Source organism: Streptomyces sp. NPDC004539, assembly GCF_040610055.1.
Classification (GTDB): domain Bacteria; phylum Actinomycetota; class Actinomycetes; order Streptomycetales; family Streptomycetaceae; genus Streptomyces.
Window position 1 is genome coordinate 86,244 of the sequence record NZ_JBEXLS010000029.1, and the last position, 49,237, is coordinate 135,480.

A 49,237-nucleotide genomic window follows, 5' to 3' on the forward strand; every position below is an offset into this window, starting at 1 on the left:
TAAGGCCGGTTGGGGACCGGAGCCAGCGAGGGGGGCCGGGGACCGACGCTGACCGGCGGGGGATGCGGGCAGTGACGGGCGGGGTCGGGCGGGAGGCGTTCACCTCGGCACTCCGCCCCCCATCACCTCAGCCCTCGGCACTCCAGCTCCCTTCACCTCAACCCCCACCTCCACCCACTCCACCTATTCCACCCGGCCCTCCGGCCCTCCGGTCTTCCGGCCTTCCATCCTTCCATCCCTCCATCCCTCCATCCCTCCATCCCTCCATCCCTCCATCCCTCCATCCCTCCATCCCTCCATCAGGATCAGCCCCAAGCCATCCGCCCTCGGACTCCGCCCCCTCCAGCCCCCAGGCAACACCCACCCCCGAACCGCCCCCGCCCCGACACCCCACCCCCAAGCCAACTCCCGCCCTCAAGCCGCCCGCACCCACAAACCGACGCTCGCCCTCAGCTGTCCCCCACCCCCTCGACCCCCCGCACAGCCTCCCGATAAACACGAGCCGCCGCTCGGAGTGCTGACTCGGGGTCCACCCCCTCGCTCTCGGCCCGAGCCGCGAGTGCGAGTAGTTCGTAGCCCACGCCCTCACCTGTGGGGAGGGGGACGTCAAGGCCGGCCGTGCGGACGCGGGAGGTGAGCTTGGTGGCGAGGGCCAGGGCGGGCTGGTGGAGGGGGACGCCGTCGGTGACGGAGGCGCGGCGTTTTTCGATCGCCTTGGTGCGGAGCCAGTGCTCCTTGACGTCCTCGGGGGTGGTGGCGACGGCGTCGGCGAAGACGTGGGGGTGGCGGTGGATCAGTTTCGTGATGATCGTGGCGGCCACGTCGTCGATGGAGAAGGGCGTCTCCGGGTCCTCCTCGGCGATACGCGCGTGGAAGACGACCTGGAGAAGGACGTCGCCCAGCTCTTCGCGCAGTTCCTCCCGGTCCCCCTCCTCGATCGCCTCGACGAGTTCGTACGCCTCCTCGACCGCGTACTTGGCGAGCCCCTTGTGGGTCTTCTGGGAGGACCAGGGGCATTCGAGGCGGATGCGGTCCATGACCTGGACGAGGTCGAGGAGCCGGGCGCCGGGGAGGTCGTAGGAGGCGGGGAGGAGCTCCAGCTCGGGCATGGCGACCCGGCCGGAACCGGCGAGACGGGCGAGCCCGTCGGTGAGGGCGGGCTCACCCTCACCGGTGGCGACGACGAGGACGGTCCGTCCGCCGGCGCACTCCCCCACGAGCTCCTCGGCGGAGGGCGAGCCGGACTCCACGACGATGCCCGCGTCCCGCAGATACGGCAGCTGGGGGTGCGCGCCGTCCGCACAGAGCACCCGGTCCGCCGCGTGCAGCGCCTGCCAGGCGGGCCAGGAGAGGAGGCCGGGGGCGACGCGGTGGCTGGTGGTGAGGAGGACGATGCGGCCGGTGGGCTGCGCGGGAGCTGGGGAATCTGCGGGACTCGTTTCGTTCACACCCCGAACGTAACCCACTCCCCGATCCCGCCGGGAAAGTTATCCACAGCCTGGGGACGCAAGTCGTACAACCATCTTGTACGCCCCCACCAGCCCCCGGTCCCCGGCCCTCAGCGCTCAGCCTCCGGCCTCAGCCCCTCCCCCGGCCCGCCCCGCCTACGCCGTCCCCGCCGTAACCTCCCGCACCCAAGGCGTAGCCGCATCCACCCGGCTCACCTTCTGCACGTCCCACCCCCCGTACCGGGGATTGAGATCCACCCCCAGCTCCTTGGACGCGGCGGACAGCGCGTTCCAGAACGCCGGCTGGCTGGTGTCCGTCCCCAGTTTCGCCGCCAACTTCTGCGCCTCCAGCTGGAGATGGAGGTTCTCGTCGAGCCGCTGCGGCGGCACCCCGTACTGCTGGAGCCAGGCCGTCTCCAGCCCTTCCGAGCCGCCCGCCTGCTGTTCGAGACCGGCCCGCATCTGCTGGACCTCGTGGCGGCTGACGGTGACGCCCGCGTTCTCGGCGGCCTTCTGGAGGACCTTGTCGAGGACCATGCCGTGCAGCGTGTCGCGGGTGAGCGTGCCGGTCTGGGCGATGGCCTGCGCGTACTGGGCGTCGTCCTCGACGGCCGAACGCTGGGCGTCCCGGACCTCGTTGACGCGGTTCTCCAGCTGCGAGACGGTGATCCGCTGGCCCCCGACGACAGCCGCGGCACCGGGGTGCGCGTCGCTCCCGCAGGCCGTGAGGAGGGGGGCTGCCGCGGCGATCGTGGCGGTCAGCAGGAGCGCGGTACGACGACGGCGGTGCAAGGAGACCTCCTGTGGGAGCTTGTGCGGCGGTGCACAAAGTCTTGCGGTGATCGATGGTAGGCAGTGGTGTGCCTGGGGCCAACCCATTCGACCAACGATTCACCGGGACTTGGGGCACCGCCGCGCCCGCGTCACGCGCTCAGGGGGTGGCGTCCGGCGCGTGTTCGAGAAACGCCCCCTGGAAATCAGCGGATGTCAGCGGATGTCAGCCGACGATCGCGACCGGCGCGTCCCACGAGTTGCGGTCGATGGTGATCGTGTAACCGCCGCGCGTCTCCTTGCTGTTCACCTTGTACTGGTGGCCGCGGCTGTGGTTGGTGAACTGGTCCTTGCCCCAGGGCCAGTCGGCGGTGGTGGTGTCCTGACCGTTGTACAGGGCGTACCAGAGGTTGCCGGGCAGGTCGGTCTTGTTGGTGGCGGTGGCGATCGCCTTCGCGCTGGAGGAGGTGAAGCCGTAGTACCCGGCGCGGTAGACCTTGCCGCGGAGGGTCTTCGTGAACGAGCGCACATACGCCAACACGGCGTCGTTGCACGCCTTGTTGGTGATGTCGTACGCCTCCATGTCGAGGTAGATCGCGCTGCCGGCCTTCATGCCGAGCGCGGACGCCTTGCTGACGGCGTCGGCGGCGTCGGTGGCGCCCAGGGAGGTCGCCGTGGCGGGGGTGATCTTCTCGGGGCTGGAGCCCGTCTGGCACGGGGGCTGGGCGCCGACGTACAGCGGAATCAGCTTCCAGCCCTGGGAGTTGACCGACTTCACCCAGGAGTTGGTGAGGTTGGGCTGGGCACAGCCGCGGTTCTTGCCGCCGATGTAGACGGCCGCGCCGCCGTAGTAGCCGTCCGTCTTCCACGCCTTCATCGCGGCGAGCGAGGGGGCGGTGCACGTGTCGAACGCGCGCCCCGTGAAGGTCTTCTGCGCCGGCCAGACGGTGGCCGCCATCGACTGCTGCGCCGCGACGACACCGCCCGCGACGACGACGGCGCTCGCCGCGCCCCAGGCGATGTATCTGCGCTTCCTCGACTGCCGGTGCTCTGCCATTCCCACCCCTTGATCGTTCAAACCCTGCGGCTCGCAAACTAACCGATGCCGCGTCCGTCTCCCGGAAACGTGAGTTTCCGATCGTCACAAGAATCTCTCACGTCGCGGTAAAGCGGGCGGGGCGTGGGTGGCTGTCGGCCCGGTGCCCTACGCTGGCCCGACGACGGGGCGGGATGCGGGATGGGGACGGCATGACGGGCATACCAGGCGGTTACGACTACTCCACGCCGCCCCCGGCTTCCGCGAAGCGCCTGGAGGCGGGGTGGGGTGAGCGGATCGGGTGGACCGTCCCCGTCTGGGGCAGTCTCGGCCTGTTCGCGCTGGTGCCCTTCCTGTACGTCGCCCTCCGCCGCGGCCTCCCGTCCGACTGGACCGCCTGCATCTCCTTCTTCGTCTACGAGGCCGCCGTCTGGACGTGGCTCATCGTCCTGGAGGACGGCGCGGGCGACGGCGTCTTCGGCCTGACCCTCATCTTCGCGATGGTCATGGGCACGGCCCTCACCCTCTTCGCCCTCTTCGACCCCAAGCCGAACCGGCCCCCGCTCCCGTACGGGGCGGGCCCCCGCCCGAACCCGTACCAGCAGAACTACCCGTACGGGCGTTGAGAGTCACCGCTTGAGGGAGTCGAGGAAGGGTTGGAAGGCGGGGGCGGGGAAGGTGAGGGTGGCTCGGGCGGGGGCTTTGGAGTCACGTACGGCCGTGTGGGTACGGGAGTTGGCGACCTCGACACAGTCATTGCCGTCACCGCCACCGGAGTAGGACGACTTCCGCCAACCGCCGGGAAGCGCTCCGAGAAACGCCACGAACGCGCCGGTACCGAAGGTGAGGGTGGCGCTCGCGGGGGCCTTGGAGTCGCGTATCGCGGTGCGGGCAGGGGAGTTGGCGACCTCGACACAGTTGTTGCCGTCGCCTTCACCCGAGTAGGACGACTTCCGCCACTTGTCCATGGTCATAGCTCCCTCGCCAGCTTATGGATGAACTCACGCGACTGCTCACGCGGCAGCGACACGGCTTCAACGCTGCTGAAGCGCGTGCGGAACACGCCGAGTTGAGCTTCGGAGTCGATGAAGACGGTCCCGTGGGGCGCGTCCCGCACCACCGTGTCCAGCTTAGGCACCGGGCCGCCCACGTACATCATCGAGCTTGAGGCCGTGGCGAATCCGTCCAGATCGAAGGGGATGACGCGTACGGTGATGTGGTCGGCCTCCGAGAGTTCCAGCAGCTTGGCGAGCTGAGCGCGGGAGACGGCGCGGTCGCTGACCCTGATGCGCAGTGCCGACTCGTGGATCAGCAACTTGTGGGGGATGGCGATCTGCTGGCGCCGCATCCGGTGTCGCACCCGCAACTCAAGCTCTTCACCGGCAAGTTCAGGAATCCTGTTGGAGAACACGGCGCGGGCGTAGTCCTCGGTCTGCACGAGTCCCGGCACGTAGAGGATGGCCACCTCGTCCAGGAACCGGGCGTGACAGTCCAGGGCCGCGATATCCAGGAACGACGTCGGCAGCAGCCCCCGGTACTCCTCCCACCACCCCCGCGTCCGATCCGTGGCGATGGCGACCAGTGCGTCCACGAACTCCCCGTCCTCACAAGCGTAGTGGGACGCGAGGCGTCGTAGCCGCTGTTCGCTGACCCCCGCGAGCCCCTGTTCGATGTGCGTGATCTGCACCCGCCCCGTACCGAGCAGCGCCGCCGCCTCCCGCCCGGAGAGCCCCGCGGCCTCGCGCAGACGGCGCAACTCCGTCCCCAGCCGGATCTGCCGAGCGGTGGGCTCACGCCTCAGGACCATCAGTCACTCCCCAGTCCAACATCCCCGCCGACACCGCTCGTTCGGGGTCAGATTACGCGATCCGCTTGTTCCGGATGACAAGTTAGCCCTACCGTCAGTGACGCACCAAACACGGCACGAACCCTCCACGCACGAACCGGAGTTGCCCCATGCCCGAGAAATCCCCCTGGGAGTACACCCTCCACCTCCCCAACGACCCCCGAGGCGTCACCGTCACCCGCCGCGCCCTGCGCCTGATCCTCACCCTCCACGGCCACATCACCCTCGTGGACGTCGCCGAACTCCTCACCGCCGAGCTCGTGGCGAACGCCGTCCAGCACACGAAGGGGGCCGTCAGTGTGAAGATCTCCTGGTCGGCGGGGGTCGCGAGGATCGGTGTGTGGGACGCCGACCCGGAGCCGCCGGACGTCCCGGAGGGCCTCGCGGGGGAGTTGGAGGAGAGCGGGCGGGGGATGGGGCTGATCCAGGCGTGCGCGGCGTCGTGGGGCTGGCGGCCGATGAGCAGGCGGGGGACGCGGGGGAAGTACGTGTGGTGCGAACTGGACGCCGCCTGACACGGTCGTACAGAAATCGCACCCCCTTTGATCACCCTTTGGGCATTCGGAGACGTTTCTGTGTCCTCGGTCTCCTTATGATCACCCCTCCGGGCCCGGCGACGATCGGGCCCGTACTCGTGTACGACGACTCAAGGACACCGATGCGCACCCAGACCGCCCTCAAGACGCTGGCCCTCGCCGCGGCCCTCCCCCTCGCCCTGACGGCCTGCTCCTCGGGCGACGGCGACAAGGGCACGCCCGCCGCGAAGGAGGTCGCCACGCCGACGGCGAAGACGCCGGCCAAGCCGAAGGACCCCAACAAGGGGATTCTCACCGGCACTCAGCTCAAGAAGGCGCTCGCGCCGGCGTCGTACTTCGCGGCCGGGTTCGCGCTGGACCCGAGCGCGACGAGAGACACCGGCGACACGTACAGACTCCCGGCGACGAACAACGCCGCGAAGCCGGACTGCTCGGCGTTCGGCGGCACGGCGTGGATCGATCTGACGGGGATAGAGGGGGTCTCGTTCGCGCAGGCGTCGTACGTGAACAAGAACTCCTCGGCGGAGCTGGACCAGGAGATCGACGCGTACCGGGCCACGACCTCGACGGACGTGATGGCCGCGCTGCGGAAGGTCGTCGCGGCCTGCCCGGAGTACACCGACACCGACACGAAGAGCAAGGTGAAGATCACCGGCGCGACCGGCCCCGCCCTCGGCGACGACGCCTACACCATCACCCTGACCAGCGACGCCTGGGAGACCGGCACCACCCTCATCGCCGCCCGCGTCGGCACGAACATCGTCTCCGTCCTTTCCACCGACGGCGCCGCGAACGGCGCGGCCAGCGCGAAGAAGCTGACGACCCAGGTGGTGACGGCCCTGAAGTCCACCTCCTGAACCTCCCGCCCCGCCCCGGCGTCGAGGTCATGACCGCCCCACCGAAAGAACCGGGACCGCCATGCCCTCCGCACGCCACCCCCGAACCGCCGCCCTGACCCTGGCCACAACCCTGGCCTCGGCCCTGACGACGGCCTGCGCCACCCCCCACACCTACTCCGACTCCGCCACGACGCCCTGGCGCGAGCCCCCCTCGTACACCTACACCCTGACCGCCGACACCCAGATCCTCTCCGGCACCTTCCACCTCACCGTCCACCACCTCCGAGTCACCACCACCCCACCCCACCCCTCCACCCAACTCCCCACCATCGGGACCCTGTTGACCCGCCTCAGAACCGCCCGCCACCACCACGCCGACACCGCCGACATCGCCTACGCCCCCGACGGCCGCCCCACCCGCATCGTCCTGGACGAGGACCGGAACGCGGTCGACGACGAGGAGACGTACCTGATCACGGCGTTCCGGCTAGCACCGGGCTGAAGCCCGTCTCTCTCCGAGGAAGACGGCCGCGAGGACGGTGAGGGCGATCAGCGCCGAGGCCCAGCCCCGGCGGGACGCCTCCCAGAACTCGCCGTGCGGAACGGCGAACAGCCAGGGCCGGGCAGGACCGAGGAGCAGGGCAAGGGGAAGAAGGACGCTGCCGGGCGCGGCGAGCGCACTGCCGCGTTCTCCACCGGTGAGGCGCAGTCCGAGCGCGGCGAGCAGGACCGCAGCGGACCCGAGCGCGGCGGCTTCCAGACACAGCCCGGCCAGGGGCAGCGCGGCGCGGTCGTCCGAGGGGACTGCCGCACGGAGCAGGAGCGCGCACACCGTCCAGGCTGCGGCGAGCGGCACGCAGACGGGCACGAGACGCAGGAGCCGGCGCGGGGTGACGGGGAACGGGAGGACCGCCGTGGTGCGCGCGCCCGGATCGTCCAGGGCGAACGCGACGGGGAGTACACAGAGGGTCGTCACCACGCGCAACAGGAGGGCCGCGACAACTGGTTGGAGGTGCAGGGAGAGTGCCGAGGGGACGGCGGCGAGCGCGAGGGCCGGACCGGCGGCCAATGCCATGGGGGTCGTCGGCGCGAGGCGGATCAGGTGGCGGCCGAGGCCGAGGGACAGACGTACCCCCTTCAGTGGGCCTAGCGCCCCGGTCAGAAGGTCGCGCGCCCCGGTCAGAGAGCCTCGCATCGGGTGCCCTCCGCACTCCTCGGTGAGTCCGGTGGCGGGGCGGCCCCCAGCACCCGGGCCGCCCGCGAAGTGCGGGTGCGTTCGTCGGTCAGGATCGGCCAGGAGGCCGTCAGTCGGTCGGCGATCTCGGCGGCGGGCCGTGTGAGCAGTTCGCGTACGACGCGTATCTCGGGGTCGCTCACACCGAGCGCCTGGGCGGAGCCGAGGGTGGTGAGGGTGATGCCGCCGATGCTGCGCCGGTCCAGGGAGCGCAGGGCGTCGGCGGTCTCCGGGGTCGCCTGCGCGGCGAGCCACAGGACCGTCATCGCGCGGGCCCCGCACAGCATCGAGCCAGTCTGGTGGTCGCTGCCGCCGGGGACCACCCGGTCGGCGAAACGCACGGCGAAGGAGAGGATCTCGGCGCCGCCGATGTCGTCCGTACCCCAGCCGGTGCCGACCGTCACCGCGCCGGGTGTGCCGTGCCGGGCGTCGTCCCGCGCCCAGTCCGCCAGCGGCGGCACACCGGTCACGCCTCCCGCGTGGGTACCGAAGAACACCCGTTGCCGTACCGCGTACGAGCCCTCGGCGGCGGGGGTGCTGCGGAGAATGCCGTCGGTCACTCGCTGCCAGTCCGCGCTGCGGGCCATGAACTCGGGGAACGCGCAGAACGTGACCCGGTCGGCGACCCGGCAACGCTGCCGGTCCCCCGGATGCCGTTCCGCATCCGCCCGGCGGGCCGCCACCTCGTCGGGGAGCGGCCGGTACTGCGCGGCGCCGGCCACGGCCGCGGTCACGACGAGGAGGACGAGGGCGGCCCGCACCGGCGCCGCGCGCAGCCCTGAGCGGACCAGGGCGAACAGGGCGAGTACGCCCGTCACGGCGGCCAGGTAGACGAGGTGCTCGACGACCGGGCGGTACATCAGGCCGGCGGGCAGCGGCGCCGCGAACTCGCCCTCCACGCCGACCGGACCGACCCACTTCATGCCCCGCACATCGAGCGCGCCGCACAGGACGAGGGTACCGAGGACCAGCACGGCGTAGGGTCCGGCGGCTGCCGACGGGGTGAGGCACGCCAGGGTGACTCCGGCGCAGCCGGCGAGCAGGACCACGAGCGGCCCGGTGGCGAGTTCGGCCGGCGACGGACTGCCCACGGAGGTGGGAGCCGCTGCGTACACGGTGATGCGGGCCGTGGCCAAGGCAGCGGCCGACGCGGCGGGCGGGAGGGCCGTGGCGAGGTGGGCGAGCGTCCGCCGCCACGGGGGCAGGCTCAGGACGCCGCTGATGGGCTGCGCGCCGTGCCGCCGCATGCGGGTGGTGGTGAGGTTCGTCGCGACGAGCGACCCGGCGGCCAGGAGAAGCAGCGGGAGTTGCCCGTACCTGTCCTCGTCCTGGAGCACCGGGTACCGGCCGCGCGGGCCACCGCCCCACGTCTCGTACGCCCACAGGGCCGTGTACAGGACGACGGCGGTGAGGAAGGCCGGATGCCGCAGGACACGCGCGGACTCGAAACGGGCCAGGGCCCGCGCGGCACGGGAGGCGTCTGGAGGCGGGGGGTTCGGGGGTCGTACGGCCGTGGCGGCGGCCCCTGTGCTGCTCATGCCGTGCCCTCCCTCGTCCGTTCGCCGTCCAGGAGCAGCAGGTAGCCGTCCTCGATGGTCGGTTCGAGCGGGGTCGCGCCCTGGGGCGGGTCCCCGATGTTGCGGACCGCGCCGACACCGGTACGCCAGGCGGCGACGGCGCCCGGGGCCCGTTCGGCACCGCTCCAGACCCGGTCTCGGGCCAGTAGCGCCAGTTCGGCGGGGGTGCCCTGGAACCGGACGGCGCCTCGGTCGAGGACGACGACCTGGTGGCAGAGGGCCGCCACGTCCTCCGTCTGGTGGGTCGAGAGGAGGACGGTACGGCCCTCGCCGAGTCCGGCGACGAGTTCCCGGAACCGCAGCCGCTGTTCGGGGTCGAGGCCCACGGTCGGCTCGTCCAGGATCAGCAGTTCGGGGTCGCCGACGAGCGCCGCGGCGAGGCCGACGCGCTGCCGCATGCCGCCCGACAGCTTCCTGATCCGCCGGCCGCGGTCCGCCGTCAGACCGACCTCCTCCAGGACCCTGCGGGCCTCCGCACGCCGGGTGTCCCGGTCGCTGATCTCCTTGAGGATGCCGACGTAGTCGATGAACTCGAACGCCGTGAAGTGGGCGGGCAGCCCGGGGTTCTGCGGAAGGTAGCCGAGGCGACGGCGTACGGCGCGGCGGCCGGCCGGGGTCAGCGGGTCGTGGCCCAGGACGGACAGCGTGCCCGTGTCGGGGCCGGTCGCGGTGGCCAGGGTGCTCAACAGCGTTGTCTTGCCCGCACCGTTGGGGCCCAGCAGACCCGTCACCCCTGGTTCCAGGGTCAGCGAGACGCCCGACAGCGCCGTACTGCTTCCGTAGCGCACGGCGACTCCACTGAGCGTGACCCGTCCTGTCGTGGATCGCATCTAGGCCGTCCTTCCACGCGGGGCCGGTCGGCCTCTGTCGAATCCGTCGCGCAGGACGACGAGCGCCGCGATCGCCACAACGGCTGTACCCGCCATGGCCAGTTGAGCCGCCGGGAGCAGCGTCAGCGTCGCGGCTGGCAGGGTCGCGTCGTAGGTGGCTACGAGGCACAGGGCCCAGGCTGTGAGGGTCAGGGACACGGCCGGCAAGGCGTCCATACGGCTCGACAGGGCGAGGCACAGGGCCGTCAGCATCAGGGACGGGACGAGCCAGCCGAGCGTGTAGGGGAACGGGAGCGGCAGCGCTACGGCACCCGCCGAGGCCAGGACCAGGCTCAGGATGTGCACTGCCGCCGCGCGCAGCAGGACGACGCGGAGGCCGCCCAGCGGGGAGACCGTAAGCCATACGTACGCCGGGTCGAAGCGGCGGCCGGTGACCGAGGCGACGGCGGCGGCGGACAGGGCGGGCACCAGCGCGAAGAACAGCAGCGGGGCCGACGTCGATCCGCTCCAGCGGGCGGCGGCGACGGCGAGGACGACCAGCAGGACCGATCCGCACCACCAGGAGCGACGCAGGGCAGGCATCGCCGCGCACAGGCGGGCGGCGTCCTCGGGGACACCGACGCGGAGCGCGCATCTCTCCAGCAGGCTCCGGTCCGGTTCGTCGACGGCGTGGTCGACGCGTTGCCACAGGCTGGACAGTTCCGGCTCGGCGGCGACGAAGGGGGAGAGGCGGTCTCGGCAGTCGGGGCAGAGGTCGAGGTGGATCTCGACGGCGTCTCTGGTCGGCTCGGGGAGAGGGTGAGTCGCGTACTGCTGGAGTCGGAGGGTGGTCAAGTGGTCCATGGGCTCGGAGGGGCTCAGGTGGTCGGGGTGGTTCTGGTGGTGCATCAGGGCCTCCCCCGGCCGAGGTCTTCAGCGGACGCCCTCGGCACGTGCCTTGCCGGTGCCGTGTCTGTTCCTGCGCCTGTTCTTGCGCCTGCGCCCGGCATCAGGCGTTCCCTCAGAAGTCTTCTGGCCCTGGAGGCACGGGACTTGACCGTCCCTTCGGGGATGTCCAGACGTTCGGCCGTCTCCTGGACCGTCAGTCCTTCGAGTGCGGTGGCCCGGACGACGGCACGGAGGTCGGCGGGCAGGTGGTCCACCGCCGCGAGGGCTCCGTCGCCGAGTTCGGTCATGACCTCGTCCTCAGGGGAGGACGCGTGGCGTCTCGGCAGGCCCGCCAGGCGGCCGAGTAGGCGGCCCCTGCGTTCGTGCGCCCGCCTCGCGTCGATCAGCCGGTGGCTGCCGGCCCGCCACAGCCAGCCGCTCACGTCACTGACCCGGTCGGCATGTCCGCGCCCGCCCTCACGGCGGCGCCAGACCTCCACGAAGACGTCCTGGACAACCTCGTCCACCAGGACGTGATCGCCGCATCGCTGCCGCAGGCGGCCCCTGAGCCAGGGGGCGAATCTGCGGAACAGCTCCTCGAACGCGTCCCGGTCCCCCTCGGCCACGGCTTCCATGAGTTCGGCGTCACCGCGCACCCCCTTCCGTTCGGCCCTCACACTCCCTTCGTCGAAATGAGTGGCTTTCCGGGTTCACGCCTCAGATGTGACCTGCATCACACTCGCGCGAGGGGGCTGGCATTCCGATAATCGCCCCGCCCAGGGTCACTTCGCGGTGAATCGTTCCGGCGCCTTCGTGGGGTTGCCGCCCGTGGGGAGTTTCTGGGTGGGGCAGGTCTTGAGGACCTTTTCCATGGCGGATTTCTCCGCGTCGCTGACCCAGAGGCCGTACTTCTTCTTCACCGCGACCTGGGCGGCCACGTAGGTGCAGCGGTAGGAGGTGTTCGGGGGGAGCCAGGTCGCCGCGTCGCCGTCGCCCTTGGAGCGGTTGGTGGAGGAGTCGACGGCGAGGAGGTTGAGGGGGTCGTTGGCGAGGGCGATGCGCTTGCTCGCGTCCCAGTACTTGGCGCCCTTCTGCCAGGCGTCCGACAGGGCGACGACGTGGTCTATGTCGACGAGGCTCTTGCCGCGCCGGTAGGTGACGTCCTTGCCGGAGTAGGGGTCCGACTCCAGGACGCCGTACGACACTTTGCAGTCGCCGCCGGTCAACTTCACGTCCGCCAGGTCCCGTTGGAGTATGTCGTCGCGGGTGTTGCAGCCGTTGGAGTCGGTGTCGGCCCAGGCCGAACCGAAGGCGTCCCGGGAGTAGCCGGTCTTGGGGGCCCGGCCCTTCACCGGCAGCGCCTCGGCCGCCGTCAGCGCCGCGCCGCCCCGGGGGAGCGGGCCCGACGCGCCGCCCCCGTCCTTCTCCTCGCTGCAACCCGCCACTGCCGCGACCAGCACGGCGGCGATCGCCACCCCGCCCCGAACACGCTTCACGCGCGCCCCTCCCGATGTCCTCTTGTGCCCGTTGTCCGCCACCCCGCACCGGACGTTTTCCCCGGTCAGGGCCGCGTACACGCTAGCGAGCGGGTGTGCGGGGTCACTCCGTGGGTACAGCCTCTCCCCACATTCACCCCCTTTCGGGTGGGCATTCGGAGCAACCCGGACATATGGTCGTCATGGATCACCTCCGGAAGGAGCCTTCGATGGGCCTCTTGGACAGGTTCAAGAACAACCAGGCGATGCAGGACAAGGCCAAGGACATGTCCGACACCGCCGAGAAAATGATCAACGAGAAGACCGGCAACAAGTACGAGAGCCAGGTCGACCAGGCCCAGCAGAAGGCAGAGGAAGCGCTGGGCATCAAGCGAGACGAGCCGGACCAGCGCTAGGCCGCCTCGCCGATCGGGATGGACCACCCCGGCGCCCACGGACACGTGGACGCCGGGGTCGGTCCCGAACGCGTTGGGGGGCGGGGCAGTTAGAGTCGCCGGCATGCATCCGGTCCACCGACGCGCCGCCCGCCTGTCGCTCCGCGAGCTGCAACCCTCCGACACGGACGCCGCGTTCGCCGCCTATGGCAGCGAACTCGCCACCGCCCACCTGTCGTTCGAACCACGCACCCTCGACGAGGTGCGGGACATCGTCACCCGAGCCGGACAGAGCGCCCGCACCGAGCCGCGCACGGAGTACGTACTGGCGGCCACAGAAGCGGACGACGGCCCCCTCGTCGGCGTCGGCCGCTTGGCCGCCGACCCACGCCAACCCCGCGCCGCCACCCTGGGGTTCACCCTGCGCCCCACCTCCTGGCACACCGACCTCGGCACGGAGACCGTCCACCTCCTCGCCCTCGCCCGCCCCCTCAACCCGACCTCCCCGGCCGCTCAGGTCACTTGCTCGTCAACTCCCCCACCCCACCCAGCTCTTCCTTCACGACCTCCGCCCAGTCGGCGTCTCCGACCCCCAGCGCGTCGTACAGAAATGCCGTGCTCACCCGGCGGATCAGGTCGACATGCGCGGGGTTCTCGTCGGTCGTCTCGGCGGATTCGTAGCCGGAGACGCCCCCGAGGGAGTGTTCCGCGCCGGAGAGGGTCAACAGGCTTTTGGGGCCGGGGCTGTGGGTGTAGGCGTCGGTGAACCAGTCCGGGCCCCGCATGGAGAGCCGGGACTGGTCGTGGTCACCGGCGACGACCAGGACTGGGGGTGCCATCGTCGTGAACGTCGGCCGCATGAAGGGGAGTTGCTCGGCGGCGAAGGGGGTGAGGCTGTCGCCGAGGCCGGCCGGGGCGAGGAGGACGCCGGCCAGGACGCGGGGGTCCGTGAAGTCCTCGTCCAGGGCGCGGGCACCGAGCAGCGTGCCGACCGTCTGCGCACCCCAGGAGTGCCCGGCGACGGCGATCCGGTCCCGGTCGACACGGCCCGCGAGACCGGGTACGGCCGATTCCAGGACGTCCAGGGAGTCGAGGACGCGTACGACGTCGTCGATCCGGAAACGCCAGATCAGCGGGGTGCGCGGGTCGTCGGCGGGGACGGCGAGCGTGCGGGAGTCGAGGTGGGTGGGCTGGAGGACGACAAAGCCGTGGGCGGCCCAGTGGTCGGCGAGGGGGGCGTACCCGTCGAGGGACGAGCCGAAGCCGTGGGAGAGGACGAGGACGGGCAGGCCGGTGCCGGTGACCGGTGCGGAGACGCGGACCTGGAGGTCCTGGCCCCGGCCGGGCGCGGGCAGGAGGACGGGTTTCACGGAGACGATCGGGGACGGTCCGGGCATGATCGGGGAAACTCCGGGCATGGCTGCGCCTTCCGGTGTGAGGAGTTCGCGAGGCGGGAGGGGCCGAGGCGTACGGCGGCATGACAAGCCGCCCGCCCCTCTGTCATCATCAAGAGAAACGGAACCTCGTTCCATTTAAGATACGGAACACTGTTCCGCTTTACAAGCCCCGCAAGCCCCTTCCCCACCCGCAAGCCCACCAGCTCGTAAGCCCACCGCCCCACCCGCCCGCCCGCGTGAGGAGTGCCGCCGTGCCCGGCAGCGACCAGGAGACCCCCCGCCGCAAGGACGCCCGCCGCAACCAGCAGACCCTGCTGGACGCCGCCGCCGCCGTCTTCGTCACCTCCGGCGTGGACGCCCCGGTCCGCGAGATCGCCGCGCGCGCCGGCGTCGGCACCGGCACGGTCTACCGCCACTTCCCCACCCGCGCCGACCTCGTCGTCGCCGTCTACCGCCACCAGGTCGACACCTGCGCCGAAGCGGGCCCCGCCCTCCTCGCCGACTCCCCCACCCCGCACGCCGCCCTGGCCCGCTGGACCGGCCTCTTCGTCGACTTCCTCGTCACCAAGCACGGCCTCGCGAGCGCGATGCAGGCCGACAACGCCGGCTACGGCACCCTCCACGCCTACTTCCTCGACCGCCTCCTCCCCGTCTGCACCGGCCTCCTCGACGCCGCGACCGCCTCCGGCGAGATCGACCCCGGCCTCGACGCGTACCAACTCCTGCGCGGCATCGGCAACTTGTGCGCCGGCGCGGACACCGACCCGAACTACGACGCACGCCGCCTGGTGGCGGTACTGGTCGAGGGGCTACGGCGGAGGGGGTAGGGGGGTCTACGGGCCGCTCGGAGGCGGGACGGGTACGTCGTACGACGCACCCCGCGCGACCGACCCCGCTCACCCCAGATACGGCGCGAAGCTCGCCGTGACCCGCGTGCTGTCGTCCGGCGCGAGGGACGGCGCGCAGGGGTTGGAGCCGGTGCAGGCGCCGGACCAGCCCTTCATGACGTAGCGGCGTCCGGGGTCGGTGAGGGTGGCGGTGAGCGTCGGTGTCGCGGTGACCCGGAGGGTGCACTGGGTGGAGACGTACCCCGAGCAGAGCTCCCCGGCGGAGAGGTCGGTGGCGGAGAGGCGGGAGGTGTCGCGCCCGCCGAGGAGGACGACCGTGAGGCCGACGTATCCCGTACCGCTCAGGTCGGACGTCAGGGTCGTACCCCCCGAGGTGATCGTGAGCCGGTCGGACTCGGGGCCCAGCCGGCTCGGCGAGAACTCGACCGTCACCGTGCAGGACGCCCTCGCCGCGAGCCGCTCCCCGCACGTGCCGTCCGCGTAGGAGAACGCGCTCTCGCCGGGGACGGTCGCGGGGCCGAGGTCGACGGCGCGGTCGTTGGGGTTGGTGACGGTGAAGTCGAAGGTCGGCGCGTCGACGGAAGGGAAGATGTGGGTCATCCCGAAGTCCCGTGCGGACGGCGAGAGTTCGGGCGCGGAGAGAATCTCGGACCCGCCGGACGACACACCCGTGGACGACCCCGTCGACGTACTCACGGACGCGCTGACCGACGCGCTCACGGACGACCCGCCGGACACCCCGGCCGACGCCGACCCCGTACCCGTAATACCCGTAGTACCCGTACTACCCGTCCCGCTCCCCACACCCCCACCCTCCCCCGGCGTCACCACCCCCGCCGACCCCGTACCCGTACCCGTAGTACCCCCACCCCCACCGACCACCTGCGCCACCGCCGTCCCCACCACCAGCACCCCCACCACCGCCGCCACGACCACCGCCACCCTCCGCCCGCCCCCCGACGGCCCACGCGGCGGAACCGACGGCAACGGCGGCACGGCGGACGGCACAGGGGGCCGCACAGCGGGCGGCACCGCAACCGGCCCAGCAGGCGCGGCCAACAACGCCAGATTCGCCCGAGTCACCTCCACCCCCGCCGAGTCCCCCAGCTCGGTCCGCAGGTCCAGCGCCCGCCGCAGCATCCGACGCGCGTGCTCCGTACGCCCGTTGAGGGCATGCTGCACCCCCTGCTGATGCGCGAAGTACGCCTCGGAGACGACGTCCCCGGCCTCCCGCGCGGCGGTGATCCCCTGCGCGAGGGTGTCCTGCCACGCCTGCCAGTGCCCCTGAACGAAGAGGACCCGCTCCAGGACCGTGACGAGCCGGACGACGGTCTGCCACTCCCGGCGTTCGGCGGCGAACCCGAGGAGGCCGAGGGCCCCGTCGAGGGCGCCGCGCGCGTCGGGCCCGGCGGGGTCGCAGGAGACGAGCCACGCGGCGAGGGAGCGGACGGCGGAGGCGAGCCCGAGGTGGCGGTAGAGGATGTGCCGGTAGGGCTCGGCCTTGCAGACGGGCAGCCCGAACCGGTCGTCGCGCCGCTCCGCGAGCCCGCGCTCGGCGAGCGACTCGAACGTCTGGGCGACGTAGGCGACATCGGCCATCTGCGCGAGCACCCCGGCGGGCAGCAGCGCGCCCCCGAGCAGCGTCAGCACGGCCAGCACCCGCCTCGCGTCGGGCCGCAGCGCCGACAGGGACAGCTCGTCGAGCACCCCGGGGTCGCCCTCCGCGCGGTCGGTGACGTAGGCGAGCGTGCGGCCGTCGTACCGTACGAGCGCGGCGGCCTGCCGCAGATGCAGCGGCTGCCCGTCGACGGCGACCGACAGCCGTCCCACCAAGGCCAGTTCGGCGCCGGAGAGCGGGCGCCCGAGGTCGCGGGCGAGAAGCTCGGCCGCCGCCTCCTCGGAGAGCCCCTCCAACGCGTACGACTCACCCGCCGCCCCCAGTGCGGGAGTTGCCGCGCCGATCACCAACGCGCAGCCCCGCAGGGCCTGTTGGAGGTAGGCGAGCTGCTGCGGGGTGTACGGGACGTCGTCGAGGGCGACGGTCGCGTCGACGGCGGTGAGGAACCCGGCGCACTGCTCGGTGCTGAAGCGGACGGGGCCCTGCCAGGTGTAGAAGCGCCGCATGAGGTCCTGGACGAGATCCTCAAGGGCCGTGGCACCCGCCCGGACGTACACGGCACGCGGCACGTTCCGCAGCAGGGTCGTCTTGCCCGCGCCGCACGGGCCGGTGAACTCGACGGCGGCCCGCGCGCGGACCCGGCCTAGCTCCGTCGACCGCCCTACGAGGTAAGGGAGTTGGACCGGCGCGGTCTGGGTGCGGCGGTACGGGATCGCCGTCGTGGGGGCCACGCGGGTGAGGCGGGCGCCGTGACGGCCGACCGGAGAGACGGAGTAACTGCCGGAGACGACACTGTTCATTCCTCCCCCTGGGAATGAACGGGGCGCCTGACAGGCGCCGGTGTGTCCAGGTTCGACCCGTCACCGGCACCCTGTCAAGAACGCCCCTCTATGCCCCTTCTACGACCCTAGGACAGTTGCCAGGAACTCCCCGGTCCAGCCCAGCAGTTCACGCCCGAGCAGCGGCTTCCCGCCGACCTTCGCGGTCTTCGGCCGGGGGACGAGCACCTGGTGAGCGGCCGGTTTGATGACCGTCCCGGGGTACAGCCGCTTCAGCCGCAGCTCCTGCGACTCCCTCAACTCCACCGGCGCGAAGCGGATGTTGGTCCCCTGGAGGACGATCTCGCCGACCCCGCAGGCGCGCGCCAGCATCCGCAGCCCCGCGACGAGCAGGAGGTTCTCGACGGGCTCCGGCAACTTGCCGTAGCGGTCGGTGAGTTCCTCACGGACGGCCCTGATGTCGTCCTCGGAGTTGGCGGAGGCGATCGCCCGGTACGCCTGGAGGCGCAGCCGCTCGCCCGGCGCGTAGTCGTGCGGGACGTGCGCGTCGACCGGCAGCTCGATCTTGACGTCGAGGGGGGCCTCGTCCTCGATCTCGCCGTTCTCCAGCTGCTTGCGGTAGTCCGCGACGGCCTCGCCGACCATCCGGACGTACAGGTCGAAGCCGACGCCCGCGATGTGCCCGGACTGCTCGCCGCCCAGGAGGTTGCCCGCGCCCCGGATCTCCAGGTCCTTCATCGCGACGTACATGCCGGCGCCCATCTCGGTGTGCTGGGCGATGGTCGCGAGGCGTTCGTGCGCCGTCTCGGTGAGGGGCTTCTCCGGGGGGTACAGGAAGTAGGCGTACCCGCGTTCGCGGCCCCGGCCCACGCGCCCGCGCAGCTGGTGCAGTTGGGAGAGGCCGAAGGTGTCGCCGCGCTCCACGATGAGGGTGTTGGCGTTGGAGATGTCGATGCCGGACTCGACGATCGTGGTCGAGACGAGGACGTCGAACTTCTTCTCCCAGAAGTCCACCACGACCTGTTCCAGGGCCTGTTCGGACATCTGGCCGTGTGCCGTCGCGATGCGCGCCTCGGGGACGATCTCGCGCAGCCGGGCCGCCGCGCGGTCGATCGACTCGACGCGGTTGTGGATGTAGAACACCTGGCCCTCGCGCAGGAGTTCACGGCGGATCGCGGCGCCGATCTGCTTCTCCTCGTAGGGCCCGACGAACGTGAGGACCGGGTGGCGCTCCTCCGGGGGCGTGGTGATCGTCGACATCTCGCGGATGCCGGTGACGGCCATCTCCAGCGTCCGGGGGATCGGGGTCGCGGACATCGTCAGCACGTCGACGTTCGCGCGGAGCTTCTTCAGCTGCTCCTTGTGCTCGACGCCGAACCGCTGCTCCTCGTCGACGATGACGAGCCCGAGGTCCTTGAACTTGGTCTCGGAGGAGAACAGCCGGTGGGTGCCGATGACGACGTCGACGGCGCCTTCGCGCAGGCCCTCCAGGGTGGCCTTGGCCTCGGTGTCGGTCTGGAAGCGGGACAGCGCGCGGACGTTGACCGGGAACTGCGCGTACCGCTCGGAGAACGTCCCGAAGTGCTGCTGGACGAGGAGGGTCGTGGGGACGAGCACGGCGACCTGCTTGCCGTCCTGGACGGCCTTGAAGGCGGCCCGCACCGCGATCTCGGTCTTGCCGTAGCCGACGTCTCCGCAGATCAGGCGGTCCATCGGGACCGTCTTCTCCATGTCGTCCTTGACCTCGGCGATCGTGGTGAGCTGGTCCGGGGTCTCGGCGTACGGGAAGGCGTCCTCCAGCTCGCGCTGCCAGGGTGTGTCGGTGCCGAACGCGTGTCCGGGGGCGGCCATGCGCGCGCTGTACAGCTTGATCAGGTCGGCGGCGATCTCCTTGACGGCCTTCTTCGCGCGGGCCTTCGTCTTCGTCCAGTCCGCGCCGCCGAGGCGGTGCAGGGTGGGGGCCTCGCCGCCGACGTACTTGGTGATCTGCTCCAGCTGGTCGGTCGGGATGTACAGGCGGTCGCCGGGCTGGCCGCGCTTGGCGGGGGCGTACTCGACGACCAGGTACTCGCGGGTGGCGCCCTGGACGGTGCGCTGGACCATCTCGATGTACCGGCCGACGCCGTGCTGTTCGTGGACGATGTAGTCGCCCGCCTCCAGCGTCAGCGGGTCGATGCTCTTCCTGCGGCGCGCGGGCATGCGCGCGCCGTCCTTGCCGGCCGCCTTCTGGCCGGACAGGTCGGTCTCGGTGAGGACGGCGAGTCTGAGCGCCGGGTCGACGAAGCCGTAGTCGATCGAGCCGCACGCGACGTGCACGACGGACGGTTCGATGGCGCCCAGTTCGACGTCGAGGCGGGCGGCGATGCCCTCGCCGCCGAGGACCTCGACGGTGCGGGAGGCGGGGCCGTGCGCCTCGGTGACGAACACCGTGCGCCAGCCGTCCGCGAGCCAGCCCTTGGTGTCGGCGAGGGCCTTGGCGGTGTCGCCCCGGTAGGTCTCCGGGGCGTGCATCGACAGCTTCAGGGTGTCGGCGTCCAGCTCCTCGTCCGCCGCGAACGGGGACACCGACCACCACATCATGTCCAGCTCGCGCGCCCGGTCGCGGACGTCCGCGATGGACCACAGGGAGGCCGCGCCGACGTCGATCGGGGCCTCGCCGCCGCCCGCCGTGGCCGCCCAGGAGGCGAGCAGGAACTCCTGGGACGTCGCGACGAGGTCGGCGGCACGCGTGCGTACCCGCTCGGGGTCGCAGACGACGGCCATCGCGCCCTTCGGGAGGACGTCGATCAGCAGCTCCATGTCGTCGACGAGGACCGGGGCGAGGGACTCCATGCCCTCGACGGCGATCCCCTCGGCGATCTTGTGCAGCAGTTCGCCCAGCTCGGGGTGTGCCTCGGCGAGCAGGCGCGCGCGCTCGCGCACGTCCTCCGTCAGCAGGAGTTCCCGGCAGGGGGGCGCCCACAGGCCGTGCTCGGCGACCTCCAGGGAGCGCTGGTCGGCGACCTTGAAGTAGCGGATCTCCTCGATGTCGTCGCCCCAGAACTCGACCCGCAGGGGGTGTTCCTCGGTGGGCGGGAAGACGTCCAGGATGCCGCCGCGCACGGCGAACTCGCCGCGCTTCTCGACGAGCTCCACGCGCGCGTACGCGGCTGCGGCGAGGGCCTCCACGATCCGGTTCAGGTCCGCCTGCTGCCCGGTCCTGAGCGCGACGGGCTCCAGGTCGCCGAGGCCCTTGACCTGGGGCTGGAGCACGGAGCGCACGGGCGCGACGACCACCGACACCGGGCCCGTCTCCGGGTCGTCGGGGGTGGGGTGCGCGAGCCGCCTCAGCACCGCCAGCCGGCGCCCGACGGTGTCGCTGCGGGGGCTCAGGCGCTCGTGCGGCAGCGTCTCCCAGGAGGGGTACTCCGCGACGCCGTCCGGCGGCAGCAGGGACCTCAGCGCCGCCGCGAGATCCTCCGCCTCCCGGCCCGTCGCCGTCACCGCGAGCACCGGGCGGCCCGACTCCCGCGCCAGCGCCGCGATCGCGAACGGGCGCGCCGCCGGGGGGCCGACCAGGTCGACGTGCGTGCGGTTCCCGTCGGCCGCCGCTCGGACGGCTTCGGACAGGGCGGTGTCCTTCAGAACGGCGTCTAGCAGACCGTGCAGGCTCATGGGATCTTTCCGGTGCGGGGGCGGGGGGTGGCTGTGGCTTGGGACTTCGGGAGGTACGGGCAACACCGAGCGCCCGACGCGTCTGGCGGGCCGGGGGTCATCCAGCGTACGACCTGCCGCCGACAACCGCCGGGCCTGTGGACAACCACGCTGCTGTGGACTCCCCCGTCACCCTCGCTCCTGGGCAGCGCACGCGTTCCAGGTTGACGCCGCCGCCCTGACCTGCGGGGTCACCACGAGGTTCCCGGGTCACCAAAAAGTGCGTTCTTCCACGTCAGCCGATGGTTCCCTACGGTTCCCAAGTAACTAATGGAAACCACTGAGGCACCCAACATGACCATCACCCTGCTCAACCCGAACGGCCTGCCCGCACTCGACGTCTACCACCAGGTCGCCATCACCTCCGGAACCCGCACGGTCTACATCGCCGGCCAGGTCGCCTGGGACGCCCCCGCCGACCTCGCGACCCAGGTCGAGCAGGCGTACGTCAGCGTCGGCACGGCCCTCGCGGGCGCGGGCGGCGCCTTCACGGACGTAGCGAAACTCACCGTGTACGTCGTCGACTGGACCCCCGACAAGATGCCCGCCCTCCTCGAAGGCGTCACCCGGGGCGCCACCCGCCTCGGCGTCGACCACCGTCCCCCGGTGACCCTGATCGGGGTGGCGGCACTGGACGTACCGGAACACCTGGTGGAGATCGAGGCGGTCGCCGTACTGGACTGACCGCGTCCCGTCCGGAAAACCCGGTGCCGGGGAGTCCGAAGACTCCCCGGCACCGGGTTTTTCCCCCGCAACCCCCGTATGCGGTGGCCTGGTTCCCCCCTTCGGAATCAGTCCGTGGCGATCGCGTTGAGGACGTTCATCCGGCCCGCCCGGAACGCCGGGACCAAGGCCGCGAAGAGGCCGACGAACGCGGAGCCGATGAAGACGCCGATGATGGTGGGCCAGGGGATGTCGAGGACGCCGAGGCCCTGGAGGGCGAGGAGTTTCTGGGCGGTGGCGCCCCAGCCCATGCCGAGGCCCAGGCCGAGGAGCGCGCCGAAGAGGGCGATGACCACCGACTCCAGGCGGATCATGCGGCGGAGCTGGCGGCGGGAGAGGCCGATGGCCCGCATGAGGCCGATCTCGCGGGTGCGTTCCACCACCGAGAGGGCCAGGGTGTTCACGACCCCGAGGACGGCGACGATGATCGCGAGGGCCAGCAACCCGTAGATGAGGTTGAGGAGTTGGCCGATCTGGTCCTTCAGCGCCTGCTTGTAGTCGGTCTGGTCGCGGACCTTGTACTGCGGGTAGTCGTGCATGGCCGACTTGAGCGCGGTGTACGCGGCCTCCTGCTGCCCCTTCTCCGCCGTGGCGAAGAGGATCGTGTCGAGGGGCATCTTGTCGGCCGGCACGTACTTCGCCATGGTCGTGATCGCCGTGTACATGGCCCCGGAGTCGATCGCGACATCGCTCTTGGTGATGGCGCGGACCGTGAGAGAGGCCGTGCGGCCGTCCTTGAAGGCGATCCTGACGGTGGAGCCGAGGCGGATGCCGTGGTCCTTGGCGAAGTCCTCGTGGACGGACATGGAGTCCGGCTTGTAGGCGTCGTGGAGGTTGCCCTGGACGGTCTGGACGCGCAGGTCGTCGGGGTAGGTCGGGTCGGCGGCGGTGATCGCCGTGTCCTTGGAGACCTTCCCGTCGGGCGTGGTGAAGTCGGCCTCGGTCCACTTGTACTCGGTGACCCGCTTCAGCCCCGGCGTCTTCTTGATCGCCTCGACGGCCTGCGGGGTGAAGAGCTGCCCGCTGTCGGACTGGACGATGAAGTCGGTGCCGACGGTCTTGTCGAGTTCCTCGGTCGCGGAGGCCACCATCGAGGAGCTGACGACGGAGAGGCAGGCGACCAGCGCGAGCCCGATCATCAGGGCGGCACCCGTAGCCCCCGTACGCCTCGGGTTGCGCAGCGCGTTCCGCTCGGCCATGCGCCCCACCGGCCCGAAGACCCGCAGGATGACGGCCCCCAGTACCCGTACGACCCCGCCCGCCAGCAGCGGTCCGACGATGACGAACCCGAGGAGTGACAGGACGATCCCGAGCCCCAGCCAGAGCGCGCCCTCGCCCGCCTTGTCGGCCGTACCCGAGAGGTACAGGGCGAAGCCGCCGCCGCCCGTGAGGACCAGCCCGATCGTGCCCCGCACCAGCCCGGCCCTGCCGTCGGCCGGGGTGCCCGCGTCCCGCAGCGCGGCCATCGGGGAGACCTTGCCCGCACGGCGGGCCGGGAAGTAGGCGGCGAGGACGGTGACGACGATGCCGAGGACGAGCCCGATGACGGGGGTGGTCCAGGCGACGGTCAGGTCGTCGGTGGAGAGGTTCATGCCGGCGGAGCTCATGAGCTTCATCAGCCCGACGGCGATCCCGACCCCGGCCCCTACCCCTAGTACCGACCCGACGACCCCGAGGAGGAACGCCTCGACCAGCACGGACCGGTTGACCTGCTTGCGGGAGGAGCCGATGGCCCGCATGAGGCCGATCTCCCGGGTCCGCTGGGCGACCAGCATCGAGAACGTGTTGATGATGAGGAAGATGCCGACGAGGAAGGCGATCCCGGCGAAGCCGAGCATGGCGTACTTGATGACGTCCATGAGGGAGCCGACCTGCTTGCGGTTGGCGTCGGCGGTCTCCTTGGCGGTCTGCACCTTGAACTCACCGGCGCCGAGCGCGGAGTTGACGCCCTGCTTCACCTGCTCGTCGCTGAACCCGGCCGCCGCCGTGACGTTGACGTTCGTGAAGACCCCGGTCTGCCCGACCAGCGCCTCCTGCGCGGTCTTCGTGTCGAAGTAGAAGATCGCCGCACCGGGGTTGGTGACCTGGAAGGCGACGACACCGGAGATCTTCGCGGTGTGCGTGCCGAGCGCGGTGATGACGCCGATCTCGTCGCCGAGCTTCAAGTGGTGCTTGTCGACGGTGTCTTCGTCCACCATCACCTGGCCGGCGCCCTTGGGCACCGCACCCGAGGTGATCTTCATGGTGCGGGCGTCGTTGGCGTTCCAGCTGCCGACGATCGTCGGGCCGCCGCCGTTCGGCGACAGGCTGTCCTTGTCGGCGTCGACGACGGTCACCGAAGTCGAAAAGACCGTGCCCTCAGCCGACTTGACGCCCTTCGCGCCGCGCACGGCGTCGACGACCGAGGCCGGCATGACCGGCGGCTTGCCGTTGTCGGACTTCGTCTCGCCGGTGTCGGAGGCGCCCTTGGGGCTGACCGTCACATCCGAGGAGGTCGCCGCGAACAGCTTGTCGAAGGTGGTGGACATGGTGTCGGTGAACACCAGCGTCCCGCAGACGAACGCCACCGACAGCAGCACGGCGATCGCCGAGAGCGCCATCCGCCCTTTGTGCGCGAAGAAGTTGCGCATCGAGGTCTTCATGACGGTCATGACGTACGCCCCCGCGCGTCGAAGTCCTTCATGCGGTCGAGGACGGTGTCGGCGGTGGGCCGCAGCATCTCGTCGACGATCCGTCCGTCGGCGAGGTACAGCACGCGGTCCGCGTACGACGCGGCGACCGGGTCGTGGGTCACCATGACGATGGTCTGGCCGAGTTCGTCGACGGACCGGCGCAGGAAGCCCAACACCTCTGCTCCGGCGCGGGAGTCGAGGTTCCCGGTCGGCTCGTCACCGAAGATGATCTCCGGCCGGGCCGCCAACGCCCGTGCCACGGCGACGCGTTGCTGCTGGCCGCCCGAGAGCTGGTTGGGCCGGTGCTTGAGCCGCCCGGCGAGCCCGACGGTCTCCACGACCCGCGCCAGCCACTGCTTGTCGGGCTTGCGGCCGGCTATGTCCATCGGCAGCGTGATGTTCTCCAGCGCGCTGAGCGTGGGCAGCAGGTTGAACGCCTGGAAGATGAACCCGATGCGGTCGCGCCGCAGTTGGGTGAGCTTCTTGTCCTTCAGCCCGGTGATCTCGGTGTCGTCGATGTAGATCTGCCCGGAGCTGACGGTGTCGAGCCCGGCCAGGCAGTGCATGAGCGTGGACTTCCCGGACCCCGAGGGACCCATGATCGCGGTGAACTCCCCCCGCGCGATGTCCACGTCCACATGGTCGAGCGCGACGACCCGGGTCTCCCCCGAGCCGTACGCCTTCACGACCTGCCGCCCCCGCGCGGCGACGGCCGTACGCCCTCCGGAACCCCCGTGCCGGGGAATGGTCACGGCCGATGTCATGGCAAGTCTCCTATGTCGGTCATCACTTGAGATACGGCTGCCCGCCGGGCTGTCCGCCCGCCTGCTCGCTCGCTTGGGTACGACGATGAGTCTGGCCCCGGGGAGGGAGCCGGCACATTGGGGCCGGACCCCGTCTTCCCGGGGGGTTATCCCCACCCCCCGACTCGGGGGGTACCCGGTGCCCCGGCCGCCCCCGTCGACGTAAAGCCAGCTTAAGGAGCGCCCCCCGCCCCTCTCGTCCTCCGTCGGTACGACCCCTCCCCGAGACGTAGTACGGAGATTCCCCTAGGGGTCCTCCACCGACGGGTGGAGGGGATTTCAGGGCCGTCTCCACCCCCGGGGCGCCGAGAACTCCACCCCCGGTCCCGCAAGGCTGCACCCTGCCGCGACGTGAGGGTCAAGTGAGAAGCTGATCGGCGGCAGATAGATGCAAGGGGCACGCGATCGGGGAGGGTCTGTGGCGGGAAGTGTTCGACCGGTCATACCTGGGACGGAGAGCCGTAGTACTCCCGACCGGCGGGGCGCGGTGGTGGCCGCGCTGATGCTGTCGATGGCGCTGGCCGCCCTGGACTCCACGATCGTCTCCACCGCCGTCCCCCAGATCGTCGGGGACCTCGGCGGCTTCTCGGTCTTCTCCTGGCTCTTCTCCGGCTACCTGCTCGCCGTGACCGTCACCCTCCCGCTGTACGGGAAGCTCTCCGACACCTTCGGCCGAAAGCCGGTCCTCGTCGTCGGCGCCTCGGTGTTCCTGCTGGGCTCCCTGCTGTGCGCGTGCGCCTGGAACATGGGCGCGCTGATCGCGTTCCGGGTCATACAAGGGCTCGGCGGCGGGGCTTTGCAGGGGACCGTGCAGACGCTCGCCGCCGACCTCTATCCGCTGGAGCAACGGCCCAAGATCCAGGCGAAGTTGTCGACCGTGTGGGCGGTGTCGGCGGTCGCGGGACCGGCGGTGGGCGGGCTGCTCGCCGCGTACGCCGACTGGCGGTGGATCTTCCTCGTCAACCTGCCCGTGGGGGCGGTCGCGCTCTGGCTGATCGTCCGTCACCTCCACGAACCGGCCAGGGAGTTGAGGAAGGTCCGCGTCGACTGGGCGGGCGCACTCGCCGTGTTCGCCTGCGGGGGCGTGCTGTTGACCGCGCTCGTGCAGGGCGGGGTGGCCTGGGCGTGGCTGTCGGCGCCCTCGCTCGGGCTGTTCGGGGCGGGGCTCGCGCTGGTGGCGGTGGTGGTCGTCGTCGAGCGGCGGGCCGCCGAGCCGATCATCCCCGGCTGGGTGTGGCGCCGGCGGACCATCGCCTCGGTCAACCTGGCGCTGGGCGCGCTGGGGCTGCTGATGGTGGCGCCGACCGTCTTCCTCCCGACGTACGCGCAGTCCGTCCTCGGGCTCGGGCCCGTCGCCGCCGGGTTCGTCCTCTCCGTGTGGACCCTGAGCTGGCCCGTCTCCGCCGCGCTCAGCCAGCACGTCTACCGCCGCATCGGCTTCCGCGACACGGCCCTGCTGGGCATCGCCCTCGCGGCCCTGATCCTCCTCGCGTTCCCCTTCCTCCCCTACCCCGGCTCCCCCTGGCAGCCCACCCTCCTGATGCTCCTGCTCGGCGCCGCCCTCGGCCTCTTCCAGCTCCCCCTGATCGTCGGCGTCCAGTCCACCGTCGGCTGGGGCGAACGCGGCACCGCCACCGCGTCCATCCTCTTCTGCCGCCAGACCGGCCAGACCGTCGGCGCCTCCGTCTTCGGCGCCATCGCCAACAGCGTCCTCGCGGCCCGCCTCGGAGGCGGCGGCGACCTCGACTCCGTCACCCGCGCGTGGAGCGGCGGCACCACCCCCGAGAACGTCCGCCACGCCGTCGCGGACGCCGTGCACGGCGTGTACTTCGGGGCGGCGGCAGCGGCGATCATCGCGTTCGCGGCGTTGCTGCTGATCGCTCCGCGACGGTTTCCGGTGATCGAGGGGAAGGGGGAGTGAGGTGGGGGTGAAGCGGGGGCGGCGAGTCGGGGGGGTGAGTCGGGGGGCGGCCGGGGCGGCGTACGACCGGCACCGTACCGGGGAGCTACCTCGCCGGGGTTACGCCCGCCGCCCCTACCCGAGAGCTGCCTCGCGGGAGTTACGCCGGTCACCCCTACCTGAGAGCTACCCCCGCAGAGCTACCCCGCTGGAGCTACGCCAGCCCCCGTACCTGAGAGCTACCCCGCCGGAGCTACACCCCCGGAGTTACGCCGCCCGCCCCTACCCGAGAGCTACTCCACCACCCGCCCCGTCAACGCGCTCAAGCTGCTCCGCACATAGTCCATGTGCGCCCGCACGTCGTCCCACCGCTCCCCGTGCTCCCGCAGAACCCGTTCCGTCTCGCGGGCGATGCGGTCGGTGTGGTGGTGGGCGTCGGCGAGGAGGGCGGCGGCGTGGTCGCGGGCGCGGGTCTGTAGGTGGTGGGCGGACTTCTCCGCCTCCGCGTGGGCGTCGCGGGCCTCGGAGAGGGCGGCCTCGGCGCGGGCGACCAGGTGGGAGTAGTGGGCGTCGAGGGCGCGGGCCCGGTCCTCCGCGTCACGGTCGACGGCCTCCGCGCGCTGCGCCTGCCCCTGGTCCTGCCGGGCGGCGAGGACCTCGGTCCGGCGCCGTACCTCGCGCAGCCCTTCGAGCGCCTGCCCGCGCCCCTCCTTCACCCCGCGCCGCGCCGCCACCCGGACCTCGTCCGCCTCGGCACGCGCCCGCGCCACCCGCCGCCGCCCCCACTCCTCCGCCTCCGCGAGGGTCACGCGCGCCGCCTCCTCCGCCCTCTCGCGTACGACGACGGCGTGCGCCTGCGCCTGCGCGCCCTGTTCCCGCGCCTCGCGCCGGGCGCGTTCGCGCAGGGCGTCGGCCTCCTCCTCGGCGAGCCGGAACAGCCGCCGGGCGGCCTCGCCGAGGGTGTCGTACGTCTGCGGGGTGAGCCGGGAGACGGCCTCGCGGAGGCGGTCGGCCTCGGCCTCACCCTCCTTGGCCCGCACGGTCAGCCGCGCCGCCCGTTCCCACGCCGCGTCCCGGTCCGCGCACAGCGCCGCGACGTACGCCTCGACCTGCGCGGGGCGGTACCCGCGCCCACGGACCGTTCCGAACCCGTACGGCGACACCGACGCGCTGCCCATGCTGGAAACCTCTCGCGAGATCCGAACGATTTTGCGCATATCTTGACGGTTCGGATCGAAAGGTGCGTAACGTGACACTCCGTGAAGGGGTTACGGGGAGGCGGCACAGAAAAAGCCCGCAACCGTTTTCCACCGGTTGCGGGCTTCCTCGAAGGGAACGCTCAGGGCCGCGTCACAGCAGCCCGTCCCACATCTGCTCCAGCAGCACCGACCACCAGCTGTCCGGCGAGCCGAGCGCCGCCGGGTCCAGCGAGGCCAACTGCGCCTGGAAGTCGACGGTCCAGCGGCCCGCCTGCTCCGGGTTCAACCCGAACCGCAGCCGCCACATCCGCCCCAACAGGGCGAGGCAGCGCGCGAATTCGGGCAGCCCCGAGTTCACGAACTGCGGCGCGACCGGCGCCCCGCCCGGACCGGCCTCGACCGGCACGGCGACGATGTTGGCGGTGCCGTACTGCACACAGATCGCCTTGCCGAAGTCACTGCCCATCACCAGGTACGACCCGGCGTCCGCCGCCGGCTGCACACCCCGCTCCTGCGCCAGCTCCGCCAGCGTCGGGACCGGCCGCCCCGGCTGGGCCTGCGCCCAGAAGAACGGGCCCAGGTCCAGCGGCAGCCCCGCCGCGACCAGCGTGTGCGCCACGACCGGGGGGACGCCCTGCCGGGCCACCGCCGCCTGCTCGAACCGGAACACGCCCGGCCCGAACACGGCCGCCAGCTCCTGCCCGATCGCCTCCGGCGGCACCGCCGGGGCCTGCTGCACCGGCGGCAACGGCGCGCGCACCGGCGCGGGCCGCGCGGGACCGTCCGCGACCTGGTGCAACTCCCCCTGGTGCGCGAGGAGTTCCCGCATGCCCTGCTGCCGGCTCGCGTGGTCCGTGCCGTACGGCGCGATGCTCGTGATCCGCGCCTGCGGCCACTGCTCCCGGATCATCCGCGCGCAGTAGGCGCCCGGCAGCTCGCAGGACTCCAACTCCGTGTGCAGCTCCAGGACCTGGCCCGGCGGGACGTTCATCGCGCGCAACTCGTGGAAGATCTGCCACTCCGGGTGCGGGGTGCCGGGCGCGGACCGCCGGATGAGCTGCTGCTCGGACCCGTCCTGCGCGCGGTACCGCAACACGGCCTGATACCCGGGACCGACGGTCGGCTGCCCCGTCGCGTTGGGGTACCCGTAGGCAGCCGGGGGCATGCCCTGGGGTACGACCGGAGGGGTAGGGGGCGTGTGCGGGGCGCCGGGCATGCCGGGAGCACCCGGGAACGCCCCAGGAGCGCCGGGAGGCGCCGGAGGGGCACCTGCGGCCCCTCCCGGGTACGACCCCGGCGAGCCGGGCGGCGTGCCGGGAGCGTTCGGCGGCGCGCCGGGGACACCGGGGGCACCCGGCGGAGGCGGCGGCATTCCAGGACCGCCCACGGGAGGGGCGGCCAGCATCGTCTCGGCGTGGTGGACGGCACCGGCACCGGGGGCACCGGGCACGCCGGGAGCACCGGGCGACTGGGGCGCACCGGGAACGCCGGGGGCACCAGGGGCACCGGGACGGCCCTGCGCGCCGGGGGTACCCGTAGTACCCGGGGTGCCCGGAGCACCCGGAGCCCCGGGCGGAGGCGGCGGCATCGCACCGGGCGCCTGCCCGGCACCGGGCGGCGTACCCGGAGGCGTCCCCGGGGCCCCGCCCGTACCGGCGTTGCCCCCAGGACCGTCGGGCCCGATGGAGGACACCAGCTGGGTGGGCACATACCCACCGGCGGCACCTCCCGGAGCACCACCGGGAGCACCCCCGGCAACGCCACCCGGACCCGCCGAAGCACCCGCACCCCCGGCCCCCGGAACCCCGGGCACCCCGGGCGGAGGCGGCGGCGCACCGGCCCCGGCTCCCCTCCCCCGGCGCGGAGGCGGCGCGGCACGACTGGTCGCGGCATCGGCGATGTCCCCGGCGTGCGGAGCGAGCCCACGCCCGTCGGCCTCACCCGGCGCCGGCGAAGTCCCGCCGGGAGCACCGGGGTTGCCCACCCCGGCACCCTGGCCACCGCCCGCGGCGGGCGAGTCGGGAACACCGGCCGCCGGAGGGAACCCCCCAGGGCCACCGGAGTTGGGCACACCGCCCACCTGACTCCCGCCCGGACCAACGGAGTTGGCCGCACCCTGGACCCCGGCCCCCGAAACCCCACCAGGAACCGTCGCGTTGGGCGCACCGGGCGCCGAAACGCCCCCCGGCCCACCCGAGTTGCCCCCGCCAGGCACACCGGCGCCCCCGGGATACCCGTACGAAGAACCCCCGGCAGGAGCCCCGGCCGGACTCCCGGCCGGCCCCCCGGCAGGGCCCCCCGCCGGACCGCCCCTCCCCGGCGTCCCGTCCAGCGCGGGCGACACCGCGGTGGGCGGCAACTGGCTCCCCCCGGACATCAAGGCGGTCGGCGCGTCGGCACCGACTCCGGACCCACGCCCCTGCTCCCCCTCGCTCAACGGCGGCGCGAACACGGTCGCGGGCAGCGGCACCGACCGGTCCTCGCCACCCCCGTTGGTGTCGGTCCCCGCCCAGGGAGTCGCCCCGGCGGGAGCACCCGGAGCACCCGGAGCACCAGCACCGGCCGGAGCGCCACCCGCCCCACCGGCGCCCCCCGCACCGACCGCCCGCCCAGGAACGGTCGCCGACTCGGAACCTCCAACACCCGCACCGGAAACCGGAGTCACCCCGGCCCCAGAACCAGCACCGGCCCCGGCCCCGGCCCCGCTCTCCCCGATCCCCAACTTGTCCGCCGCGTCCTGCAACCACTCCGGCGGCGACAACAAGAACGACGTCTGGTTGAGATCGACCCGCGCGGCGGCCGGCACCGCGTCCGCGACGACCCCCGCCTCACCCCCGTACCGCTCCTCGTACCGGCGGATCACCTCGCCCACCGGCAGGGCGGGCCACAGCGTGGCCTCCCCGCTGTCGCGGGCGATGACGAGCCGCTGGGCGCCGCCGTCACCGCGCGGCCCCTCCGCCCGGTCCTCGGCCCAGACGACGAACCCGAGGCCGAACTCCCGTACCCGCACCTCGCGTTGCTGGTAGCCGGGGACGTCCCCGTTGACCCATTCCTCCGCGCGCTCCTGCGCCTGCGCGAACGTCACCATCGTGCGGATCACTCCCCAGCAACCGGAACGACGCGCGCGAAGCCGCCGTCCACCATCAGGTTGGCCACCGTCTCCAACTCCGGCGGATCACCGGCGAGTCGGGACAGGAACGCGTCGAAGTCGTCGCCGCAGGGCAGCAGGAGCCGCGCCACGCGCTCGGCCGGCGGCCACGAGGGATCGGCGTCGCGGACGTCGTCGTACGCGCAGAACCAGACCGAACCGAGCCGCTCGCCCTTCACCTTGACCGCGAGCAGACCGCCCTGGACGAAGCCGACTCCCAGGTAATCCTTGGTGAGATGGTCGCGCAGGCACTTGTTGACGTAGACGAGGTCGTTGACGGCGGCCTCGTCGCGGACCGTGAAGAACGGCTGGTCCACGAGGAGCCCCAACTCGGCGTCCAGCGCGGCCCCGACGGGTGCGCAGCCGCCCGCCGCCTTGAGGAACGACCGGTAGGCGCCCGGCAGTCGGTAGCCGAGGTCCTCCTCGACGCCCTGCACCTGCGACTCGGTCACCGCGACGCCCGACTTCGGCAGCCGGAAGTGGGTGGGCCGGGTCTCCTGGAGAGGGCGCGTACCCCGCTTCGCGTGGTCGACGCGGGCCGTCGCGACACCGCCGTGGTGACGCAGCAGCGCCTTCACGTCCACCGGTATCAGTTCGAGGCGGCGCGTCCCGGCGACGTGGTGCCAGGTCCAGCCGTGCGGCGTCGCCACCGCGGAGACCGTGTCCCACAGCTCGTGCCCCGAGGCGGCCAGCGCGGCGTTCGCCGACACGTAGTCCGTGAGGCGTAGTTCGTCGACCCCGAAACCCTCCGGGGGATCGGCGATCTCCGCCACCGCGCGCGCGTACGGCGAGAAGTCGGGATAGCCGCGCTCGTCGATCCGTACCCCTCTGGGGTGACGTCCGGCCCGGACCGGGTCCGGAAAGTGCACGACCTGCCCGGCGTAAGCCGCGTTCGGCGGCGCGGTCTGCCCGAGCCGACCTGTCGTCATGGCGGTTGCCCCCTGCGGCGCTCTGTACGGCACCCGCCGGCGGTTCCGCTTCCCGGCCCCGTCCGACACGCCCCGTATCCGACTGTCTCCACCGCTTCCCGGCACACGTCCGTCGCGCGCCCACGGTGCCGACAGCCTATGCGGTACGACAAGACCGGTCACCGGCGCTCCGTTTCGGACCCCCGTCCCCCCGTGACCTGCCGTCACCCTCTGGTGACAGCCCGCCCGGCCTCTGGCGTGTCGCCACGCCCCAGCTTCCGCACAGGCCACGCCATTTGGCACCCTGTGTCCTCCGGGGGGATGCCCGGGGAGGGAAAGACGATCATGAACGCGACGCAGACAGGACCGCACGGCACGAGCCGCACCACCGCCGACGCCGCTCACACAGCGTCACCCAACACCCACAGACCACCCCACGCGCCCCAGGCCCCGACCCCCAGAACGGACGGCACCCCCGGCGACCACCCGCCGAACGAGGAGCCGTACGGGTACGCCGGTGACGCGTACGGAGGTGACGCGTACGGCGGCGACCCGCGCGACCCCGCCGCCCGCACCGGCGACCCCAGGGCCGCCACCGACCCCCGCACCGGCGACCCCCGCATCGGCTGGTCCGCCGACACCCCCCACGTCCCCGTGCTCCGCCACCGCAGGGACGGCATACTCCCCACCGTCGCCGCCGCGCTCTCGGTCCGCGGCGCCACCCTCACCGGCACCGCCGCCCGCGGCGACCAGCCCCCGCCGCTGCACCACCTCGTCCAGGACTTCCTCGACACGCTCCCCAGCGACCGCCGCGACCGCTTCACCGGCCGCTGCGCCGAGGCGCTCCTCATCTCCCGGCACATCGCCGCCGCCGACACCGCCCGCAGCCGCCGCGCCGCGCGCAAACCCATGACCAACGGCGAGGCCCGCAGGGCCCTGAAACAAGCCAAACTCACCACCCGCCACATCCGCGAGGACGGCGACCCCCTCCACGGCACCTTCGCACCCCCCTGCCGCGCCTGCGCCGCCCTCACGGCCCACTTCAGCATCCGCGTCGTCGAGACGTCCGAGGACTAGACACGTACGACGCGGTGGCCCCGGCGAGAACCGCCGGCCAGGCACGAGCGTCAACACCACCAGAAACCACGGCAACACGGCACAACAGCGTCACCGCACCACCGCCCCGGCCTCGACGAACGAACGGCAGATGCACCACACCGACCGCACCTCCACCACCCGCTTCCCGGTCCCCGTCGACGCCGCCCTGCGCAGCGCCGGCTGGGTTCCGGGGCGCTGGGACATCAAACAGGCCGAGTTCTGGGCCGACACCCTGCGCGAACACGTCTCCCCGGCGGGCCACCGGCACGCCGTCTTCCCCGCGGCGGTCGAGGCGTGGGCGGAGTTCGGCGGCCTGCGCATCGCGCCGGGCGGGCCCGGCCGTCAGATCGCCCCCGCGGACTTCCACCTCGACCCCCTGCACGGCCTCCACCAGGCCCGCACCCTCGCCGACCTGGGCCGCGCCCTCGCCACCGACCTGGCCCCCCTCGGCGCCGAACCCGGCACCCACACCCTCCTCGCCATCGACACCACCGCCCGCGTGTACGCCCTGGACCACACCGGGGACTGGTACCTCGGCCACACCATCGACCAGGCGCTGGGGGCACTCATATCGGGGACGAACCCGATCCGGTTGACCGCGGGGGCTTGAGGGGCGGGGAGCGCTAGGGCTTGAGGGGCTGCTTGAGGGGCGGCTTGAGGGGCGGGGAGCAGGGCGGGAAAAGGGTTCAGAAAAAGTTCGGCGAACCGTGAACCGGGCCACGGGGGCGGAACGATGAAGGGGTACGAGCACGAAAGGCGCCGCCCCTGACCCACACCTCACCTCCCGTCCCCCGACTCACCGGACCACCCCCGTCACCACCCTCGACCTCACCGCCCCGCAGGAATCACCGCCGACACCCGAAACCCCCCCGCCTCGGTAGGCCCCGACACGAACACCCCGCCGAGCCCCACCACCCGCTCCTTCATCCCGACCAGCCCGTTCCCCCCGGACGGCAGCCGGGCCGACGCCTCCGCCCCCACCTCCGGCGGCGGCTCGTTCTCCACCTGCATCGCGATCTCCTCCTCGCGGTGCGCGAGCCGGACGTACGTCTTGGCACCGGCCGCGTGCTTGTGGACGTTGGTCAGCGCCTCCTGCACCACCCGGAACGCCGTCTGCTCGATCTCGGCGACATAGGCCCGCACCTCCCCCTCCACCGACAGCGCCACCACCATCCCGGCGGCGGCCGACTGCCCGATCAGCTCCTCGACGTCCGCGAGACACGGCCCCTCCCCCTCCTCCACCGCCCGGGAAGCGGCGGCGGCAGCCGCGACGCCCACGGCCGCCAGCGGCAACCCTCCGGCGGACGACGCCACCCGCTCGCCCCCGCTGCGCAGCACCCCCAGCATCTCCCGCAGCTCCGTGAGCGCCTGCCGCCCCATGTCCCCCACCAGCGCGGCGTTGCGCACCGCCTTCTCCGGGTCCTTCCGGGCCACCGCCTGCAACGCGGCGGCGTGCACGACCATGAGGCTCACCCGGTGCGCCACCACGTCATGCATCTCCCGGGCGATCCGCGTCCGCTCCTCGCCCCGCGCCCACTCCGCCCGCTCCTCCGCCCGCTCCGCGAGCAGCTGCAACTCCCGCTCCAGGCTGTCCGCCCGCTCCCGCAGGCTCTCCATCAGCCGGCGCCGCGCCCCGACGTACAGCCCCAGCAGCACCGGAGGGGCGGTCATCCCCAACGCGGTCGCGATCGAGGCGAACGGGACGAACCAGTCGCCGATCGTCAGACTCCCCCGCCCCAGCTGCTTCAGCCGGACGAACGTCACCACCAGCATGCCCACCATCGACATCCCCGCGAGGGACCCGATGATCCGGCGAGGCAGCTCCGACGCGGCCAGTGTGTACAGCCCGACGATTCCGAGCAGGAACCCCATCTGGGCGGGCGTGATGGCGATGGCCACCAGCACGACGGCGATGGGCCACTTCCGCCGGACGACGAGCACGCTCCCCGCGAGCGCCCCGAACGCGGCCCCCGCCCACAGCGGAATCCCGGCGTCCCTGGCGAACGGCACGCCCAAGACGGCGCACTCCACCATGGAGACGATCCCCAGCCCCAGGTCCAGCGCCGCGCTGCGCCGCCGCCCCCACCACCACAGCCCTCCCCGGCCCGCGGCCACCTCTTCCCCCGTCCTGGTCATGCCTCCAGCCTACGGGCGCCCCCACCCCGTTTTCCGGAAACTTTCCGCACCGCTTTCCTCCGGATACCGGCCCCGCCGAATCGAACGGGCGACGTGGATCGATCCCCTTGCCGGAATGCGGGGTTGCCCGGCCGTCCGGGTTCTCCGAGGGGCCGAGTTGTACCGTCGCGTCGAAGGGGCCTGGTGCGGCATAGTATGGGGAGCCACTCGATCAGCCGGAGAGATGTCCGTTTAGTCGAGTTTGTTCCCCTGTGGTGTAATTGGCAGCACCGTGGCTTTTGGTGCCATTTGTCCGGGTTCGAGTCCTGGCGGGGGAGCGTTGTTCGGGCCCTGACCGGCACAGTCCGGTCAGGGCCCGCTCTCATGTCCTCCCAGAAACGCCCCGGTATCCTTCGGATGTCCCCACCCACACAAAGCCGAAGGGCAACTCCGTGAGCGTCATCCGCCCGGCAGCCGTCGTCGTTCTCGCAGCGGGTGAGGGCACCCGTATGAAGTCGGCCACTCCGAAGGTCCTGCATGAGCTGTGCGGCAGGACGCTGGTGGGCCATGTGCTCGCCGCGGCAGGGGAGTTGAGCCCCGAGAACCTGGTGGTCGTCGTGGGGCACGCCCGCGAGAAGGTCACCGCGCACCTCGCGGAGACGGACGCGGGCGTCCGGACCGCCGTCCAGGAGCAGCAGAACGGCACGGGTCACGCCGTACGCATGGCGCTCGAAGAGCTGGGGGGCGGGGTCGACGGGACGGTCGTCGTCGTCTGCGGGGACACTCCGCTGCTGACCGGTGCGACGCTCGCCGCGCTCGCCGGGACCCATCACGCCGACGGAAACGCGGTGACGGTGCTGACGGCGGAGGTGCCGGACGCGACGGGGTACGGGCGGATCGTGCGGGACGCCGGTGGTGCCGTCACCGCGATCGTCGAGCACAAGGACGCCTCCGAGGCGCAGCGGGCGATCCGGGAGATCAACTCCGGGGTGTTCGCGTTCGACGGGCAGTTGCTGGCGGACGCGCTGAAGAAGGTCCGTACGGACAACAGCCAGGGCGAGGAGTACCTGACGGACGTGCTGGGGATTCTGCGGGAGGCGGGGCACCGGGTCGGCGCCTCGGTCGCGGGCGACCACCGCGAGATCGCCGGCATCAACAACCGCGTCCAGCTCAGCGAGGCGCGCCGCATCCTCAACGACCGCCTCCTCACGCGGGCGATGCTGGACGGCGTCACGGTCATCGACCCGGCGACGACGTGGGTCGACGTGACGGTGACGTTCGGCCAGGACGCCGTCGTCCACCCCGGCACCCAGCTCCAGGGGACGACGCACATCGGCGCGGGCGCGGAGGTCGGCCCCAACAGCCGTCTGACGGACACCCGGGTCGGCGCGGGCGCCCGCGTGGACAACACCGTCGCGGTCTCCTCGGCGATCGGCGAGAACGCGAGCGTCGGCCCGTACGCGTACCTGCGCCCCGGCACCCGGCTGGGCGCGAAGGGCAAGATCGGTACGTACGTGGAGACGAAGAACGCGTCGATCGGCGAGGGGACGAAGGTCCCGCACCTGTCGTACGTCGGGGACGCGACGATCGGTGATTTCAGCAACATCGGCGCCGCGAGCGTGTTCGTGAACTACGACGGCGAGAGCAAGCACCACACGGTCGTGGGCTCGCACTGCAAGACGGGTTCGGACAACATGTTTGTGGCACCGGTCACGGTCGGGGACGGCGCGTACACCGCCGCGGGCTCCGTGATCACGAAGGACGTACCGCCCGGTTCGCTGGCCGTGGCCCGTGGCCAGCAGCGGAATATCGAGGGCTGGGTGGCCCGCAAGCGTCCGGGAAGCGCCGCGGCGAAGGCCGCCGAGGCGGCGTCCCGGCAAGGCGAAGGCGAAAGCTGACCGAAAACGGCTGCGCCGAACAGGGCGTACCGTGATAGAGCCGACCGGCACATGGGGGGTGGGTGAAGGAGCGGGTCTGGGTGCGTGCAGCTGCAAGGCGGAGGAGGGAGTCATGGCGGAGCCATGGCGACCGACGACAACGCCGCAGATGCGCGTGCCCAGGCCCGCGACGCCGCCCCCCATGTGCCGGTCGGCTCTAAGTGCACACCCGCACCCACCAGCTGAGACGATCCCTCACGCCCAGTTGTGAGGTCAGACAGCGTCGCGCGGCTGAGACACCTCTGAGGAGACAGTGCTGTGACCGGGAACAAGACGACCGGCGAGAAGAAGATGATGTTCTTCTCCGGCCGCGCCCACCCCGAGCTTGCCGAGGAGGTCGCCCACCAGCTGGGGGTCGCGGTCGTCCCGACCAAGGCTTTCGACTTCGCCAACGGCGAGATCTATGTGCGGTACGAGGAGTCGGCGCGTGGTGCGGACTGCTTCCTGATCCAGAGCCACACGGCTCCGATCAACAAGTGGATCATGGAGCAGTTGATCATGATCGACGCGTTGAAGCGGGCGTCCGCGCGGTCGATCACGGTGATCGTGCCGTTCTACGGCTACGCGCGCCAGGACAAGAAGCACCGCGGCCGTGAGCCGATCTCGGCCCGTCTCATCGCGGACATGATGAAGACGGCGGGTGCGGACCGCATCCTGACGGTCGACCTGCACACCGACCAGATCCAGGGCTTCTTCGACGGCCCGGTGGACCACCTCTTCGCGCTGCCGCTGCTGGCGGACTACGTGGGCGCGAAGGTCGACAAGGACAAGCTGACGGTCGTCTCGCCGGACGCCGGCCGCGTCCGCGTCGCCGACCGCTGGTGCGACCGGCTCGGCGCGCCGCTGGCGATCGTCCACAAGCGGCGGGACAAGGACGTCGCGAACCAGGTGACCGTCCACGAGGTCGTGGGTGAGGTCAAGGGGCGCGTGTGTGTCCTGGTCGACGACATGATCGACACGGGTGGCACGATCTGCGCCGCCGCGGACGCGCTGTTCGCGCACGGCGCGGAGGACGTCATCGTGACGGCGACGCACGGCGTGCTGTCCGGCCCCGCCGCGGACCGGCTGAAGAACTCCCGGGTGAGCGAGTTCGTGTTCACGAACACGCTGCCGACGCCGGGTGAGCTCTCCGCGGACCTGGACAAGCTGACGGTCCTGTCGATCGCGCCGACCATCGCGAGCGCGGTGCGTGAGGTGTTCGAGGACGGTTCTGTGACGAGCCTCTTCGACGAGCAGTGAGGTTTCTGCAACCGGTTGTGAGCGGTTGCTGATCGTTTTGGGGATGGCCTCCCTCGCCGAGTAGACTGCGAAAGTTGCTCGGCGAGGGAGGCCGTCCCTTTTTCGGACCCCAGGTCCACGAAAGGCGCACGGCGGTCCGTTATCGACGCGCTCTTCGTAGCAGGCCGTTGTACATGGCCGGGTGACCCGACCGTCTACTACCTGTACGAGGAGTTGATCCCCATGTCCGAGGTCAAGCTCGCCGCCGAGACCCGCAGCGACTTCGGTAAGGGTGCCGCCCGCAGCATCCGCCGCGAGAACAAGGTCCCCGTCGTCCTCTACGGCCACGGCACCGAGCCCCAGCACCTCACCCTCCCGGGCCACGAGCTGCTGCTCGCCCTGCGTACGCCGAACGTCCTGATCTCCCTGGACATCGACGGCAAGGGCAACGAGCTGGCGATCCCGAAGGCCGTCCAGCGCGACGCGATCAAGGGTTTCCTGGTCCACGTCGACCTGCTGCTCGTCAAGCGTGGCGAGAAGGTCAACGTCGAGGTCCCCGTGCAGACCGAGGGTGACCTCGCCGCCGGCAACTTCCTGCTGGAGCACGTCCTGAACGCGCTGCCGGTCGAGGCCGAGGCCACGCACATCCCCTCCGAGGTCACCGTCTCCATCGAGGGCCTGGAGGCCGGCGCCTCCGTCCTCGCCAAGGACATCAAGCTGCCCTCCGGTACGACCCTGGCCGTCGACGGTGAGACCGTCGTCCTCCAGGTCCTGGCCGCGCAGGCCGAGGAAGCGGCCGAGTCGGCCGACGAGTCCGCCGACGCCTGAGCCTTCGGCCCACCGGCCGGTTAAGCTCCAGCCGCCGTCCCTTTTCAAGGGGCGGCGGCTTCGGCATGTATCAAGGAGACCCCATCCCATGACCACCCCCGCCTCCACCAACCCCTGGCTGATCGTGGGCCTCGGCAACCCCGGTCCCGAGTACGAGATGAACCGCCACAACATCGGTTTCATGGTGGCCGATCTGCTGGCCGGGCGGATGGGGGGCCGTTTCAAGCGGGCCGGGAAGGCGCAGGCGCAGGTGCTTGAGGGCCGTCTCGGGGCGCCGGGTCCGGCGAGCCGCCGGGTGGTCCTGGTCAAGCCGATGTCGTTCATGAACCTCTCCGGCGGGCCGGTGAACGCGCTGCGCGACTTCTACAAGGTGCCGCTCGCGAACGTCGTCGCCGTCCACGACGAACTCGACATCGACTACGGCACCCTCCGCCTGAAGATCGGCGGCGGTGACAACGGTCACAACGGGCTCAAGTCGATGACCAAGTCCATGGGCGCGGACTATCACCGGGTCCGCTGCGGGATCGGCCGGCCGCCGGGGCGGATGCAGGTCGCCGACTTCGTCCTGAAGGACTTCTCGTCCACCGAGCGCAAGGAACTGGACTGGTTCGTGGACCGCGCGGCGGACGCGGTGGAGGCGTTGGTGGCGGAGGGGCTGGAGCGGGCGCAGCAGTCGTACAACTCCTGAGGGTGGGGGTGGCTGACCAGCCAACATTGACGGACCGCGTGGGCATGGCCAATGATCCCCGCCATGCCAGCCTCCCGCCGTCGCCGGGCGGCCCCGCCCCGTCGTTCCCGGTCGACCGCGTTGCGTGTCGGGCGGGTCGCGTCGATGGGGCTGGTCGCCCTTCTGATCCTGATCGCGGGCGTCTGGGCGTCCTGGGGCACGGCGCAGCACGTGATGCTGCCGGGCGGCCGGGAGAAGGGCACCGTCGTGGTGACCCGGTGCGGGGAGGAGACGTGTACGGGGCCGTTCACGCCGGGGTCCGCGGGGGCGACCGCCCGTAAGAGCATGACCATCGCCGAGCCCATCGCCGTGGAGGTCGGGCAGACGTACGCGGTGGTCGTGAAGCCGGACTCGAACGAGGCCGTGCGCTCGGGTCCCGCCGGAATCCTCTACGCCTGGGTCCCGTTCGGCGGCGCACTGCTCCTCGCGTCGATCATCGTCGCGGGCGGCCTGCGCAAGGCCCGGCTGGCGTGGGTGATGGCGGGCTCGGGGGTGGCACTGGTGACGGCGGCGTTCCTGGCGGTGTGAGGCGTACGCCGAGGAGGGCGGGCGGCGTACGACTCCGGCGCTGCGAGGCGTACGACGAAGGGCGCCCCGATTGGACACACCCCCACCAGCGGCCCCGTCTCCAGCCCACACCGCCCCCGCCACCAACCAGCCCGAAGGGCGCCCCAGTTCCCCGGAGCGCCCTCGAACCCCGGTTCCGTCAGCCGGTGTTGCGCAGGCCCGCCGCGACTCCGTTGACCGTCAGCAGCAGCGCCCGGGACAGCACCGGGTCCGCCGGTTCGCCCGCCGCCACCGCGTCCCGCTGCCGCTTGAGCAGGGTGACCTGGAGGTAGGAGATCGGGTCGAGGTAGGCGTCCCGGATGGCGAACGTCTGCTTCAACACGGGCTGCGCCTCCAGCAGTTCACCCTCGCCGGTGATCTTGAGGACCTCGGCGACGGTGAGGGCGTGCTCGGCGCGGATACGGTCGAAGACGTGCTTCAGCTCGTCCGGCACGAGCGTGTCGACGTAGTGCGCGGCGATCCGCAGGTCCGTCTTGGCGAGGGTCATCTCGACGTTGGAGATGAAGTTCCGGAAGAAGTGCCACTGTCCGTGCATCTCGTCGAGGACGGAGTCGAGCCCCGCCTCGCGCAGCGCCTTGAGGCCGGAGCCGACGCCGTACCAGCCGGGGACGATCTGCCGGGACTGGGTCCAGCCGAAGACCCAGGGGATGGCGCGCAGTCCGTCGAGCGAGACGCCCGAGCCGGGGCGGCGGGAGGGCCGCGAGCCCAGATGCAGGTCGGCGAGCTGGTCGACCGGCGTGGAGGCGAGGAAGTACGTCGGCAGGTCGGGGTCCTCGACCAGCTCGCGGTAGGAGGCGTGCGCGGCGTCCGAGACGACGTCCATCGCGGCGTCCCAGCGCGCGAGCGCCTCGTCGGACTGGCGGGGGGCCGTGTGGAGGGCGGACGCCTGGAGGGTCGCGGCGACCGTCAGCTCCAGGTTCTCCCGGGCCAGCGAGGGGATGAGGTACTTGTCGGAGATGACCTCGCCCTGCTCGGTCACCTTGATCTCGCCCTCCAGCGTCCCCCACGGCTGGGCGAGGATCGCGTCGTGCGAGGGGCCGCCGCCGCGGCCGACGGTGCCGCCGCGGCCGTGGAAGAGCCGGAGTCGTACCCCGTACCTGTGGGCTACGTCGCGCAGGCGGCGCTGGGCGCGGTGGATCTCCCACTGGGAGGTGGTGATACCCCCGAACTTCGACGAGTCGGAGTACCCGAGCATGACCTCCTGGACGTCACCCCGGAGAGCTACGAGCCGTCGGTAGGACGGGTCGGAGAGCATCTCCTCAAGGATGGTGTCGGCGGCCTTCAGCTCGTCGGTGGTCTCCAGGAGCGGCACGATGCCGATGCGAGCCCACCCGGCGTGCAGGTCGATCAGCCCGGCTTCCCGCGCCAGCACCGCCGCCGCGAAGACGTCGTCCGCGCCCTGGCACATCGAGATGATGTACGACTCGACGACCTCGGGGCCGAACACCTCCAGCGCCCGCTTGACCGTGAGGAAGACGCCGAGGGTCTTCTCGCCGGCCGCGTCGACGGGAGCCGGCGTACCGGCGAGCGGCCTGCGCGAGCGCAGCTCCTTGGCCAGCAGCTTCGTGCGGTACTCGCGCGGCATGTCGGTGTAGCGCCAGGACTCCTCGCCGAGCCGGTCGAAGAGCTGGCCGAGGGCGTGGTGGTGGGCGTCGGCGTGCTCGCGGACGTCCATGGTGGCGAGCTGGAGGCCGAACGCGGCGAGCGTGCGGATCGTCCGGTTCATGCGGCCGTCGGCGAAGAGCCCGCCCCGGTGCTGGCGCAGGGACTCCTGGATCAGCGTGAGGTCGGCGAGCAGCTCGCTGGTGCCGAGGTAGTCGCGGCCCTCGGCGTGCGGGATGCCCTTGGCGAGGCGGGTCTTGGTGTTCTCCAGCTTCTGCCGGATGCAGGTCGCCTTGAGCCGGTAGGGCTCCTCGGCGTTGAGGCGCTTGTAGCGGGGGCTGATCTCGGGGAGGCGTTCGAGGTCGAGCGCGAGGGAGTCCAGTAGCTCTTGGGTGGCACCGGTGTAGCGGATGGAGTTGGAGAGGAACCCGCGCAGTTCGTCGATGGTCTCCAGCGCGTCGTTGATGCCGTGTTCGTGCTGGAGGATGAGGACGTCCCAGGTCACCTGGGGGGTGACGTTCGGGTTGCCGTCGCGGTCGCCGCCGATCCAGGTGCCGAAGGTGAGCGGCCGGGTGTCCTCCGGGAGGACTACGCCGACCCGCTCCAGTTCGGCGGTCAGGTCCTCCAGGACGTCGCCGACCGCGTTCGCGTGCAGTTCGTCCAGGTAGTAGATCGCGTTACGGGCTTCATCGGCCGGTTCGGGGCGTACCACCCGCAGTTCATCGGTCTGCCACACCAGGTCGATGTTCTCGGCCAGGCGGGTGTCGTACCTGCGCCGGTCGGACTCGATGACCGGGGTCTCCAGGAGGGCGGCGATGCGCCGGAGCTTGTTGAGGACCGAGCGGCGGGCGGCCTCGGTGGGGTGCGCGGTGAAGACCGGGCGGACGTTCAGGTTCCGGACGGACTCGCGGACGTGGTCCGGGTCGGCGTCCTTGAGGCGGTCGGCGGTGCGGGCCAGCAGTCCGCCCTCGGCGGCGCGGCGGGCGCGCAGCTCGCGGCCCCGGTGCACCTGCTCGGTGACGTTCGCCAGGTGGAAGTAGGTGGAGAAGGCGCGGACCAGCTTGGCGGCGGTCTCCAGTTCGATTCCGCGCAGCAGCTCGGCGGCTGCCTCGCCGTCCTCCCGGGTGAGGCGGCGGACCTTCTCGACGAGGTCGAGGAGTTCGGGACCTTCCTGCCGTACGAGGGTCTCGCCCAGGAGGTCACCCAGCCGGCGGATGTCGGCGCGCAGCTCGGCGGAGGTGGTCTGGTCGTCGGCACTGCTCACAGGTGCGGCTCCTTGCAGTGGTGAAGCTCATCTGGCATCTGGAGGAAACCCGGAGGTCAGGCGGGTACGCGGCTGACTTTCGCATACAGGCCGGACATCCGGGAAGAAAACAGAGCGGACCGCGCTGTCCGACCGAGTCCAAGGATAGGTGTCCGACGGCACGCGCAGGCGGTCGGGCTCTTGCCGCACCGACGCGCACTGCCATACTTACGACGCCGTAGGTTACGGAACCGTAGGAAACCGACCTCGGCGGGGGCCGACAAGCCCCAGGTACCCGTTCCGCACCCTCGACCCCACAGGGGACGCCCCATGGCCACAAGCTCCGATGTGATCGACGACGCGCCGGAGGCGACGCCCGGCGCGCCGGCTCAGTCCGCGACGCTGGGCGGGGAGCAGAAGCGTTCGATCGAGCAGATCACGCTCCTCCTCTTCATCACCGTTCCGTTCCTCGCGATCCTCGCGGCCGTCCCGCTGGCGTGGGGCTGGGGGGTGAGCTGGCTGGATCTCGGCCTGATGGTCTTCATGTACTTCCTGGGCTGCCACGGCATCACGATCGGCTTCCACCGGTACTTCACGCACGGCTCGTTCAAGGCGAAGCGCCCGCTGCGGATCGCGCTGGCGATCGCCGGGTCGATGGCGGTCGAGGGGCCGCTGGTGCGGTGGGTCGCGGACCACCGTAAGCATCACAAGTTCTCCGACGCCGAGGGTGACCCCCACTCGCCGTGGCGGTTCGGGGAGACGATCCCGGCGCTGCTCAAGGGGCTGTGGTGGGCGCACATCGCGTGGATGTTCGACGAGGAGCAGACGCCGCAGGAGAAGTACGCGCCCGATCTGATCAAGGACCCGGCGATCCGGACGATCTCCCGGACGTTCATCGTGTGGGCGTTCATCTCGCTCGCGATCCCGCCGCTGGTCGGGGGGCTGGTGACGATGTCCTGGTGGGGGGCGTTCACCGCGTTCTTCTGGGGTTCGCTGATCCGGGTCGGCCTGCTGCACCACGTCACCTGGTCGATCAACTCCATCTGCCACGCCGTCGGCAAGCGCCCCTTCAAGTCCCGTGACCGCTCCGGGAACGTGTGGTGGCTGGCGGTGCTGTCCTGCGGGGAGTCCTGGCACAACCTGCACCACGCCGACCCGACGTCCGCGCGGCACGGTGTGGAGCGGGGCCAGATCGACTCCTCGGCGCGGCTGATCCGCTGGTTCGAGGCGTTCGGCTGGGCGTACGACGTGCGCTGGCCGTCACGCTCGCGTATCGATTCCCGCCGTAACACGGACGATGACGGCTCCCGGCGCCGGAAGGTGAGCGCCGAAGCGGCATGATGGACGCCGTGGCCATCGATCCCAGCAGCACCGAGAGCAACGAGAAGCCCCGGCGCGCGCGCCGTACCCGGATGACCGGTGCGGAGCGCCGCCAGCAGTTGCTGGAGATCGGCCGCACGCTCTTCGCGGCGAAGGGGTTCGAGGCGACGTCGGTGGAGGAGATCGCGGCGAAGGCCGGGGTCTCCAAGCCGGTGGTGTACGAGCACTTCGGGGGCAAGGAGGGGCTGTACGCGGTCGTCGTGGACCGTGAGATGCGCCGGCTCCTGGACATGGTCACGAGTTCTCTGACGGCCGGCCACCCCCGCGAGCTCTGCGAACAGGCGGCGTTCGCTCTCCTCGACTACATCGAGGAGTACACGGACGGCTTCCGCATCCTCGTCCGCGACTCCCCCATCCCCCAGTCCACCGGCTCCTTCGCCTCCCTCATCTCCGACATCGCCACCCAGGTCGAGGACATCCTGGGCCGCGAGTTTAAGAGCCGCGGCTTCGACCCCAAACTGGCCCCCCTCTACGCCCAGGCCCTCGTCGGCATGGTCGCGTTGACGGGCCAGTGGTGGCTGGACGTCCGCCGCCCCAAGAAGGCCGAGGTCGCCGCCCATCTGGTGAACATCGCCTGGCACGGGCTGGACGGCATGGAGGCGAAGCCGCACTTGATAGGGCGCCGGAAGTCCTAGGTCGTGTCCGCAAAGTCCCGTCGTCCGCCCGGCAGGCGGGACTTTGCGGACACGGCCTAGCTCCAGTACTCGCCGAGTTGGACGGTGTTCCGCAGCCGGGCGGCCTCGCCCGCGGCGCTGGGGAGGTAGTCGTCGGCGACGGTGACCAGGGCGCGGACCCCGCTGTCGGCCCAGGCGCACATGCTGACGGTGCGGTCCGGGGCGGGCAGTTCCGGGAGGGACAGTTCCTGGCACTTGAAGAGGGTGGGCTTGTCCTTCTCGAAGCGGCCCTTCAGGACGATGAGCTGCGGTTTCTGCGTCACCTTCGCCCCGGGGGCCGCTGCGGCGGTCTTCAGCATGTGGTCGCGGGCCCTGCGCGGGTCGTCGATCCGCCCCCAGGCTCCGTCCAGGGTCAGCCAGAGCTCGGGCGGGACACCCGCCGCCTTCGCCGAGTAGAAGGTGGACGGCACCTCCGTCACCCTCTCGTTGCCCGGGTCCGGAGCGGTGGCGATCGTCGGAACGTACGCGGGCCGGTCCTTCTCCACCACCCTGCCGGTGTCCCAGATCGTGCCGCCTTCCCTGCCGCCGCTCAGCTGGGCGGGTCCCGCCGTGTACGTCACGAAGGTCCTGTCCCTGGTCAACGGACCCTGCGTGATGCTCCAGGCCCCCAGCCCCGCACACACGGCCCCGACGACGACCGACGCCCACCCCGTACGCCGCGCACGCCCCCGCACCAGCAGAAACACCGCGAGCACACCGAACCCGCCCGCCACACCGAGCAGCTTGAAGCCGACGCCTTCCCGCCGATCCAGGCTGGCCGCGCTCTCCCCCTCCTCCTGCGGCGCCGGGGCCGTGACGAGGAAGGTGGCCCGGTCGTCGTCCACCTGGGAGCCTTCGGCGGGCCGCGAATCGGGGACGAATCTCACCGTGCCCAGGTCCGCCGTATGCCCCTTGTCCATGCGGATCGTCAGCGTGGTCACCGTGTCGCACCTGACGGTCGGCTGCCTCGGAGTCTCAGCCCTCTTCACGACCCGGCAGCCCTTGTGCTCCTCCAGGCCGACCGGTGACGTGTTCCAGGGCAGCTCGTACTCGATCACCCGGCCCGCCCCCACGGACGCACCCTCGGGCACATCGGCCCGCGAACCGTCGGGCCGGGTGATGAAGACCTCGGGCCGCAGGGTGGCGGTGCCGCCCACGTCACCGGTGAGATAGGAACGGTCCACCGAGAGCCCGTAGTCGGGTTCGCCCTCCGCCGCCGAGGCGCCCGCCGTTCCCAGCACGGCCAGCACCGCGGCGACGACGATCCCGACCGGCGTACCCACTGATCCCCATCGCATGCCCGTCAGACCTCCGGCCCGGCTCGGGAGTTGTACGGGTGGTGGTCACTCCAGGAACTCCAGCCGGTTGCCCACCGGGTCGGAGGCGTAGAAGCGGAGGTGGCCGGGGAGGTTGGTGTCCCAGGTGACCGGGGTGCCGTGGGATTCGAGGCGGGCCGCGTACGCCTCGATGTCCGTGACGCGGAGGCCCGGGTGGGCCTTGCGGGCGGGGTGGAAGTCGGTCTCGATGCCCAGGTGGAGGTGGATCGTGCCGGCCTGGAACCAGCAACCGCCGCGGGCCGCGAGGGGCGGGGGTTTCGGGAGTTCCGTCATGCCGAGGGTCTCGGTGTAGAAGCGCCGCAGGAGGGGTTCGCTGCCCGGCGGTGCGGCGAGTTGGACGTGGTCGACGGACGTGAGCATCCCTACGCCGCCTTCGTCGTCACCGCGAACAGGCGGCGGAAGGGGAGGACGGTGCCGTGCGGGTGGGGCGGGTATGCCTGGCGGAGGAGGTCGCGGTATTCGGTGACGAAGGTGTCGCGGGCCTCGGGGTCGTCGGCGAGGGCGTCGAGGGCGGGGCGCAGGCCGGTGCCCTTGACCCAGTCGAGGACGGGGTCGGGGCCGGGGAGGACGTGGAGGTAGGTGGTCCGCCAGATGTCGGCCGTGGGGCCGAGACGGGCGAGGTAGACCTCCGGCGGGTGGACGGAGTTCCGTTCGCGCAGGACGCCGGCCAGCCGGGACTTCCAGCGGGGGGTGGCGGCGAGTTCGCGCATGAGGGTGTGGAGGGGGGCGTCCGTGTTGTCCGGGACCTGGAAGGCGAGGGTGCCGCCGGGGGCGAGGGCGTCGAGCCAGGCGGGGAGGGCGTCGAGGTGGCCGGGGACCCATTGGAGCGCCGCGTTGGAGAGGAGCAGGTCGTACGGCTCGTCCGGGGTCCAGGTCGTGAGGTCGGCGTGGGCGAAGTCGAGGCGGGGGGTCGCGTACGCCGCCGCGTCGGCCAGCATCTGGGGGGAGTTGTCGTAGCCGGTGACGTGGGCGGTGGGCCAGCGTTCCGTGAGGAGCCGGGTGACGTTGCCGGGGCCGCAGCCGAGGTCGGCGATGCGGGGCGGGGTGCCGGGGAGGTCGGGGACGCGGGCGAGGAGGTCGGTGAAGGGGCGGGCCCGGTGGTCCGCGTGGCGGAGGTACTGGGCGGGGTCCCAGGAGGGGCTGGTCATGAGTCCACCTTGACCCGCGAAGTCTCTCGACGTCAAGAGACTCGACATCAAGAGACTTCACATCGACACAACCACTACACTGATCGCCATGGAGGACGAGGTCGATCGGCTGGTCGCGGCGTGGCGTCGGGAACGCCCGGACCTCGACGTGGAGCCACTCGAAGTGCTGAGCCGGGTCAGCAGGCTGGCCCGCCATCTGGACCGCGCACGTCGGCTGGCGTTCGCCGAGCACCATCTCGAACCCTGGGAGTTCGACGTCCTCACGGCGTTGCGGCGGGCCGGCTCGCCCTACCAGCTCTCCCCCGGCCAGCTTCTCACCCAGACCCTCGTCACCTCCGGCACGATGACCAACCGCATCGACCGCCTGACGAAGAAGGGCCTGGTCGAACGGCTCCCCGACCCCACGGACCGCCGAGGCGTCCTCGTCCGGCTGACCCCGGAGGGCCGTGACCGGGCGGACGAGGCCCTGGCGGGTCTGCTGGCGCAGGAACGGGCGATCCTGTCGGAGCTCTCGACGGCCCAGCGCGGCGAACTGGCCGGGCTGCTACGCCAGTTGACGGCCCCGTTCGACAACATCCCTGGTTGAGAGGGTGGGGGCGGCGCGGTCGGACGTAGCCGGGTGCGGGCGGGGAAGCGGGTGCGGGTGCGTGGGGGTATTCGCGCAGTTCCCCGCGCCCCTAAGGGTGTGGGTGGTGCGGCAGGAGCGTGAGTGCGGGTGAGTGGGTGGTGTTCGCGCAGTTCCCCGCGCCCCTAGGGCGTGTCTTCAATTGATCTTGCTTGGTGGATCATGGTGGGGTGATTCGTCGTCATGAGCTGTCCGATGCGGAGTGGGAGTTCGTCCG

43 protein-coding genes, 1 tRNA gene and 2 pseudogenes are annotated in these 49,237 nt (G+C 71.5%); 21 read left to right on the forward strand and 25 right to left on the reverse strand.

The window, feature by feature from the left end:
* Positions 1 to 449 precede the first annotated feature (449 nt).
* The 3 genes from ABZX85_RS41060 to ABZX85_RS41070 form a co-directional block, all read right to left on the reverse strand.
* Positions 450 to 1,448, reverse strand: a complete 999-nt coding sequence (locus ABZX85_RS41060; protein ID WP_355881166.1) for a nucleoside triphosphate pyrophosphohydrolase — start codon at positions 1,446 to 1,448, stop codon at positions 450 to 452.
* Between the two features lie 156 nt (positions 1,449 to 1,604).
* Positions 1,605 to 2,240: a SurA N-terminal domain-containing protein gene (locus ABZX85_RS41065; protein ID WP_355881169.1), complete on the reverse strand. Its 636-nt coding sequence runs from the start codon at positions 2,238 to 2,240 to the stop codon at positions 1,605 to 1,607.
* Between the two features lie 205 nt (positions 2,241 to 2,445).
* Positions 2,446 to 3,276, reverse strand: a complete 831-nt coding sequence (locus tag ABZX85_RS41070) for a glycoside hydrolase domain-containing protein (protein ID WP_355881172.1) — start codon at positions 3,274 to 3,276, stop codon at positions 2,446 to 2,448.
* Between the two features lie 191 nt (positions 3,277 to 3,467).
* Here ABZX85_RS41070 and ABZX85_RS41075 point away from each other — a divergent pair, with 191 nt between their 5' ends.
* Positions 3,468 to 3,881, forward strand: coding sequence for a hypothetical protein (locus tag ABZX85_RS41075; RefSeq protein WP_355881175.1), 414 nt, complete (start codon positions 3,468 to 3,470; stop codon positions 3,879 to 3,881).
* Positions 3,882 to 3,884: 3 nt separating this feature from the next.
* Here the strand turns inward: ABZX85_RS41075 and ABZX85_RS41080 are convergent, their stop codons facing one another.
* The 3 genes and pseudogenes from ABZX85_RS41080 to ABZX85_RS41090 all read right to left on the reverse strand — a co-directional run bounded on the left by ABZX85_RS41080 (position 3,885) and on the right by ABZX85_RS41090 (position 5,062).
* Entirely contained in the window at positions 3,885 to 4,079 is a 195-nt protein-coding gene (locus ABZX85_RS41080) for a DUF397 domain-containing protein (RefSeq protein WP_355881292.1), read from the reverse strand.
* Positions 4,059 to 4,223: pseudogene (locus ABZX85_RS41085) on the reverse strand (DUF397 domain-containing protein); the annotation flags it as partial. The gene ABZX85_RS41080 and the pseudogene ABZX85_RS41085, both read right to left, overlap by 21 nt.
* A gap of 2 nt (positions 4,224 to 4,225) precedes the next feature.
* The gene (locus ABZX85_RS41090) at positions 4,226 to 5,062 is read right to left on the reverse strand and encodes a helix-turn-helix transcriptional regulator (RefSeq protein ID WP_355881178.1); all 837 of its coding nucleotides are present in this window, start codon (positions 5,060 to 5,062) and stop codon (positions 4,226 to 4,228) included.
* A 149-nt stretch (positions 5,063 to 5,211) separates the two neighbouring features.
* Here ABZX85_RS41090 and ABZX85_RS41095 point away from each other — a divergent pair, with 149 nt between their 5' ends.
* The 3 genes from ABZX85_RS41095 to ABZX85_RS41105 all read left to right on the forward strand — a co-directional run bounded on the left by ABZX85_RS41095 (position 5,212) and on the right by ABZX85_RS41105 (position 6,978).
* On the forward strand, positions 5,212 to 5,616 hold the full coding sequence (locus ABZX85_RS41095; protein WP_355881181.1) for an ATP-binding protein: 405 nt from the start codon (positions 5,212 to 5,214) through the stop codon (positions 5,614 to 5,616).
* 143 nt (positions 5,617 to 5,759) lie between these two features.
* Positions 5,760 to 6,494: a hypothetical protein gene (locus ABZX85_RS41100; RefSeq protein WP_355881184.1), complete on the forward strand. Its 735-nt coding sequence runs from the start codon at positions 5,760 to 5,762 to the stop codon at positions 6,492 to 6,494.
* Positions 6,495 to 6,555: 61 nt separating this feature from the next.
* On the forward strand, positions 6,556 to 6,978 hold the full coding sequence (locus ABZX85_RS41105; RefSeq protein WP_355881186.1) for a DUF6174 domain-containing protein: 423 nt from the start codon (positions 6,556 to 6,558) through the stop codon (positions 6,976 to 6,978).
* Here ABZX85_RS41105 and ABZX85_RS41110 read toward each other — a convergent pair.
* The 6 genes from ABZX85_RS41110 to ABZX85_RS41135 form a co-directional block, all read right to left on the reverse strand.
* Positions 6,964 to 7,671: a hypothetical protein gene (locus tag ABZX85_RS41110; protein WP_355881189.1), complete on the reverse strand. Its 708-nt coding sequence runs from the start codon at positions 7,669 to 7,671 to the stop codon at positions 6,964 to 6,966. The genes ABZX85_RS41105 and ABZX85_RS41110 overlap by 15 nt on opposite strands.
* Complete coding sequence (locus ABZX85_RS41115; protein ID WP_355881192.1) at positions 7,656 to 9,248, reverse strand: hypothetical protein; 1,593 nt, start codon at positions 9,246 to 9,248, stop codon at positions 7,656 to 7,658. Before ABZX85_RS41115 ends, ABZX85_RS41110 begins: the two co-directional genes overlap by 16 nt.
* Positions 9,245 to 10,117 (reverse strand): ABC transporter ATP-binding protein, encoded by an 873-nt coding sequence (locus ABZX85_RS41120; protein WP_355881195.1) that lies wholly within the window; start codon positions 10,115 to 10,117, stop codon positions 9,245 to 9,247. The genes ABZX85_RS41115 and ABZX85_RS41120 overlap by 4 nt, the downstream gene beginning before the upstream one ends.
* Positions 10,118 to 11,005, reverse strand: a complete 888-nt coding sequence (locus ABZX85_RS41125; RefSeq protein WP_355881198.1) for a zf-HC2 domain-containing protein — start codon at positions 11,003 to 11,005, stop codon at positions 10,118 to 10,120.
* Positions 11,005 to 11,661, reverse strand: a complete 657-nt coding sequence (locus ABZX85_RS41130; RefSeq protein WP_355881201.1) for an RNA polymerase sigma factor — start codon at positions 11,659 to 11,661, stop codon at positions 11,005 to 11,007. The genes ABZX85_RS41125 and ABZX85_RS41130 overlap by 1 nt, the downstream gene beginning before the upstream one ends.
* Positions 11,662 to 11,766: 105 nt before the next feature.
* Positions 11,767 to 12,480 (reverse strand): HNH endonuclease family protein, encoded by a 714-nt coding sequence (locus ABZX85_RS41135; protein ID WP_355881204.1) that lies wholly within the window; start codon positions 12,478 to 12,480, stop codon positions 11,767 to 11,769.
* A 209-nt stretch (positions 12,481 to 12,689) separates the two neighbouring features.
* On the opposite strand from ABZX85_RS41135, the gene ABZX85_RS41140 reads away from it, so the two are divergent.
* On the forward strand, positions 12,690 to 12,875 hold the full coding sequence (locus ABZX85_RS41140; RefSeq protein WP_355881207.1) for an antitoxin: 186 nt from the start codon (positions 12,690 to 12,692) through the stop codon (positions 12,873 to 12,875).
* Positions 12,876 to 12,978: 103 nt separating this feature from the next.
* Positions 12,979 to 13,317 (forward strand): annotated as a pseudogene (locus ABZX85_RS41145) (GNAT family N-acetyltransferase); the annotation flags it as partial.
* Positions 13,318 to 13,372: 55 nt separating this feature from the next.
* Here ABZX85_RS41145 and ABZX85_RS41150 read toward each other — a convergent pair.
* The gene (locus ABZX85_RS41150; RefSeq protein ID WP_355881295.1) at positions 13,373 to 14,251 is read right to left on the reverse strand and encodes a chlorophyllase; all 879 of its coding nucleotides are present in this window, start codon (positions 14,249 to 14,251) and stop codon (positions 13,373 to 13,375) included.
* Between the two features lie 251 nt (positions 14,252 to 14,502).
* Here ABZX85_RS41150 and ABZX85_RS41155 point away from each other — a divergent pair, with 251 nt between their 5' ends.
* The gene (locus ABZX85_RS41155) at positions 14,503 to 15,078 is read left to right on the forward strand and encodes a TetR/AcrR family transcriptional regulator (RefSeq protein ID WP_355881210.1); all 576 of its coding nucleotides are present in this window, start codon (positions 14,503 to 14,505) and stop codon (positions 15,076 to 15,078) included.
* Positions 15,079 to 15,147: 69 nt separating this feature from the next.
* Here ABZX85_RS41155 and ABZX85_RS41160 read toward each other — a convergent pair whose 3' ends face one another.
* Together ABZX85_RS41160 and mfd are read right to left on the reverse strand one after the other, a co-directional pair.
* Positions 15,148 to 17,517, reverse strand: a complete 2,370-nt coding sequence (locus ABZX85_RS41160) for a hypothetical protein (RefSeq protein WP_355881213.1) — start codon at positions 17,515 to 17,517, stop codon at positions 15,148 to 15,150.
* Positions 17,518 to 17,616: 99 nt separating this feature from the next.
* Positions 17,617 to 21,150, reverse strand: a complete 3,534-nt coding sequence (gene mfd / locus ABZX85_RS41165; protein WP_355881216.1) for a transcription-repair coupling factor — start codon at positions 21,148 to 21,150, stop codon at positions 17,617 to 17,619.
* Between the two features lie 333 nt (positions 21,151 to 21,483).
* Between mfd and ABZX85_RS41170 the strand changes: the two genes are divergently transcribed.
* On the forward strand, positions 21,484 to 21,873 hold the full coding sequence (locus ABZX85_RS41170; protein ID WP_355881219.1) for a RidA family protein: 390 nt from the start codon (positions 21,484 to 21,486) through the stop codon (positions 21,871 to 21,873).
* A 107-nt stretch (positions 21,874 to 21,980) separates the two neighbouring features.
* Here the strand turns inward: ABZX85_RS41170 and ABZX85_RS41175 are convergent, their stop codons facing one another.
* Positions 21,981 to 24,563 carry an FtsX-like permease family protein gene (locus tag ABZX85_RS41175; protein WP_355881221.1) on the reverse strand — a complete coding sequence of 861 codons (2,583 nt, stop codon included), beginning with the start codon at positions 24,561 to 24,563 and terminating at the stop codon, positions 21,981 to 21,983.
* Positions 24,560 to 25,348, reverse strand: a complete 789-nt coding sequence (locus ABZX85_RS41180) for an ABC transporter ATP-binding protein (RefSeq protein ID WP_355881224.1) — start codon at positions 25,346 to 25,348, stop codon at positions 24,560 to 24,562. Before ABZX85_RS41180 ends, ABZX85_RS41175 begins: the two co-directional genes overlap by 4 nt.
* A gap of 457 nt (positions 25,349 to 25,805) precedes the next feature.
* On the opposite strand from ABZX85_RS41180, the gene ABZX85_RS41185 reads away from it, so the two are divergent.
* Positions 25,806 to 27,308 (forward strand): MFS transporter, encoded by a 1,503-nt coding sequence (locus tag ABZX85_RS41185; RefSeq protein WP_355881227.1) that lies wholly within the window; start codon positions 25,806 to 25,808, stop codon positions 27,306 to 27,308.
* 272 nt (positions 27,309 to 27,580) lie between these two features.
* Here ABZX85_RS41185 and ABZX85_RS41190 read toward each other — a convergent pair whose 3' ends face one another.
* On the reverse strand, positions 27,581 to 28,465 hold the full coding sequence (locus tag ABZX85_RS41190; protein WP_355881298.1) for a cellulose-binding protein: 885 nt from the start codon (positions 28,463 to 28,465) through the stop codon (positions 27,581 to 27,583).
* Positions 28,466 to 28,637: 172 nt separating this feature from the next.
* Positions 28,638 to 31,292: an SUKH-4 family immunity protein gene (locus tag ABZX85_RS41195; protein WP_355881230.1), complete on the reverse strand. Its 2,655-nt coding sequence runs from the start codon at positions 31,290 to 31,292 to the stop codon at positions 28,638 to 28,640.
* On the opposite strand from ABZX85_RS41195, the gene ABZX85_RS41200 reads away from it, so the two are divergent.
* Positions 31,210 to 31,512, forward strand: a complete 303-nt coding sequence (locus ABZX85_RS41200) for a hypothetical protein (RefSeq protein WP_355881233.1) — start codon at positions 31,210 to 31,212, stop codon at positions 31,510 to 31,512. The genes ABZX85_RS41195 and ABZX85_RS41200 overlap by 83 nt on opposite strands.
* Positions 31,513 to 31,582: 70 nt before the next feature.
* On the opposite strand, the gene ABZX85_RS41205 is transcribed toward ABZX85_RS41200, so the two are convergent.
* On the reverse strand, positions 31,583 to 32,563 hold the full coding sequence (locus ABZX85_RS41205; protein WP_355881235.1) for an SMI1/KNR4 family protein: 981 nt from the start codon (positions 32,561 to 32,563) through the stop codon (positions 31,583 to 31,585).
* 600 nt (positions 32,564 to 33,163) lie between these two features.
* On the opposite strand from ABZX85_RS41205, the gene ABZX85_RS41210 reads away from it, so the two are divergent.
* On the forward strand, positions 33,164 to 33,619 hold the full coding sequence (locus ABZX85_RS41210) for a YwqJ-related putative deaminase (RefSeq protein WP_355881300.1): 456 nt from the start codon (positions 33,164 to 33,166) through the stop codon (positions 33,617 to 33,619).
* Between the two features lie 130 nt (positions 33,620 to 33,749).
* Positions 33,750 to 34,250 (forward strand): SUKH-3 domain-containing protein, encoded by a 501-nt coding sequence (locus ABZX85_RS41215; protein ID WP_355881238.1) that lies wholly within the window; start codon positions 33,750 to 33,752, stop codon positions 34,248 to 34,250.
* Between the two features lie 218 nt (positions 34,251 to 34,468).
* Here ABZX85_RS41215 and ABZX85_RS41220 read toward each other — a convergent pair whose 3' ends face one another.
* The gene (locus ABZX85_RS41220; protein ID WP_355881241.1) at positions 34,469 to 35,776 is read right to left on the reverse strand and encodes a histidine kinase; all 1,308 of its coding nucleotides are present in this window, start codon (positions 35,774 to 35,776) and stop codon (positions 34,469 to 34,471) included.
* Positions 35,777 to 36,021: 245 nt separating this feature from the next.
* On the opposite strand from ABZX85_RS41220, the gene ABZX85_RS41225 reads away from it, so the two are divergent.
* From ABZX85_RS41225 to ABZX85_RS41250, 6 genes are all read left to right on the forward strand, one after another.
* A tRNA-Gln gene (locus ABZX85_RS41225) sits at positions 36,022 to 36,093 on the forward strand.
* A gap of 114 nt (positions 36,094 to 36,207) precedes the next feature.
* The gene (gene glmU, locus ABZX85_RS41230) at positions 36,208 to 37,653 is read left to right on the forward strand and encodes a bifunctional UDP-N-acetylglucosamine diphosphorylase/glucosamine-1-phosphate N-acetyltransferase GlmU (protein WP_355881244.1); all 1,446 of its coding nucleotides are present in this window, start codon (positions 36,208 to 36,210) and stop codon (positions 37,651 to 37,653) included.
* Between the two features lie 297 nt (positions 37,654 to 37,950).
* Entirely contained in the window at positions 37,951 to 38,931 is a 981-nt protein-coding gene (locus tag ABZX85_RS41235) for a ribose-phosphate diphosphokinase (RefSeq protein WP_355881247.1), read from the forward strand.
* Between the two features lie 222 nt (positions 38,932 to 39,153).
* Positions 39,154 to 39,738 (forward strand): 50S ribosomal protein L25/general stress protein Ctc, encoded by a 585-nt coding sequence (locus ABZX85_RS41240; RefSeq protein WP_355881250.1) that lies wholly within the window; start codon positions 39,154 to 39,156, stop codon positions 39,736 to 39,738.
* A gap of 88 nt (positions 39,739 to 39,826) precedes the next feature.
* A complete protein-coding gene (gene pth, locus ABZX85_RS41245; RefSeq protein ID WP_355881253.1) occupies positions 39,827 to 40,426 on the forward strand; it encodes an aminoacyl-tRNA hydrolase in 600 nt (199 codons plus the stop codon).
* A gap of 63 nt (positions 40,427 to 40,489) precedes the next feature.
* Positions 40,490 to 40,993 (forward strand): hypothetical protein, encoded by a 504-nt coding sequence (locus ABZX85_RS41250; protein ID WP_355881256.1) that lies wholly within the window; start codon positions 40,490 to 40,492, stop codon positions 40,991 to 40,993.
* Between the two features lie 178 nt (positions 40,994 to 41,171).
* Here ABZX85_RS41250 and ppc read toward each other — a convergent pair whose 3' ends face one another.
* A complete protein-coding gene (ppc, locus tag ABZX85_RS41255) occupies positions 41,172 to 43,898 on the reverse strand; it encodes a phosphoenolpyruvate carboxylase (RefSeq protein WP_355881259.1) in 2,727 nt (908 codons plus the stop codon).
* A gap of 309 nt (positions 43,899 to 44,207) precedes the next feature.
* Here ppc and ABZX85_RS41260 point away from each other — a divergent pair, with 309 nt between their 5' ends.
* Positions 44,208 to 45,218, forward strand: a complete 1,011-nt coding sequence (locus tag ABZX85_RS41260; protein ID WP_355881262.1) for a fatty acid desaturase — start codon at positions 44,208 to 44,210, stop codon at positions 45,216 to 45,218.
* The gene (locus tag ABZX85_RS41265; RefSeq protein ID WP_355881265.1) at positions 45,215 to 45,892 is read left to right on the forward strand and encodes a TetR/AcrR family transcriptional regulator; all 678 of its coding nucleotides are present in this window, start codon (positions 45,215 to 45,217) and stop codon (positions 45,890 to 45,892) included. The genes ABZX85_RS41260 and ABZX85_RS41265 overlap by 4 nt, the downstream gene beginning before the upstream one ends.
* A 56-nt stretch (positions 45,893 to 45,948) precedes the next feature.
* Here ABZX85_RS41265 and ABZX85_RS41270 read toward each other — a convergent pair whose 3' ends face one another.
* The 3 genes from ABZX85_RS41270 to ABZX85_RS41280 are packed head-to-tail and all read right to left on the reverse strand — an operon-like array spanning position 45,949 to position 48,395.
* Positions 45,949 to 47,208: a hypothetical protein gene (locus tag ABZX85_RS41270; protein WP_355881268.1), complete on the reverse strand. Its 1,260-nt coding sequence runs from the start codon at positions 47,206 to 47,208 to the stop codon at positions 45,949 to 45,951.
* A 45-nt stretch (positions 47,209 to 47,253) separates the two neighbouring features.
* Positions 47,254 to 47,607: a VOC family protein gene (locus ABZX85_RS41275; protein ID WP_355881271.1), complete on the reverse strand. Its 354-nt coding sequence runs from the start codon at positions 47,605 to 47,607 to the stop codon at positions 47,254 to 47,256.
* A 2-nt stretch (positions 47,608 to 47,609) separates the two neighbouring features.
* A complete protein-coding gene (locus ABZX85_RS41280) occupies positions 47,610 to 48,395 on the reverse strand; it encodes a trans-aconitate 2-methyltransferase (RefSeq protein WP_355881274.1) in 786 nt (261 codons plus the stop codon).
* A gap of 88 nt (positions 48,396 to 48,483) precedes the next feature.
* Between ABZX85_RS41280 and ABZX85_RS41285 the strand changes: the two genes are divergently transcribed.
* The gene (locus ABZX85_RS41285) at positions 48,484 to 48,981 is read left to right on the forward strand and encodes a MarR family transcriptional regulator (protein WP_355881277.1); all 498 of its coding nucleotides are present in this window, start codon (positions 48,484 to 48,486) and stop codon (positions 48,979 to 48,981) included.
* Positions 48,982 to 49,237: the final 256 nt, after the last annotated feature.

Excerpts from the sequence above, each read along its gene's own strand:
- mfd (WP_355881216.1), bottom strand. The coding sequence starts at position 21,150 with ATGAGCCTGCACGGTCTGCTAGACGCCGTTCTGAAGGACACCGCCCTG.
- ABZX85_RS41115 (WP_355881192.1), bottom strand. The coding sequence starts at position 9,248 with ATGAGCAGCACAGGGGCCGCCGCCACGGCCGTACGACCCCCGAACCCC.
- ABZX85_RS41175 (WP_355881221.1), bottom strand. The coding sequence starts at position 24,563 with ATGACCGTCATGAAGACCTCGATGCGCAACTTCTTCGCGCACAAAGGG.
- ABZX85_RS41250 (WP_355881256.1), top strand. The coding sequence starts at position 40,490 with ATGCCAGCCTCCCGCCGTCGCCGGGCGGCCCCGCCCCGTCGTTCCCGG.
- ABZX85_RS41100 (WP_355881184.1), top strand. The coding sequence starts at position 5,760 with ATGCGCACCCAGACCGCCCTCAAGACGCTGGCCCTCGCCGCGGCCCTC.
- ABZX85_RS41110 (WP_355881189.1), bottom strand. The coding sequence starts at position 7,671 with ATGCGAGGCTCTCTGACCGGGGCGCGCGACCTTCTGACCGGGGCGCTA.
- ABZX85_RS41215 (WP_355881238.1), top strand. The coding sequence starts at position 33,750 with ATGCACCACACCGACCGCACCTCCACCACCCGCTTCCCGGTCCCCGTC.
- ABZX85_RS41260 (WP_355881262.1), top strand. The coding sequence starts at position 44,208 with ATGGCCACAAGCTCCGATGTGATCGACGACGCGCCGGAGGCGACGCCC.
- ABZX85_RS41075 (WP_355881175.1), top strand. The coding sequence starts at position 3,468 with ATGACGGGCATACCAGGCGGTTACGACTACTCCACGCCGCCCCCGGCT.
- ABZX85_RS41190 (WP_355881298.1), bottom strand. The coding sequence starts at position 28,465 with ATGGGCAGCGCGTCGGTGTCGCCGTACGGGTTCGGAACGGTCCGTGGG.
- ABZX85_RS41140 (WP_355881207.1), top strand. The coding sequence starts at position 12,690 with ATGGGCCTCTTGGACAGGTTCAAGAACAACCAGGCGATGCAGGACAAG.
- ABZX85_RS41090 (WP_355881178.1), bottom strand. The coding sequence starts at position 5,062 with ATGGTCCTGAGGCGTGAGCCCACCGCTCGGCAGATCCGGCTGGGGACG.
- ABZX85_RS41275 (WP_355881271.1), bottom strand. The coding sequence starts at position 47,607 with ATGCTCACGTCCGTCGACCACGTCCAACTCGCCGCACCGCCGGGCAGC.
- ABZX85_RS41205 (WP_355881235.1), bottom strand. The coding sequence starts at position 32,563 with ATGACGACAGGTCGGCTCGGGCAGACCGCGCCGCCGAACGCGGCTTAC.
- ABZX85_RS41285 (WP_355881277.1), top strand. The coding sequence starts at position 48,484 with ATGGAGGACGAGGTCGATCGGCTGGTCGCGGCGTGGCGTCGGGAACGC.
- ABZX85_RS41180 (WP_355881224.1), bottom strand. The coding sequence starts at position 25,348 with ATGACATCGGCCGTGACCATTCCCCGGCACGGGGGTTCCGGAGGGCGT.
- ABZX85_RS41160 (WP_355881213.1), bottom strand. The coding sequence starts at position 17,517 with ATGAACAGTGTCGTCTCCGGCAGTTACTCCGTCTCTCCGGTCGGCCGT.
- ABZX85_RS41120 (WP_355881195.1), bottom strand. The coding sequence starts at position 10,117 with ATGCGATCCACGACAGGACGGGTCACGCTCAGTGGAGTCGCCGTGCGC.
- ABZX85_RS41150 (WP_355881295.1), bottom strand. The coding sequence starts at position 14,251 with ATGCCCGGACCGTCCCCGATCGTCTCCGTGAAACCCGTCCTCCTGCCC.
- ABZX85_RS41240 (WP_355881250.1), top strand. The coding sequence starts at position 39,154 with ATGTCCGAGGTCAAGCTCGCCGCCGAGACCCGCAGCGACTTCGGTAAG.
- ABZX85_RS41095 (WP_355881181.1), top strand. The coding sequence starts at position 5,212 with ATGCCCGAGAAATCCCCCTGGGAGTACACCCTCCACCTCCCCAACGAC.
- ABZX85_RS41265 (WP_355881265.1), top strand. The coding sequence starts at position 45,215 with ATGATGGACGCCGTGGCCATCGATCCCAGCAGCACCGAGAGCAACGAG.
- ABZX85_RS41125 (WP_355881198.1), bottom strand. The coding sequence starts at position 11,005 with ATGCACCACCAGAACCACCCCGACCACCTGAGCCCCTCCGAGCCCATG.
- pth (WP_355881253.1), top strand. The coding sequence starts at position 39,827 with ATGACCACCCCCGCCTCCACCAACCCCTGGCTGATCGTGGGCCTCGGC.
- ABZX85_RS41105 (WP_355881186.1), top strand. The coding sequence starts at position 6,556 with ATGCCCTCCGCACGCCACCCCCGAACCGCCGCCCTGACCCTGGCCACA.
- ABZX85_RS41280 (WP_355881274.1), bottom strand. The coding sequence starts at position 48,395 with ATGACCAGCCCCTCCTGGGACCCCGCCCAGTACCTCCGCCACGCGGAC.
- ABZX85_RS41170 (WP_355881219.1), top strand. The coding sequence starts at position 21,484 with ATGACCATCACCCTGCTCAACCCGAACGGCCTGCCCGCACTCGACGTC.
- ABZX85_RS41270 (WP_355881268.1), bottom strand. The coding sequence starts at position 47,208 with ATGCGATGGGGATCAGTGGGTACGCCGGTCGGGATCGTCGTCGCCGCG.
- ABZX85_RS41220 (WP_355881241.1), bottom strand. The coding sequence starts at position 35,776 with ATGACCAGGACGGGGGAAGAGGTGGCCGCGGGCCGGGGAGGGCTGTGG.
- ABZX85_RS41070 (WP_355881172.1), bottom strand. The coding sequence starts at position 3,276 with ATGGCAGAGCACCGGCAGTCGAGGAAGCGCAGATACATCGCCTGGGGC.